Annotated in this window: 36 protein-coding genes and 1 pseudogene; 15 read left to right on the top strand and 22 right to left on the bottom strand. The window is 35.0% G+C overall.

The annotated features are described in order from the left end of the window. A pseudogene (locus tag T368_RS15895) lies at nt 1-301 on the top strand (hypothetical protein); the annotation flags it as partial. Nucleotides 302-1,009: 708 nt separating this feature from the next. After that, nucleotides 1,010-2,503 (top strand): hypothetical protein, encoded by a 1,494-nt coding sequence (locus T368_RS0105665; protein ID WP_004087943.1) that lies wholly within the window; start codon nt 1,010-1,012, stop codon nt 2,501-2,503. 372 nt (nt 2,504-2,875) lie between these two features. On the opposite strand, the gene rpoD is transcribed toward T368_RS0105665, so the two are convergent. The 4 genes from rpoD to T368_RS0105640 all read right to left on the bottom strand — a co-directional run bounded on the left by rpoD (nt 2,876) and on the right by T368_RS0105640 (nt 7,726). Further along, nucleotides 2,876-4,774, bottom strand: coding sequence for an RNA polymerase sigma factor RpoD (gene rpoD, locus T368_RS0105655; RefSeq protein ID WP_027338354.1), 1,899 nt, complete (start codon nt 4,772-4,774; stop codon nt 2,876-2,878). Nucleotides 4,775-4,885: 111 nt separating this feature from the next. Continuing rightward, nucleotides 4,886-6,319, bottom strand: coding sequence for a Do family serine endopeptidase (locus T368_RS0105650; RefSeq protein ID WP_194146746.1), 1,434 nt, complete (start codon nt 6,317-6,319; stop codon nt 4,886-4,888). 178 nt (nt 6,320-6,497) lie between these two features. Then, nucleotides 6,498-7,139, bottom strand: coding sequence for a LysE family translocator (locus tag T368_RS0105645; protein ID WP_004087950.1), 642 nt, complete (start codon nt 7,137-7,139; stop codon nt 6,498-6,500). Nucleotides 7,140-7,168: 29 nt separating this feature from the next. Next, nucleotides 7,169-7,726 carry a hypothetical protein gene (locus T368_RS0105640; RefSeq protein WP_004087952.1) on the bottom strand — a complete coding sequence of 186 codons (558 nt, stop codon included), beginning with the start codon at nt 7,724-7,726 and terminating at the stop codon, nt 7,169-7,171. Nucleotides 7,727-8,998: 1,272 nt separating this feature from the next. On the opposite strand from T368_RS0105640, the gene T368_RS14520 reads away from it, so the two are divergent. Both T368_RS14520 and T368_RS17120 read left to right on the top strand, forming a co-directional pair. Further along, a complete protein-coding gene (locus T368_RS14520; RefSeq protein ID WP_004087955.1) occupies nt 8,999-9,433 on the top strand; it encodes a hypothetical protein in 435 nt (144 codons plus the stop codon). Next, nucleotides 9,426-11,024, top strand: a complete 1,599-nt coding sequence (locus T368_RS17120; RefSeq protein ID WP_138160952.1) for a methyl-accepting chemotaxis protein — start codon at nt 9,426-9,428, stop codon at nt 11,022-11,024. The genes T368_RS14520 and T368_RS17120 overlap by 8 nt, the downstream gene beginning before the upstream one ends. Nucleotides 11,025-11,450: 426 nt before the next feature. On the opposite strand, the gene T368_RS14515 is transcribed toward T368_RS17120, so the two are convergent. Continuing rightward, nucleotides 11,451-12,134 (bottom strand): tetratricopeptide repeat protein, encoded by a 684-nt coding sequence (locus T368_RS14515; RefSeq protein WP_004087961.1) that lies wholly within the window; start codon nt 12,132-12,134, stop codon nt 11,451-11,453. 693 nt (nt 12,135-12,827) lie between these two features. On the opposite strand from T368_RS14515, the gene T368_RS15425 reads away from it, so the two are divergent. Next, nucleotides 12,828-13,001 carry a hypothetical protein gene (locus tag T368_RS15425; protein WP_004087962.1) on the top strand — a complete coding sequence of 58 codons (174 nt, stop codon included), beginning with the start codon at nt 12,828-12,830 and terminating at the stop codon, nt 12,999-13,001. 106 nt (nt 13,002-13,107) lie between these two features. Here T368_RS15425 and T368_RS0105615 read toward each other — a convergent pair whose 3' ends face one another. The 8 genes from T368_RS0105615 to T368_RS17115 all read right to left on the bottom strand — a co-directional run bounded on the left by T368_RS0105615 (nt 13,108) and on the right by T368_RS17115 (nt 19,435). After that, nucleotides 13,108-13,605: a DUF3972 domain-containing protein gene (locus tag T368_RS0105615; RefSeq protein WP_027338353.1), complete on the bottom strand. Its 498-nt coding sequence runs from the start codon at nt 13,603-13,605 to the stop codon at nt 13,108-13,110. 517 nt (nt 13,606-14,122) lie between these two features. Continuing rightward, nucleotides 14,123-14,623, bottom strand: a complete 501-nt coding sequence (gene purE / locus T368_RS0105610; RefSeq protein WP_004087966.1) for a 5-(carboxyamino)imidazole ribonucleotide mutase — start codon at nt 14,621-14,623, stop codon at nt 14,123-14,125. Nucleotides 14,624-14,845: 222 nt separating this feature from the next. Beyond that, nucleotides 14,846-16,120 carry a hypothetical protein gene (locus T368_RS0105605; RefSeq protein ID WP_004087968.1) on the bottom strand — a complete coding sequence of 425 codons (1,275 nt, stop codon included), beginning with the start codon at nt 16,118-16,120 and terminating at the stop codon, nt 14,846-14,848. Nucleotides 16,121-16,145: 25 nt separating this feature from the next. Then, nucleotides 16,146-16,292, bottom strand: coding sequence for a hypothetical protein (locus T368_RS15420; protein WP_155116656.1), 147 nt, complete (start codon nt 16,290-16,292; stop codon nt 16,146-16,148). A 16-nt stretch (nt 16,293-16,308) separates the two neighbouring features. Continuing rightward, nucleotides 16,309-17,922, bottom strand: a complete 1,614-nt coding sequence (locus T368_RS16325; protein ID WP_004087970.1) for an FAD-dependent oxidoreductase — start codon at nt 17,920-17,922, stop codon at nt 16,309-16,311. Then, a complete protein-coding gene (locus T368_RS0105590) occupies nt 17,919-18,380 on the bottom strand; it encodes a GtrA family protein (RefSeq protein ID WP_004087972.1) in 462 nt (153 codons plus the stop codon). The genes T368_RS16325 and T368_RS0105590 overlap by 4 nt, the downstream gene beginning before the upstream one ends. A gap of 13 nt (nt 18,381-18,393) precedes the next feature. Further along, nucleotides 18,394-19,317 carry a UDP-glucose 4-epimerase GalE gene (galE, locus tag T368_RS13370; protein WP_238701906.1) on the bottom strand — a complete coding sequence of 308 codons (924 nt, stop codon included), beginning with the start codon at nt 19,315-19,317 and terminating at the stop codon, nt 18,394-18,396. Further along, nucleotides 19,307-19,435 carry a hypothetical protein gene (locus tag T368_RS17115; RefSeq protein ID WP_275051007.1) on the bottom strand — a complete coding sequence of 43 codons (129 nt, stop codon included), beginning with the start codon at nt 19,433-19,435 and terminating at the stop codon, nt 19,307-19,309. The genes galE and T368_RS17115 overlap by 11 nt, the downstream gene beginning before the upstream one ends. A gap of 58 nt (nt 19,436-19,493) precedes the next feature. Between T368_RS17115 and T368_RS0105575 the strand changes: the two genes are divergently transcribed. Next, entirely contained in the window at nt 19,494-20,339 is an 846-nt protein-coding gene (locus T368_RS0105575; protein ID WP_004087976.1) for a viperin family antiviral radical SAM protein, read from the top strand. 597 nt (nt 20,340-20,936) lie between these two features. Here the strand turns inward: T368_RS0105575 and secA are convergent. Genes secA through T368_RS0105555 form a run of 3 tightly spaced genes read right to left on the bottom strand, consistent with a single transcriptional unit; the run spans nt 20,937 to nt 24,838 of the window. Further along, nucleotides 20,937-23,555, bottom strand: coding sequence for a preprotein translocase subunit SecA (gene secA / locus T368_RS0105565; RefSeq protein ID WP_004087980.1), 2,619 nt, complete (start codon nt 23,553-23,555; stop codon nt 20,937-20,939). 25 nt (nt 23,556-23,580) lie between these two features. Further along, a complete protein-coding gene (locus T368_RS0105560) occupies nt 23,581-23,955 on the bottom strand; it encodes a heat shock protein transcriptional repressor HspR (RefSeq protein WP_004087982.1) in 375 nt (124 codons plus the stop codon). 13 nt (nt 23,956-23,968) lie between these two features. Further along, nucleotides 23,969-24,838, bottom strand: a complete 870-nt coding sequence (locus T368_RS0105555) for a DnaJ C-terminal domain-containing protein (RefSeq protein ID WP_004087984.1) — start codon at nt 24,836-24,838, stop codon at nt 23,969-23,971. 271 nt (nt 24,839-25,109) lie between these two features. Between T368_RS0105555 and T368_RS0105550 the strand changes: the two genes are divergently transcribed. The 6 genes from T368_RS0105550 (at nt 25,110) to T368_RS0105525 (ending at nt 32,090) form a co-directional block, all read left to right on the top strand. Continuing rightward, nucleotides 25,110-26,411: a hypothetical protein gene (locus tag T368_RS0105550; RefSeq protein WP_004087986.1), complete on the top strand. Its 1,302-nt coding sequence runs from the start codon at nt 25,110-25,112 to the stop codon at nt 26,409-26,411. A 126-nt stretch (nt 26,412-26,537) separates the two neighbouring features. Continuing rightward, on the top strand, nt 26,538-27,563 hold the full coding sequence (locus T368_RS13365) for a type II asparaginase (protein WP_004087987.1): 1,026 nt from the start codon (nt 26,538-26,540) through the stop codon (nt 27,561-27,563). A gap of 469 nt (nt 27,564-28,032) precedes the next feature. Continuing rightward, entirely contained in the window at nt 28,033-29,946 is a 1,914-nt protein-coding gene (locus tag T368_RS0105540; protein ID WP_004087988.1) for a hypothetical protein, read from the top strand. A 211-nt stretch (nt 29,947-30,157) separates the two neighbouring features. Further along, on the top strand, nt 30,158-30,598 hold the full coding sequence (locus T368_RS0105535) for a globin domain-containing protein (RefSeq protein ID WP_004087990.1): 441 nt from the start codon (nt 30,158-30,160) through the stop codon (nt 30,596-30,598). Nucleotides 30,599-30,747: 149 nt separating this feature from the next. Then, a complete protein-coding gene (locus tag T368_RS0105530) occupies nt 30,748-31,392 on the top strand; it encodes a pimeloyl-ACP methyl esterase BioG family protein (RefSeq protein WP_004087992.1) in 645 nt (214 codons plus the stop codon). Next, a complete protein-coding gene (locus T368_RS0105525; RefSeq protein WP_004087994.1) occupies nt 31,377-32,090 on the top strand; it encodes a methyltransferase domain-containing protein in 714 nt (237 codons plus the stop codon). Before T368_RS0105530 ends, T368_RS0105525 begins: the two co-directional genes overlap by 16 nt. On the opposite strand, the gene T368_RS0105520 is transcribed toward T368_RS0105525, so the two are convergent. Continuing rightward, nucleotides 32,087-32,965 carry a DMT family transporter gene (locus T368_RS0105520; RefSeq protein WP_004087996.1) on the bottom strand — a complete coding sequence of 293 codons (879 nt, stop codon included), beginning with the start codon at nt 32,963-32,965 and terminating at the stop codon, nt 32,087-32,089. The genes T368_RS0105525 and T368_RS0105520 overlap by 4 nt on opposite strands. 366 nt (nt 32,966-33,331) lie before the next feature. Here T368_RS0105520 and T368_RS0105515 point away from each other — a divergent pair, with 366 nt between their 5' ends. Together T368_RS0105515 and T368_RS0105510 are read left to right on the top strand one after the other, a co-directional pair. Next, nucleotides 33,332-34,576, top strand: a complete 1,245-nt coding sequence (locus T368_RS0105515; protein WP_004087998.1) for an aromatic amino acid transport family protein — start codon at nt 33,332-33,334, stop codon at nt 34,574-34,576. A 22-nt stretch (nt 34,577-34,598) separates the two neighbouring features. After that, nucleotides 34,599-35,954: an L-serine ammonia-lyase gene (locus T368_RS0105510; RefSeq protein ID WP_004088000.1), complete on the top strand. Its 1,356-nt coding sequence runs from the start codon at nt 34,599-34,601 to the stop codon at nt 35,952-35,954. 254 nt (nt 35,955-36,208) lie between these two features. Here the strand turns inward: T368_RS0105510 and T368_RS0105505 are convergent, their stop codons facing one another. The 5 genes from T368_RS0105505 to T368_RS0105485 form a co-directional block, all read right to left on the bottom strand. After that, on the bottom strand, nt 36,209-36,994 hold the full coding sequence (locus T368_RS0105505) for a MetQ/NlpA family ABC transporter substrate-binding protein (protein WP_004088003.1): 786 nt from the start codon (nt 36,992-36,994) through the stop codon (nt 36,209-36,211). A gap of 225 nt (nt 36,995-37,219) precedes the next feature. Continuing rightward, nucleotides 37,220-37,540, bottom strand: a complete 321-nt coding sequence (cutA, locus tag T368_RS0105500; RefSeq protein WP_004088004.1) for a divalent-cation tolerance protein CutA — start codon at nt 37,538-37,540, stop codon at nt 37,220-37,222. A 35-nt stretch (nt 37,541-37,575) separates the two neighbouring features. Continuing rightward, nucleotides 37,576-38,736, bottom strand: a complete 1,161-nt coding sequence (locus tag T368_RS14895; RefSeq protein WP_004088005.1) for an SLAC1 family transporter — start codon at nt 38,734-38,736, stop codon at nt 37,576-37,578. A gap of 3 nt (nt 38,737-38,739) precedes the next feature. Next, complete coding sequence (locus T368_RS13360) at nt 38,740-39,501, bottom strand: cytochrome b/b6 domain-containing protein (protein ID WP_004088006.1); 762 nt, start codon at nt 39,499-39,501, stop codon at nt 38,740-38,742. A 3-nt stretch (nt 39,502-39,504) separates the two neighbouring features. Beyond that, entirely contained in the window at nt 39,505-40,542 is a 1,038-nt protein-coding gene (locus T368_RS0105485; RefSeq protein WP_004088007.1) for a 4Fe-4S dicluster domain-containing protein, read from the bottom strand. Nucleotides 40,543-40,627: 85 nt separating this feature from the next. Between T368_RS0105485 and T368_RS0105480 the strand changes: the two genes are divergently transcribed. Next, on the top strand, nt 40,628-41,257 hold a 630-nt coding region (locus T368_RS0105480), incomplete at its 3' end, for a Crp/Fnr family transcriptional regulator (protein WP_211248555.1).

Genomic DNA, 41,257 nt, shown 5'->3' with positions numbered 1-41,257 from the left:
AAACTTACTTAATACTAAAAGGCATGATAAATTAAGTAATAATATAGACAAGTTAGCAAAAAATGATGTGTTTAATGAAATTTCAAGCACTGATAATGATAACTTGGATAATGGCTTTTTTGCTAGTATTGCAGGGGATAAAGAATTAATACAAGTAAATAATGAGATTAAAGCATTAGAAACAGAATTAATACTTAATGATAGTAATGCAGGTAATGATTTATTGTTAAGTAGTGAAACATCACAAGACAAAGCTAACAATAAGGCATTAAATGCTAATGATGTAATAATAGACTTTTAAGGGTTTATTGTGTGCTAGTGTATGCTTAAATGTATTTATATGCTTTTATGTGCTTTTATGTGCTTATGTAATGTGTATGCTAGTATGCAATACTTAAAGATTAACACATGCAAAGGCTTACATATACTTTTATGCTCGGCTCTTAGTATGCAAACAAATCTAACTAAGCAAAACAAATAAAGCAATTAGTTACACATGCTAAGCAAAGCAATATAAAGCTATATATGCAAAGGCTTATAAAGTAATTGCAATGCAATACAAGGCATAAACATAACACACTTGCAAAACAATACAAAACTATAAATCTACACTATTTAACATAAAGCTACACACACAATAACACAAAGCAAAGCATTAAAGCAAGGTAATATAAAACAGTGTTAATATTTTGTGTATCAATTAAGCCTTTATTTTGTGTATTTTGCAACTGTTCGTTAATTTTTAAATCCCGTTCATTAATTATTTTTTCAAGTGTTGAAAATCCCTTATTTAAGGCATTTACCGCTTGTGTTGCTCGTTCATTAATTCTTACATTATTTTCTTTAATATACTTGCTTAATGTGCTTTTTGCAACTTTATATAGTCTTTAATATATAATGAAATAATGAAAAAAATCACAGACACTTTTAAAGCTTTTATTCTTTAAAAGCATTAGAATACGTAATAAGCTATAATAACACATAATATAAATCAAACAAAGGATTTAAAATGGCAAGTGTAGTATTTGAAAAACAATTAGCAAACATTAACAAAGGGTTACAAGCTTTACGCAGTATGAATAAAGAGTTAGGCAAGTTTGAAAAAGGCAGTAACTCTACTAAAATGCTAATAAAAGGTGTTATTAAAAGCCTTAAAGAAGCAGAATCTAGTGTTAAAAGTATGGCATTGGAAGCACACATGCTAAACTTTGATAAAGCACATAAAAGTCTTAATAAATTTAATATTAAGTTACAACACACTAAAAAACATTTAGATACGATATATAGTAAAATGAAAATGGTCTCATTTGTAAGTATGGCAGGAATTGGTAGCATTGCTGCAATGGGGGCTGGGATTGCTAATTTTGGTAAAAGTTATATAAATAATCAACACAAAGCAAAAGCAACTGGTATTAAAAACTTCGGAGGTAGAAGCTTACAAGCCGTGCAAAATATGAGTGAATCAATCACTGGAAATAAAGATGATTTATATAACATAATAGCACATATACAAGACAATAAAACAAGCATAAACACTAGCAAAGATTTAGCACAACTTGGAATAAATCAAAATGAATGGGTCAAAATGGATTGGCAGACACAATTACAAACATTACTAGATAAATCAAAAAATAGTATGTTTGATGATTTATATAATGATATATTCCATGAAGCTATACAGAATTTAAGCGGGGGATTAAATGTAAATCAATTAAGGGCTTTAAGTAGTGAATTACCTAATGTTAGTAAAGCTTTTAATGATGCTTTGCAAGATGTAGCAAGTAGCAAAAATATTAATGAGATTACGCAAATTGGTAAAGAGTTCCAAAAAGCACAACATCAAATGGAGGCCTTTTTTGTAGATTCTGTTAGTGGAGTCAATAAAGGCTTAACTAATGCAATTAAAGGCATTGGTGGCGGTTTCAATGATTTAAGGAATGATACTACATATCAAGGTATGTTAAAAGGGGCTGATTTATGGCTAGGTGCTAATATTGATCAAAATTCCATAAAAGAAACAATTAATAACATACCTGCTTTAATACAACAAGCAAGCGGTATATATAACACGATATCAAGTGGAATTAATAGCATAAGTGGTAGTTTAAAAGAAACTAAAAATAGTATAAATGATTTATTAGCAAAGGTTGGTATAACTGATCAAACAGATAATGCTACTAAACATAGTGAATTACAAGATAAATACAAAGCTATACAAGACAAGATAAACGCTAATGAGAGCTTTTTAAGTGAAAATCAAACAAGGCTTGGAAATGCTATTAAATATAATCCTAATAACAAAGAAGCAATAAATGAATATAACAATAATATTGACAAATACAAAAAAGAATTACAAGAAGCAGAACAAATGCGAATCGAATTTACCCATAAGCATGAATATGACGATAAAACGGGTTGGAGTGTAAAAGAAACTAAGGCTACAAGCAGTAATACTGGCTTATTGGATAATGCTTTAATGATTATGAACACAATAAGGCATTAAATGCTAATAATGCAATAATAGACTTTTAAGGGTTTATTGTGTGCTAGTGTATGCTTAAATGTATTTATATGCTTTTATGTTTGGCTCTTAGTATGCAAACAATGCTAACTAATCAAAGCAATAATATACTTGCAAAGGCTTATAAAGTAATTGCAATGCAATACAAAACATAAACATTAATACACTTACAAACAATCCAAAACTATAAATCTACACTTGCAAACAATGCTTAAGACTTGCAAAGGCTTTTAACAAACTGAGTATAATGTAATCAATATAAATAGATGCGGTTAGTTTCTTATGTTTTGCCAAAAGATTCTAAATTCTCACTCTAATGTTATTTTCTAGTCTTCAAATGTGATAAAACTTTCCTTATCCGCCAAGATATTGTCGTAATTGTCTGCCTATCCTTGGATGTTTAAGCTTTTTAATTGCACTTGATTCTATCTGTCTTACACGCTCTCGTGTAACATTTAGCGCTTTGCCGATTTCTTCTAGTGTCCTATCACTTTCATCTTCAAGTAAGCCAAAACGCATTTTAATCACCGCTTTTTCTCGCTCATTAAGCTGGTCTAATACATTATCAATTTGCTCTCTTAAATCTTCTTTTAGCATAATATCCATGGAACTCATCGTGCTTTTATCTTCTACAAAATCTCCAAATTTACCATCATCATCATTGCCTATCGGTGCTTCAAGGCTTATTGGCTCTTTTGTGATTTTGATTACATTTTTAACTTTATCTACACTTAAGCCAACTTGATTTGCAATAGATTCTACATCAAGTTCTTCGCCTTTTTCTTGTGCGTGTTTTCGCATAAGATTCTTAATCTTATTGATAGTATCAATCATGTGGATTGGAATCCTTATAGTGCGCACTTGATCGGCTATGGCACGACTAATTGCTTGTTTTATCCACCATGTCGCATAGGTTGAAAACTTGTATTGCTTACGATATTCAAACTTATCGACTGCCTTCATAAGCCCGATATTGCCCTCTTGTATCAAATCTAGGAATGGCAAACCCCGATTGGTATAACGCTTAGCGATACTTACAACAAGCCGCAGATTACTTCTACTCATCTTTGTCTTAGCGGTATCTGAAATCCTTTTGCCCCGCTTAATTTGCTCTAGAATCTCTTTTAGTTTTTCTGGCTCAAGATTAAATCCACTCTTACTTGCTTCCCTTGTGCGATAGAGTTTTTGTATCTCTACATAGGTTGCAACCATTGTATTTTCTGGGACTTGCGCTACAATCTCTTCCCTTGTCATATTAGCAATATTTTTTAAAAGCTCTTGATGATTTTGTCGCAATGTATCATTAAAAAGATTTAGTCTATACTCTAATCTTTTTAGCTCTCTATCAAATCCATCATCATTTTTCAAGCTATTTTCCATAGCTTTTGTAAGCTCATTAATAAGCTTACTTGTAGGTCCTAAGCTAAGCAACCTTTGCTTTAATATGTGTTTCTTATGGGCGAGTATAAGCGTATGTAGTAATTCATCATCACCTTTTCTTACAAGCCCTTTGCTTTCATACTCACTATCTTCTTGCAAAATCTTTAGCCAGTCGTTTTTTGCATCATTTAGGGCTTGAAAACTTTCAAGCACTTTTTCAATGCGTGCTTCATCAGCTTTCGTATTTTTTCTTGCTTTTGGTTTATTCTCTTCATCAAACTCTTCTTCAGAGCTATCAAACTCAATATCATCAGAATCATCATCGCTTTGTGGATCATCAAAGCTTTTGAAAAGCTCTTTTACTCGTCTTTCTCGATTAATCAAAGCATCTTTATAATCATAAATAAAATCGATTAAATAAGGCACAGAACATATCGCATCAATGATAATATCTTCACCTTTTTCCATGTCCTTGCTTAGATTTATCTCTTCTTCTTTGCTTAGTAATGGAATCTGCCCCATTTCTCGCAGATACATACGCACAGGACTATCGCTTCTACTCCATTCAAGCAGCTCTCTTTCTCGCTGAAAGTCAAACTCTTCACTTAAAGATTCTTCCATATTTTTTTGCTTTATAAGATCTGCTTGAATCTTATCCTGCTCGTTTAGGTTCTTTGCCATTTCAGATGAGCTAATAAGCTGCTTTTTATGGGTTTTACAAAGTGTTTTTATCTTTTGTAAGATTGCCATTGTGGGTTCTGTATCAATGGTTTGTGCGATCATCTCATAAGAAATACAATCTTCTTTTGTGCTTTTAAATAATTGCTCCAGATTCTCATTGAGTTTATTCTCATTTAATTTGCTCACTGCCATACTCACTCCTTACTAAGCGATTAGAATCAGTCATTATATCGACAGAACAAAAATAAAATATTAATAAAATGCACTTATTTTATGCCATATTGCAAAAAAAGATAGATTCTATTATTGCGCTACAATGGTTTTCACTTCATTATTCACGATATTATAGATTAAAATTCTCTTTGGTTTGCCATTATATGCCTGCAATGCGTTTTGAAAGTCTGCTACATTTTTGATAGGCATATTTTCTACTTGTGAGATAACATCACCCTTTTGGAATCCTAACTCTTGTGCCTTTGAGTTTTGCATTACATTACTCACAAGCGCTCCATTAATATCATTTGGCACACGATAGACTTGCCGCATTTGTCCTGTTAGATTATCAATGCTTAATCCATCAAAGGCACTGCCACCACTTGGTGCTACTTTACTTGGCTGATTTATCGTTGTGCTACTTTGAGGTTGCTCTGCAAGGACTAGCTTTATTTGCTTTGTTTCAAGGCTTGCTTTATCGCCCTTCATATTGTTTCTTAAAAGCGTGAGTGTAATGCTTTGATTTGGTGGTATAGACCCGATTAGATTCCGCAATTCAGCTGCACTTTTGATCGGTTTACCATTTACCGCAGTGATTAAATCCCATACAGCTAATCCCGCTTTTTGTGCGGGTGAATTTGCCTGCATGCCAACGACTAATGCCCCTTGTGCATCGCCATAAGTGCTTGCAATATCAGAATCTAAATCTTTAATGCTTACACCAAGAAAGCCACGCCTAACCTTACCGCTTTTAATGAGTTCGGTAGCTACACTTTTTACCATTTCAGAAGGGATAGCAAAGCCAATGCCATGATTCCCACCAGTGCGTGAGATAATGGCAGTATTCATACCGATAAATGCACCTCTACTATCAATCAAAGCTCCACCAGAATTTCCCGGATTAATACTCGCATCGGTTTGAATGAAGTTTTCATAATTACTAATCCCAAAGCCATTCTTATTTAACGCAGAAATGATACCTTGTGTTACACTCTCACCCACACCAAAGGGATTACCAATCGCAAATACCACATCGCCAACAGCATAGCGACTACTTTCAGCAAAAGGGAGTATCGGTAAATTATTTCTCTCGATTTTTATCACAGCTATATCACTTTGAGAATCTTCGCCAATAAGCTTTGCGGGGTATTTCTTTGTATCACCGGGTAGCGTTACATGAATCCTATCTGCACCTTTAATCACATGGCTATTTGTTACAATATAACCATTACTTGCAATGATAACACCAGAGCCAATACCGCCTTGAAGTCTATCTTGTGGCACCATATCGCCAAAAAACTGCTGAAAAAATGGATCATTAAAAGGGGAATTACCACCGCCAACCTTCCTTTCAGTCGTAATATTTACAACAGCCTTTGTAGCATTTTTAATCGCTTCGTGGTAAGAGAAGACAACATTTGCGTTGCTAGAAGGTGTAGATCGAGTGAAAGAGGGGGCAACCGCTACATCAAGCCCATGACTTAAACAAAGACTTAGTGGCATTATCGCAAGCATTTTTACCAATGTATAACGACTTGTTTTTTTCATATTTCTAAACTCCTTAAGATAATATCTTAAATAAACATGCAAAGATTCTAATATGTTTTCATAAAAATTTTTTAAACAACAAAATAAACGACATAAATATCGCATTTTCTTATACATTTTAAATGCCTTGCCAACTCTTAGAATCTTAAATACATCACGACATAAAAATATCATACGCATAATAAAGTAGTAAGATAGAAAAACAAGCAAAAAGGATAGAACAAATCTTATCGATAATATGAAAAACCCTATCGCAAATTAGATTCCTAAAAAAAGTGGCAAGTAAAATAACAGAAAAAAACGCACTACTTAAACCACAAAATAGCACAGATAGACTTATAAGCGGACTAGATTCTATAAATGGGGCAACAATGACGCTAAAAAATAAAATTGCCTTTGGATTTGATAGATTAATGATTAAGGCTTTAAGATAAGTGTCTGGTTTATCCTTTAAGGTATTAGAATTTTGGGAGACTTGCGAGTTATTATTTTGTAAATTAGAATCTGGAATATCAATATGTGTTGCACTCTTTTTAAAAAGCATAAAGGCGATATAGGCTAGATAAATTGCCCCAAGAGTGCTTAATGTAATCTGTGCTATTTTGCCATTAAAAAGATAGCCAAACCCAAAATACAACACAGCTAAATAGACAATCCACCCACTAGCAATACCGCTTAGAATCTTTACGCCTTGCATAAAGCCAAATAGCAGAGTATTACGCATGACAAGCAAGATATCTGGTCCGGGCGTAATCGCTCCAACAAACGCGAATAAAAAAAGTGTTAATAAGCTCATACATTATAACCTTAGAATCTTATGGATAACTAATATTCAGGTGGCTTTGGACACTCAAGCAAAATATCTGCTACACCTTGATTTGGGACATTATTTAAGTCAAGTAAAACTTGCGGACTTGAAGTCTTTTGTGCTTCAAAAGTGCGTGAAATGATGAGAGAACAAGCCGTTATTCTTGGTGGCATAGGCTCAACTTTATAAAAACTCCCCGCAAAATGCGTTACCTTATAAATGTTTGGTGCCATACGCGTATATTGCCTTGTCGTATTGCGTGTATGACGATAGAAAGTAATGTTGTTGTTATCGGAGCGAAAGATCGTGTAGTTGCCATGATTATACATGCCTTTTGCTACTATATTTGTGTTGTTTTGCGGATTTAATGCTTCTTGTGGAATAGCTATCATGCGTCCATAAGGCGTATTTTGCACAAACTCTGGAGTAATGGGTATAACATGAGAGGTTACAAAGACAAGCATACTAGGATCATCTTTACTCTTTTGAAACGACTGGCTATCTTCATCTAAAAAAGTATCTGCTAATACAAATGCAGACATCATCATACCAAATAATGCAATATATCGCAGCATAAAATAATATCCTTATTAAAAATCAATCATGCTTAAGCAATTAAGATTCCACAATGAACGATTGCAACATGGGTGTAGCTATGAGAATCTAATTTTGCGTAAATCTCATATAGACTTGTCCATCACAAAAATATTTAAATTTCTGCAATAATTAGAATCTCGCCACCAATATATCAGTCAAACTTAAGTGTGAAAATACGGAAAGTAAGACATAAGGCTATTTGTAATGTGTGAAGTCAAAGTTGTAATACATACTTGGTAAAAGTGAGAAATGGTAGTGCAATTATCGAATCCGTCACCATCTACAAAGCCCTACTTTAAGGAAATTTTAACAAGTTGCTTACTCTGTTATAATTCTTTTTATTATTATTCGTGCTTTATATCTAGTCTATATTATGAAAATTAGAAAGCTTGTTTTTGTATTTACAGAATACTTGTCTTGTAATACTATACTTTATATAGATATGACTTACACTATCAATATAAGCTACATACTCAATTAAAGCACTACTTAGATACAAAGGACATAACAACAAATAGTGGTGACATGTATATGTTGAATCTTGTTGATAATAATGATAGATTTATGTTACTATTGCTTATTGCTGACCTTGCCTTTTGTCTTATTTGTTTTATTTTTCGTGTTGTTATCTGTGTTTAACTCCATAATTAAAACCTTATTAATAAAATCAATCAAATAAACATTTGAAAACACTTAACCCTAGCTATAACACAAAATAACATTATACTATTATAGCCAATAGTCCTTACAACCTTGCTTAATTTGCATACTAAGAGCCTTTACATAACAACATTGTTTATGCGTGTTGTTACAAATATAAATAATGCTTATGCAAAACACAAAGCGTCTATGATATTTGGTATAAAATTATTTTTAAAGCACTAAACTTGTGAGTATTTTGATACAAATTAAAATTACATAAGCAAATAATGCCTTATACTTTGCATTCTTTACTTAATAATATTTAAAAAATTGATTATGTATTTTATGTGCCTGTTAGCACACATGACATACTTTAATAAACAAAAAAGTATAAAAATGTAACACTAAAAAATAACAATATATTCAAATATAAATTTTTTTAATGAGATAAACATAATTTTAATTATTTATGTGTAATAATTTCCGCGTATGTCAAATTTACTTTACATTAAATTAACATTCACTACACAAGGCAGTGTAGAATGTAGTGTGGAATTTTTCATTATCTTGTAGTATGTAGCATGAGATTCTTAAATAAGGGAGAACCTATGAGGCAGATGAGCATTAAGACAAAAGTTGCACTCATTGCAGTAGCGGTTATTATGTTTGGCATTATTACTTTAAGCATAATTACTATGGCTATGCAAAAAAGCAAATCTATGGAACACACAATATCATCACAAGCAAATGAATTGCGTATTGTAGATTTGATCTTGCAAGATTCTAATCAAAAGTATTCTACCGCTCTAGAGGGTCTGGCAAATTCTATTAAGTCTTTACCATCAAGCATGTTTGAAGATGAGGATGTTGCTATAAGGGCGATTGGTGCTTTCTTGCAAACACATAGACAATCAACTGGTGCACTAAATTCTTATGTAGGTTTTCCTAGTGGAGCTATTGTAGAATCTGAAGAGGGGACTGATAAGCAAGGTTTGCCATACGGAATGCGTGGGGGTAAATATACAAATAATTACAATGCCTAATTACAATGCCACGCAGCGTCCTTGGTATATCGGGGCAGTTGCGAAAAATGGTCTTTATCAAACTGAAGTATATGAAGATTCTGTAACTGGCAAACCAAATATGAGCTATGCCTATCCGGTTGTCAAAAATGGTAAGGTTGTAGCAGTCGTTGGTGTCGATATTTTATTATCTACTTTGCAGGATTACTTTACCTTTTTGCATGAGAAAAACGATAGCACCATCTTTGTGCTTGATGATAAAAATATCCCATATCTTGCGACTGATACAGAAATCATTATGAAGAAGAATGCGATATTTGATGAAGTAGCACAATGGTCTGCAAAGACAGGTGATTTTGAGGCATTTGAGATTAAAGATAAGGGCATTACAAGACTTGCACAATGTAAAACTTCGCATGATAAAACATCTTCACTATATACTTTGTGTAGTTTTGAAACACTTGATGATATAGAAGCACCTATCAAAAGGCAGGGATATGTGCAAGTGGGCATAGGGATACTTTTTGCATTACTTGCGAGTGCAGTCATTTTTGGACTTGTTAGCTTTTTCTTACGCCCTATCGATAAGATTCAAAAAGGGTTGATTAACTTTTTTGCATTTTTGAATCACGAGAGTAAAAATACACAAACCATTGATATTTCTTCCACTGATGAATTAGGTGTAATGGCCAAAGCGATCAATGAGAATATTGAGAAAACAAAGCTAGGACTAGACCAAGATTCCAAAGCCGTAGCCCAGTCAGTGGAAACAGCAAGGATTATAGAATCTGGTGATTTCACAGCGCGTATTACAGAAACACCGCATAATCCACAGCTTAATGAATTAAAAAATGTGTTAAACCACATGCTAGATGATTTAGAGAAAAAAATTGGTAGCGATGCAAATGAAATCACAAGAGTATTTGACAGCTTTACGCAGCTTGACTTTACAACAGAGGTGAAAAATGCAAGTGGTAGGGTAGAAGTCGTTACAAACACTTTGGGCGAAGAGATTCGAAAAATGTTGCATACAAGTCAAGGCTTTGCAAAAGAGTTAGAATCTAAATCAAAAGATTTAGAAGAATCGGTGCAAACACTCTCACAAAGCTCAAATCATCAAGCAAGCTCTTTACAACAAACCGCCGCCGCAGTAGAGCAAATCACTTCATCAATGCAGAATGTAAGTAGTAGAACAGGCGAAGTTATCACGCAAAGCGAAGATATTAAAAATGTAATAAGCATTATTAGAGATATAGCAGATCAGACTAATTTACTAGCACTTAACGCAGCAATAGAAGCAGCAAGAGCAGGAGAGCATGGTAGGGGCTTTGCAGTCGTTGCTGATGAAGTGAGAAAACTAGCAGAGAGAACGCAGAAATCTTTGGGCGAGATTGAAGCAAATACAAACATACTCGTTCAAAGCATAAATGACATGGCAGAATCTATCAAAGAACAAGCCCAAGGTATCAGCCAGATCAATGAAACCATAACGCAATTAGAAAGCATTACACAGCAAAATGTAAGCATTGCAAATCATTCACAAGAGATAAGCTTTGCAGTAGATTCTGTTGCTATGCAGATTCTAGAAGATGTGAATAAGAAGAAGTTTTAAGGGGTTGTAAATTTTATAGATGCAAGATTAAGCAGAAAGATAGAGGGAATAAATCTGTTGCAGAAACCTTACAAAAAAAGCTAAAGAACAAATATCCAACATTGCACCAAGAATTCCAAATATCAATCCCCCTTCCACAGATATACTTAACATAGTTGTCCGATATTACAAAGATGAAAAGATAGGTCAACTACTAAAGGATGGCTTACTTGATAATAAAATTTATGTGGCGACTTACCCCACTTCAAGCTAACAGATTCTTTAAAAAATATGGTGTACTTATACATCAGCCAAGTATGGAATTCATAATCTAGTAGTTATCATGTCTAGTGTAAGAACTTTGATAGGGATTTCATAAAAGACATCCCACCTTTTTCAGAGAATTACACAAACAAATCTTTTGATTTACCTGCGAATATGACAAAATTATGATTTAATACGCTTAGATTCGACACTCTCATCACTCTTGGTTTTATTACTACCTTCTTCTTCATTATATTCTTCCCGCATATCACCTTGATATTCATCAAGAAAATTGCAAGATTCATTATTACTCAAAGAACACCCTTTTTCAAAATACATTTTTGCCTTATCTTGATTTTGTATCACGCCTAAGCCCTCTTTATAGGCTATGCCAAGTTGCAGACAGCCAAGCCCCTCTCTGTTATCACAGATTTTTTCAAAAAGTGTATTTGCCATTTCATAACTATGTCTCACACCTAAACCATCATAATAGAGCATAGCAAGATTATAGCAGCCACTCATACTGCCCTTATTACAAGCGATTTTATAGTATTTTTTTGCTTTTCTATAATTATTTAGTCGCTGATAGCTAAAGCCTAGTTTATCGCAACCTTCTTTATGATTATTATCACATGCTTTTTTGAGATAGGGGAGTGATTGTGTGTATTCTTGCACTTGAATGTAGAGCCAACCGCTAAATTCACATTCCGTGCGGACATTGCAGGTGCGTATGTCTGGTAGATTATCATTTAAAAGCTTTTCACAAGATTCTAAATGCGAGTTCGCACAAGCTACAATGGCATTTTTTCTCTCACTCTCACTTAACTCATTTTTAGAATCTTTTGCATAGCATAGATAAAAAAGCATAAAAAATACAAATAATGCTTTTGCAAATTACAAAGTATATAAAACACTTGATACAAAATCATTTTTAAAGCGTTACAAATTAATTAATACTTTGATACAAATTAAAATTACATAAGCAAATAATGCTTTAATTTTTGCATTCTCTACTTAATGGATTTTATAAGCTTTTATTGTGTAGTTTTATATGCCTTTTAAGCACATAAAACATACTTTAATATGTAAAAAAAATTTGTATAACCTTTTGTATAACCTTTTTTAGCTTAAAACAAAAAGTTGAGACGGAATTATAAAAGAGTGAGTATTTTTTAAGTTTATTTTTTATTTGCAATATGAGAACATACACACATTAATAAAGTTTTAAAAACCCTTTATACAAGGCTTTTATGTGTTTGTGTGTTTATGTGTTTGTGTGTTTGTGTGTTTATGTGTTTATGTGTTTATGTGTTTATGTGTTTATGTGTTTATGTGTTTATGTGTTTGTGATTAAGTGTTTTTTGTGGATTGCTAGATAGATATAAAAATAGAATGTATAATCGCATAGTTTTCCTTTACCCTTACACATTTATCCTTGCGCTTGGAATTATAACACACTCTATAATTTCATAGGGTAGTTTCAATACACAAAGCATTAAAACTTCATAATCTTTTGCTATGCTACACTTTTTTAAGCGATATTTTTTAACAGGGATTTTTATGCTGACATTTTCAGAGATTCTATTAAAGCTACAAACATTTTGGGCGAATGCTACTTTTAGGGGTAATACTACACTTGTTTTTAGACCACAAGCTATAAATTTTATGTTTTTAAATTCATGGAATCTATGTAAAAAACTTCATAAACCATCAATTACCTTTAAGATTCTATAACTTAGCTTTTATATTTAAAATATGTTTTACCCTTTAACATAAATTAGAACGAATAATTTTTACTTTTTTAAGATTCCATAATTTTATAGGCATGAATATCAAATCATCATGTCGTGCTATTACTCACTTTACCCCACATGAGTTTGTATTTTCGTTTCACAAACTCCACTTCTTCTTGTGTCTTTTGTAGTTGCTGTCTTAGAATCTCTATGGTCTTTTTATCATCATCATAGATTTCTTGCATAGACACAAGCGCTTCTTTTAGAAAGCTATTTTCACTTTTAAAAGCTGCTATCGTCTCATCTTTGGAGCTTAATACCTTATCATGCAAGCCTAAAATAGTAGCAATCGTCTTCTCTACAAACACGGGGTCTAGTGCGTTGCCATTCATATCAAGTGAAACTAAGCGATTTTCCACCTTTTTTATAAGGGCTGATGTGCCTGTGCTTGCTTCGACATAGATTCTGCCATTTTCTTGCTTACTCTTAATTGTCTTATCTTTTATTAACTCTGCTACTTTCTCTTTCTCCAAACCCGATAGCCTTAAAAACTCATCTAAAAGTAGCCAAGTCTCTTGCTTTGTGTTTGCATTTGCTTTTACTATTTGCTGATATTTTTCTTGTTTAGATTCTATTTCTTCTTTAATTTCTGTTTTTACTTTAGTATCTAATTTTCCTTGAGATTCTACTTTTTCTGGCGTGTTAGAATCTAATGTTTTTGTTGCTTGCAGGGTGGCAGCTTGAGTTTGGCTATTTATGGTGGCTTTGTTATCTTTGAGTGTGCTTTGGGCTATTGTTTGTTTAGAATCTTGTATTGTTTTTTGCGGTTTTGTAGTATCACTTTCATCTAAATAGTCTTGCATACTCTCTTTAATGGTCTTTGCATGAGATAGATCTGGAGTGCTACTCTCAGTACCCATATCGCCATCAAGGATTTTTTGCGTTTCTTTCACATACGCACGAAGTGTGTCTTGCTCACTATCTTTTACGAGAGAATTGCTTGTTGTATTACCATTTTGCATACTCTCATTTTGAATGCTTTCTTGCATTTCTCGTATTGTCTTTAAGCCTTGTAATTGCAACTTCTCCTGTTCTGCCATAACTTTCCCTTTTTATAAGCTTTTAGATTTCACTTTGTATGCTTTGTGTATCTTTTTCTAGCTGACTTGCACGATCTTTTCTTTCTTTTACAAGAAGCTGTGCTAAATCTGGATATTGTGGCAGAAGAGATAGAATCTGTGCTGTAAAAAAAGCAGCATTAATCGCCCCAGCCTTGCCTACACTCATAGTAGCGACAGGGACTGCTTGTGGCATTTGCACACTTGATAAAAGCGCATCTAAACCATCAAGCACACCACCTGCAAGTGGCACTGCTATAACAGGCTTTAGCGTGTGTGCTGCAATAGCGCCTGCTAAGTGTGCTGCCATGCCCGCCGCCCCGATAAATACCGCCGCCCCGCGTTTTTCTGAAGTCAGCACAATCTCTCTTGTCCTCTCTGGTGTCCTATGAGCTGAAGATATATGCACTTCAAAAGGGATTTCAAACTTTTTTAAAATAGCAATGCACTCCTGCATAACCTTCCAATCACTTTTACTTCCCATAATAATCACAACAAATGGCATACAACACCTCACATAGAATATTCGCTTGTATTTTACTATAAAAAAGTGTGTATGTGTAATTTAATGTAAAATTTAGAATGCGTTATATAAACAAACACGCATTAAGAACTTGTTTTGTGATTTATTTTCAAAAGGTTTACTGAATGTTTAGCTACTTTTAATTAGTCTCTATGGGTTGGCAGCTACTACATGCAATATCAATATTCAACCAATAAGAAAAGATTATGCTATTTTCTTACGATAAAAGTAATGCATTGGGATATAGATAATACTCGCCCAAGAGCCCAAATACCATAACACAAAGCAAAAATGTCTGTGGATATAGCTATGCGATTTGCCAAGCACAAACCAGCTTATTGCAGGTAGGGCAAAGCATATAAGCAAGGCGATATAGAAGTTTCTGTAACTTTTATTAGATTCCACAAAACATACAAAAATACTTAAGCAAAGAAGAATAAGAAGCTTTGTGTTTGCTGTGAGATAAATTTTTATCACTTCTAATGCACTTGCATTAAACGAATCAGCATAGACAGGGTGAAAGTCCTTAGGATTACCACCTGTCATTCTGCGTAAAAAGTCATTGTGATAAATATCCATAAGTCCAGCCCATAAATCCCCACCACCGCGGATATAAGTATGGATTATAAAGGTAAGCAAAAACCCCACACAAGCAAGGATAAAAAGCCCTAAGCCATATTTGAAAGCTCTTTTTGCTGACATACTAAGAAAGGGGCTTTGAGAGCCTGTAAGCACCCCATAGATAAAGCTTACAATAAATGGACTAAGAGAAAACAGAATAATGCTTGTAAGAAACTCATAACTCATACTTGCACGCAGGGCTATGGCAAACATATAGGCTAGGCAAAATAGAGTGAGTGTGGTTTTAGAGAGTTTGTTTTGTGTTGCTACCATTCTATATAAGCTAAAAGCAATAATTGCAGGGAGAATCCAAAAAGTAAGACTAAAGTAAAGACTTCCGCCAAAGTTTGCCACCCAACCGCTTGTAAAAAGCGAGAGAAAAAAGATAATCCCAAACGCCCTGCCAAAAATTCTGCCTAGCAAAATTGAGCATACAAGTAACGCCATTGCACTCAAAAAGGCATTAAGCCAATAGAGAGCTTTAAAGCTTGTGAGATTAAGGGTTTGATATAGCCACGCATAGAAAAAGCCCTGCACGCCTATGGTTGATCTGTAATGACCAAAAGAATCTGGGACAATCCCCTCATTTAAGATTCTTAATGTCCCATTGCCATAAGTATCCTCTATGCCCTTAGCACCAACAAAGCTTAGCCCATATCCCTCCAAATCATAGCCATATTGCAGGGCTAAAATTGTCGCTGGGATATGGCTCTCCACATCGGCAAATCTATTTGCTTTTGTGTAGAAAATACTACTTGTAACAAGTAGGACAAAAACGCCCCCAAGTAGCATATATGCCCTATTTCGTGCGATAGAATCCACACTCTGCAGAAATCGTGTAAAAAGATTGTGTAACATTGTTTGCTCCTTTGTATTTTGCTTATTAGCTGATTTTCTCGTTATTTTCTTCTTCTAGGATTCTAGGAATTGCGGTGTTGCTAGTGGGGCTTTTAGCAAATTTTGGGGTGGAGCTAGACATAAGGTCTGCGGTTACCCCAAAATTTGCTAAATCGCCGCTATGATTACCCAAAGCCGAATCCTATGCCCTATGCTTTGCCTCCTTCTTGATAATCATAGTCCGTGTTAATATGCCACAAATCACACTCCCTGCCCAAAATCTTATCCGCACACATAAGCCCCATAAGAATGCTATGGTCTTGATTGTTATACTTAAAGCTGCCATTTCGCCCGATGAAATACAAGTCTTTAAAGCTATCTAGGGCTTTGTAGATTTTATGGAGATTGTCTTTGTAGCCCCGCTCATACACGGGGTAGCTTTTGTGGATTTTTAGCACGCTGGTGTTTTTGATAAGGCTAGAGTCTGCTACAAGCTTAGATTCTAGTAAATCCCTTTTTGCTATCTCACTTAGGGCATTATCATCTAGATTCCACAAGGCTTCATCATCATTTGCCCAATACTCAAGGCATAAAATCGCAGAATCTTTTCCGCATTGCAAATCCTTGGTCCAATTAGCAAAGTTGGTGATTCTGCCGGTGGAAGTGTCCTTGCTATGCACATAAATCCAATTATCTTTGAATAGCGTTGGCTTTTGCGCGCTTTTGGCGGATTCTGCGGCGGGGGCTTGCTCATTACCGCTTAGGTAAATCCCTTCGCCCCCGCCTTGAAAGCCACCAAAATCATCGCAAAATCCTTCCGCCTGCGACTTGTTTAAACTTTGAGCGTTTTGGGCACAAAAGCTAGAATCCAAATTTCTGTCATTGCGAGACACTGCGGAAGCAGTGGCGTGGCAATCCACACTAGAATCCCCTACTTCTACATAAACCAAAATCGTGTTTCTAAATTTCAACCCCCCTGCCATTTCTTTCACACTAGAATCTAGCTCTTCTAACGACAGCACCATATCCCTAAAAGGTGCGGTTGAAATCACAATATCCCCGCTAAACTCGCCCTTGTTTGTGTGAATACCCACCGCCTTTTTGCCCTGCGTTTTAATGCCTAGCACCTCCACACCACAATGCACCACGCCGCCGCGTTTGATAATCTCTTGCTTCATATTTTCATATACCACGCCACAGCCCTTTTTGGGGTAGCTAAACTCATCAACTAAAGTCTTATGCTTTTTGCCCCCACCGCCAAAGAATGCGGACTTTATCGCTTCATAGAGATTAAGCCCTTTAATGCGTTGTGCGGCGAAATCCGCATCTAGCTCACTGCATTTAATCCCCCAGAGCTTTTCTGTGTAGCTTTTAAAAAATATGCTATACAAGCGATAGCCAAAGGCATTTGCCACCCACGATTCAAAGCTATCCCCTTTAAAAGGGCTGATTTTTGCTTTAATATAACTAAAAACACAAAGGGCAGATTCTAAAAATCCTAGTTTAAAAAGTGCGTCAAAGCCACGCAAAGGATAGTAAAAAAACTTGCGGTTATAAAAGATTCTAGTAAGTCGTGAGACTTTCTCATACTCGCCATTTGTGTGGATATGCCAAAAGTCATTTAAGCGTTTATCCTTGCTAAAAAATCTATGCGGTCCAATATCTACAATCTGTGAAAATAGCTCTATGCTTTTACTCATTCCACCAACTTGTGAATCTAACTCAAAAATCTCTACGCTATATCCATTTTCACTTAGCACTCTAGCCGCGCTAAGCCCAGCCGGTCCTGCACCGATGATTAAGACTTTTTTATTTTGTCTCACTTATTATCCTTTCTTGTAAATTTAATAAAACTAAAATATTTATGCCCCAAATAGTTGCAGATAAAGCCCACACCCACACCGCTAATGTGGGCTACAAACTCTAAATGCTTTTGATGAAGTAGGAAGCTTTTGTGTGGGGCTAAAAAGGGGCTAGATTGTATAAAATCCTGCAAAGTTGTATAAAAACTCTGTAAAAGCCAAAGTGTCCCAACACTCACAAATAAGGCAATAAGTAGCCCAAAAAGAGCCACAATACTAAAGCGGATAAAGGCTAGTCTTAAGCTTATATTGCGAGAAAAGATATACCTTGCGGACAAGGCGAAATTCACAAAATGCCCTAAGATATAGGCGATAATCACGCTGCTCGAAAAGCTTATATAAAAGCTTAGAAAATGCCTTGAGATGAGATTGACAAATAGGGCTAGAAAAGCAACACAAACATACTTTATTAACTGCATTAACTTCCCTTATTTAATAGCGTGGGTTGCTATGCCAGTTGAGTGCTGAAGATAGGATTGTCTCAATATCTGCAAAATGTGCCTTCCAGCCTAGAATCTGCTTTGCCTTAGTGCTATCGCCAATAAGCGCAGCAGGGTCGCCCTCTCGTCTAGATTCTATGGTGTAGGGGATTTGTTTGCCACAAAGCCTAGAAGCACACTCTAGCAGCTCAAAGATAGAAAATCCCAAGCCATTGCCAAGATTAAAGGCTTCGCTTTTTCCACCATTTAAGAGATACTTTAGGGCTAAAATATGTGCGTTTGCTAAGTCATCTATATGGATATAATCCCTTATACAAGAGCCATCTTTTGTAGGATAGTCATCGCCATAAATGCTAAGAACTTCTCTCTGCCCCAAAGCAGTCTGTAAAAGAAGTGGGATTAAATGCGTCTCTGGGCTATGAGATTCACCAATATCAAAAAGCATACTCGCCCCAGCGGCGTTAAAATAACGCAAGATGACATACTCTAGCCCATAAGCGTGGCTAAAGTCTTTTAGCATATTTTCTACCACAAGCTTTGAGTAGCCATAGGGATTTATGGGATTTTGCGGATGGGATTCTGTGATGGGTAGGTGCAGGGGATTACCATAAGTGGCACAAGTGGAGCTAAAGATAATGTTTTTGACATTTGCCTTACGCATAGATTCTAGGAGGTTTAGCGAGTTGGCGACATTGTTGTAATAATACTTGCTAGGGTCTTTGACACTCTCACCCACATAGGCAAAGGCAGCAAAGTGCATAACTGCTTGTATTTGATATGTGCTAAAGATAGAATCTAGAGTGGCTTTATCGCTTAAATCGGCGTGGATAAAAGTGGTATTTTTGTGGGCGGTGTGAAGTTGGCGGGATAAATCATTATTTGAGTTTAAGTTAGATTTAAGATTGTTATAGAGAATAGAATCCTGTGTATTTACCCCCCCCCCCCCCGTTAAAATTTTGCTCTAATTGTGTAAGAAAATTGAGCGTAGAATCTTGTATCTTAGAATTTATAGAATCTAGAATCCATATATTCAATATTATATGTTGATTGTAACCCTAGATTCTATAAATCATTAAAAACAAAGGAGATAACATGGATACAATCACACTAAATTGGCATATTACAGAGCAGTGCAACTATAAATGTCATTATTGCTTTGCAAAATATACAAAATGCAACATGCAGGAAATACATAGGAATAAAGAAAACATAACAACGCTGCTTACAAAGCTCTACAACTCGATAGGCGCGATATACGATACAGATTTCTTGCGGCTAAATATTGCTGGTGGCGAACCGCTATTATCAAAAAATCTAGGCTTTATCGTAGAATCAGCATATAAACTAGGCTTTAAAATATCAATTATCACAAATGCTTCACTGCTTACAAAAGAGTTTATAGAAAGTTATATAGCACTTTTTACAATGTTTGGCATAAGCGTTGATTCTATAAATACAGAAACAAATAAACACATAGGACGATGCAGTAAAACACACAACAATAATACCGCTTATCTTAAAGATACAATAAATTTTTTAAAGGCAAAAAACAAAGATATGCAAATAAAGATTAATACAGTAGTCAATCGCTACAACTATAAAGAAAATATGAGTGAATTTATAGAATCTATAAAGCCAGATAAATGGAAAATTTTTCAAGCATTAAGCATTAATGCAGATAAAAACTATTGCAATAAAACACAATATAAGTATTTTTTAAGAACGCATAAACATTTAAAGAGCTGTATAACAGATGAAGATAAAGATCTAATGACAAATTCATATATTATGATAGACCCTTATGGGAGATTCTATCAAAACACAAAGGGTAATAATAGGGGCTATACATATAGCCCTATTTTACTAGACTTAGCTGATAAGGATATAGCAAATTACCTAAAAGTTGATATGATAAAATATAAAAAAGATGTAATCTAGTGTAATATGTAAGAAAATTATTAGAATCTAGCACAATAAGATCTATTTAGATTCTAATGGTTGGTTTTATTAAAATGGAGTTTTATTAAACCTATTACTCACTTATTTTATTTGCATTATCAAATGAGATTCTAAATTTCTAATCTCAGCATATTTAAAAACACAGAGAATCTAAAAGAAAAACTCTCACAAGAAAGTAAGAATAATTTTGATAGATTATTTAAAGAACTTATTGATTTTAAAAAGGAGATAGATGAGTAATAATGGGTTAGGATATATACCAAGCACAATGGCATTGCAAAGGATAAGTAAAAAAGACTCGATTTTTAACCTTAATGAGCGGATGTAAGTGAATAAAATCCACCATCTTTTGCATCCTGTGAGACTACGCCCATCTAAATAAGATAAATTCTATAATCTTGTCATATTGAGAGTGTAAATAAGAAACATCTTTTTTAAATTCTATGTTAAATATTCTGCTACGCTCAATATGACAATTTGTTGTAGATTAGAAAAATAAGATTCTAATTATTAACTTATAAGCTAAAAGCAAATAGCCTACATATAGAATCTTAGTGCTTTTGTTAATAGCTTTAATTAAGCATTGATGTCTTCTCTTTGCTTTGCAAGGGCGCCCCTTTTTGGTCCGCTTTTGCCATGGCAGTGTTTATATTTTTTACCACTACCACAAGGGCATATTTCATTTCTTGCTGGTTTTTTATCTCTTATCTCTTCTTCTAATCCGCTATGATTTAGCACAAGATTCTCATTTTCATGCTCTAGGTTTGATAGAATCTTTTCTTCTTCTTGCTGCACATCTTGCGTGTTAAATTGAATGATTTGCAATGTGCGATAAGCTTCAATTTTGATATTTTCCACAAGCTCTAAAAAGAGATTATAACTCTCTTTTTTATACTCTACAAGCGGGTCTTTTTGATTATATCCACGAAGGCTAATGCCTGTTTTTAAATGATCTATTGAGTATAAATGCTCTCTCCAAGCATTATCTACCACTTGTAAATAAATGATTCTTTCAAGCTCATTACGCATTTCTGGTGTTGTATTTGCAAACTTTTTGTCATATTCATTTTGCAAGGCGGATATAAGAATCTCTTGTATTTCATGATAGCTTTTTGCTTCTAAAGATTCACTCAATTCAAGCAAATATTCCTCTTTCAATACGGCTAAAAGTCCCGCAATATCATAGTTTTCTGGCACATCATGCGCTAATATTTGACTTCGCTCTAAAAGATTATGTACGCTTGTTTCGCGGTTTTCTTTTATTCGTTCTGCCATATTAAAATCTTTTTGTAATAGCTCATTTCTGAATCTATATATGACTTTTCGCTGTTCATTACTCACATCATCATATTCAAGTAGGTGTTTTCTTGATTCAAAATGAAGAGATTCTACCTTTTTTTGTGCTTTTTCAATAGATTTTGTAATCATGCTAGATTCTATACTCTCACCATCTTTCATACCAAGCTTACCCATAACGCCTTTCAACTTATCGCTTCCAAAGATTCTAAGCAGGGAATCTTCAAGGCTTAGATAAAATTGACTAACGCCCGGATCGCCCTGTCTGCCTGCACGACCCCTTAGCTGATTATCAATTCTTCTGCTTTCATGTCGCTCTGTGCCGATGATATAAAGTCCGCCTAGCTCTCGTATCTCATCATCGATTTTAATATCCACGCCTCTACCTGCCATGTTTGTAGCAATGGTTACTGCACCTTTTAGCCCTGCATTTTTAATGATTTCTGCTTCTTTTTCGTGTTGTTTTGCGTTTAATACATTATGCGGGATTCTAGCTTTTTTTAGCCATTCATGCAAAACTTCGCTTTTTTCAATACTCGCTGTGCCAACAAGCACTGGCTGCCCTTTTTTATATAGCTCTGTGATTTTATCTAGCACGGCTTGGAATTTTTCCTGCTCACTTTTATAGATTAAATCATTTAAATCTTTTCGCTGTATCGGTAAGTTAGTCGGTATTGATACAACTTCAAGTTTATATATCTCTAAAAATTCTGTGGCTTCAGTCTGGGCTGTCCCTGTCATGCCGCCTAATTTATCATAGAGTCTAAAGTAGTTTTGGAATGTAATATCTGCTAGTGTTTGACTCTCTTCCTTAATAGCTACGCCCTCTTTTGCTTCTAGGGCTTGATGCAGTCCTTCGCTAAATCTTCTGCCTTCACTTAGTCTGCCTGTAAATTCATCTACAATCACAACTTCGCCATTTTGGACTACATAATCTTTATCTTTTACAAATAAATAGTTTGCTTTTAGGGCTTGGTCTAGGTGGTGTGATAAAGAGGCATTTTCAACAGCATAGAGATTTTCTACATTAAAAAGAGATTCTGCTTTTTTGATTCCATCTTCTGTGGTTAGAATCACGCGATTTTTTTCATCAACGCTAAAGTCAGTAACTTTCTGCATTTTCTTTGCAACAGAATCTGCTAATTGATAATTCTCCATTTTACGATTAATAGGACCAGAGATTATAAGTGGCGTTCTAGCTTCATCAATAAGGATAGAATCTACTTCATCAACGATAGCAAAAAAGTGGCGTTTTTGCACTTTTTGGTCTAAATTATACTTCATATTATCCCGCAAATAATCAAATCCATATTCATTATTTGTGCCATAGACTATATCGCTTGAATAGATTTTTAAACGCTCTTCATCACTTTGTATCGCATTTGTAATAACGCCCACACTAAAGCCAAAAAAGTTATAAAGTGGCTGCATAGTCGCTGCATCTCTATTTGCTAGATAGTCATTCACGGTTACAACATGCACGCTTTTACCAGACAAGGCATTTAAGATAACAGGAAGAGTTGCTACAAGTGTTTTCCCTTCCCCTGTTTTCATCTCTGCAATCTTTCCTTCATGCAAAGCCATACCGCCGATAAGCTGCACATCAAAATGCCGCATATTAAGGATTCTCTTACTTGCTTCCCTTGTGAGAGAAAAGACTTCTTCAAGTTTAGAATCTAAAAGCGAATTTACTACTTGAATAGAAAAATCACTATTATCTAAGCTACCAAGCTTATGTGTAACCTCATCTTTTATCGCTTGAAATCTCTGCTGCAAAGCTTCATCGCTTAAAGATTCCAACTCTGCTTCTAATGCGTTTATCTTACGCACACGATTTTTGTAGCCTTTTAGAATCTTATCATTACGAGTGCCAAAAATTTTCCCAAATAAAGTTTTCATATATGTCCTTTTTATTAGAAATTCATTACTTTTTTGAATGCAAAACAAGCTCATAAGAGCTTTTTATAATCGTTAAATCGCCTGATACACTCTTTGTGCTTTGCTGTTTATGCAAATTATTCCGCAAATCATCATTTAAGCTATCAAGCTCGTCCATTCTCTCTTTTAATCGCAGGATAATATCCACACCAGCAAGATTCACACCTAAATCTCTAGTAAGCTTTAAAATCGTCTTAATCTTATCCATATCTCGCTGTGAATAAAGTCGCATTTTCCCATCAGTGCGTGAAGGCTCAATAAGCCCCTCTTTCTCATACTGCCGCAAAGTCTGCGGGTGAATATCAAGTATCTTTGCTACTACGCTAATCAAAAAAACCGGTTCATCATAACTTGCATCCATGCTATTCCTTTCCTTATAGTTCTTTTTGTAACAACTCTTTTAACTCATCGCTTAGCGTATTAGAATCTGGTAATTTCGCATACACTTGCAAGATTAAATCCCCATATTGCCCCGTCTTTCTATCTTTAAAGCCTTTGTTTTTAATCCGCATTTTCTTACCATTTTGCGTATTTGCTGGAATCTTAATAATCATTTCTTCCCTTGCTGTTTTAATGCTTGCCTTATCTCCAAAAAGCATTGCTTTGAGTGGCACTTCTACAACTTGAGTGAGATTATAACCATCAATGCTATACCCTTCTTCTGGTGCTATCTCAATGGTGATTATCGCATCGCCCACCATATTGCCAAGCTTTTTACCTTTACCTTTTGCACGAAGTTTTGAACCGCTTGTAATGCCCTCTGGTATCTTTAACTCAAAGTTGGACCCATTTAAGTGCAAACGCAAAGTATCGCCTAACAACGCACTTTTAAGCGATATACTCGCCCTTGCTTCAATATCTAGGTCAATGCCATCACCCATACCATTATCAAAACCAAAGTTAAATGAGCTAAACCCCGCATTACTGCCATTAAAGCCCCTGCCACGCGCACCAAAAATATTCTTTAAAATATCATTTAAATCAGCACTTTGATAAGAGCGGCTAAAATCACTGAAATTTTGCCCATTAAACATGCTATCGCCATATTGATCGTATTCAGCCTTTTTTTGCGGATCGCTTAGAATCTCATACGCACCATTTATCTCTTTAAACTTTTCTTCAGCTTCTGCGGATTTATTCACATCGGGGTGATACTGCCTTGCAAGCTTTCTGTATGCTTTTTTAATCTCATCAGCACTTGCATTTTCACTAATATTTAATGTTTGATATAAACTTTTTGCCATATATACCTCGTAAAACTTTTAGTGTTATTATAGCATACAATATGAGTTTATGTATATAAACTTTATTTAGTTTGTATGAAAATGTGTGAGTGTTGTTAGTGGTGTATTATAAAACTTTTATTGAGATTTTTAGATATTTTTCTCCACAAAGACTAAATTTAGATTCTAATCTAATAGCAATAAAGCATAAAAAGTAGGGTATAATCTCAAGCTTTTAGTATCTTTGAAGCTTAGAGATAAAAAGATTTTAATATTTAAATGGGATAACATAATGTATAAATTATTATTTATATTTTCATGTGTATTGACTACGATCAACTTAGTGTCTGCAAAACAGATAAAAGAGTATGTTTTTATAGAATCTAGCGATATAGATTCCAATGGCATAACTCTAAACAATACAAAAATTGCAAATAATGCAGAATCTTTAACCCCCCCCTCCCCAACATTCCTAAAAGATTCTATAAATCAACAATTAGAATCTAAAGCATCTAATACCACACATACACAAAGCATAACACAACAAAAAGATTCTAATAATATCCCTAATGATTTACATTTCATATATGGTTTTGACTTTACATTCTTTGCGGATAATTTAGAGGATTCCTTTCCATATTGGGATACACGCACACTGCTTCAAGCAAGTATATTTCCTGAAATAGGACTGCATTTTTATGGGCAGAATCTTCGTGTCGGCGGATACTACATTATGAATATGGGCGAGAAAATCCCGCAATTTCCACAAAATGTAGGTTTGAGTTTATATTATGATACGCATTATAAAAATTTTAGTGGCTATTTTGGAATCTTTCCCAAAAAACATTGGATTGGCATGTATCCTAATCTCTACTATCGTAAGGACTTTTTACTGCAAAATCCTATGACAAATGGCTTTGGTCTGCAATATCAAAATAAGGGCTTAAAAGCGGAATTTATATTTGACTGGTATGGTGGGAATCTGCAAAAACGAATTGATGAGTTTTTAGCTCAAGGCTTCTTACAGCAGAATTTGTGGCATGATAATATCTTTCTTGGGGCTTCATTCCTGCTTTATCATACAAAAAATGATGAATTACTCAATCCTTTAAATACGATAAAAGATGTATGGCTGCTTGATAGATTGTATTATAACGCTTTTGTTGGCTTTGACTTGCAAAAGAGATTTATGCCCTATATGGATTCTATAAATCTTAGTTTAGGTGTGCTTGGGTCTGTGGAGCGTAAAAGGCGGCATTCTAGTGGGCTTGATCCTTTTTCTAACTCTCTTGGATTAGACTTTACACTCAAGGCACAATACAAGGGCTTTGGTGTGGAAAATAGCCTGTATTATGGGCAGGGGCAAATGAAGTATTTTAGCGAATATGGAGAAACTTTATATTGGGGATTGCCCTTTTATCAAGCAAGATTCTATGATAGAATGGAGATGTATTGGGAGTATAAAAATGCGTATAGTGCGACTCGTTTTAGTTTTATATTCCACTTTACAGATACAAAGATCGCAAATACACAAATGCTAACAATAGTCCTTGATACGCATGAGTTATTTAAGAAACTTGCAAAAAGGCAATAGATTTTATCGTGCTAAAAGTTATAAATTTTGATATAATTCCGCATGGATTTACTCCAAATTTACTTTAAAAGGTGTTGTATGAAGAAGTTTTTCTATGCTTTTTTGCTGATGATAGGAAGTGCAGTGATGTTACAAGCATTATCGATTGAAAGAATGCAAAGACCAAAGCCAAATGTAGTTATCCTAGCGACTGGTGGGACTATTGCGGGATCGATTGATTCTAATATCAAAACGACTGGTTATACTGCGGGTGTTGTAGGTGTTGATGTATTGATTAATGCTGTGCCAGAGATTAAGAATCTTGCGAATATTAAGGGAGAGCAAATCGCAAATATCGATAGTGCGGATATGACTGATGAGATATGGCTAACTCTTGGAAAACGCGTAAAGAGCCTTTTAGCAAGTCCTGATGTAGATGGTATCGTTATCACACATGGCACAGATACGATGGAAGAGACTGCGTTTTTCTTGCATTTAACAATTCAGAGTGATAAGCCTGTCGTGCTAGTAGGTGCTATGCGACCAAGCACAGCTATGAGTGCTGATGGTCCTAAGAATCTCTATAATGCAGTAGCCCTTGCTGCAAGTCCAAAGGCACGAAATAAAGGCGTTATGATCGCTATGAATGATAGGATTCAGAGTGCAAGAGGTGCTACAAAAACACATGCCCTAAATGTTGAGACTTTTAAATCCCCAAATAGTGGCGATATGGGCTATATCCTTGATGGAAATGTGTTTTTTAACTACGCTCCATTGCAACCACACACAAGAAAAAGTATCTTTAATATAGATAGAATAGAATCTTTGCCAAAAGTTGATATATTGTATTCTTATGCAAATGATGGCTCTGGTGTTGCTGCTAAGGCTTTGTTTAAGGCTGGGACAAAAGGCATTGTTGTAGCGGGAAGTGGTGCTGGTAGTATCCATAAATATCAAAAAGAAGTGCTAAAAAGTCTTATGCAGCAAGGCTTAGTAGTCGTGCAAAGCTCAAGAGTTGGCTCTGGCATTGTGCTTGCAAATAGTGATGATTCTAAACTTGGATTTATCGGTGCACATGATCTAAATCCACAAAAAGCACGAATTTTACTCATGCTTGCTTTGACAAAAACAAACAAAACAGATGCTATTGCAAAGATTTTTGAAACTTATTAAACATGCTTTAGTCTATTAGGCTTGAATTAATTGAAGTCTTTTGAGACTTTTAAGCTATTGTGATAGCTTTATGGGAATCTTTAAGCTTTGCTTGATTCTCATAAATTCATTCTTATGTGTATTTTGCTTTTACTTAATCTTGTCGTGCGATTCTAGATAATTTCTTACTTTATGTATTTTGTAGTATAGTTTTGGTGTTGTTGTGTCTTTTTTTGATTATATCCTTGCTTAGTTTTCTTTTAAGTTTTAAAGTGATATGAAATCTTTAAGGTAATAGTAGAATCTAAAACGATATAGAATCTTGTAGTTTTTTATTGGATATTTAGATATTGACTTTATTGTAGATTCTGTGTTGTGTTTTATAAAATATTATAATCTTTACAAAGATTAATCGATTAATCTCACAATATTTTATGGTAAATAACTAAATAAAAATGATTGGATATAATTGCATGAAAAAGGAAAAAGAATGCAGCATACAAATCTAAATGAAGTGAGTATAACTATAGAATCCGCATTAGAATCATGGGATTTTGATAAGGTATATAGCTTATATAAAGAAAATATAACACAAGATTCCAATGATTTAAAAATGGATTTTTGTGTATTTCTACATGATATTGGGAAACTCGATGAACTATTGCAATTTATAAAAGCGGATTCTAAAAATAATAGCGACACATTGCAATGTCCACAATTTTGGGATAACGCTAAATTAAATTGGGGTGGGGTGGGGGGTATTGCCCTAACACAAACACATATAGAAGCAGACACAGCAACACTATATGAAGACTTTAGACTTAAACAAAAATTAAGTCCTAATTTTTTACTCAATAGATTTATTGCAGATGACGCTTTAACTGCTAATATCGCATTTTGCATTATGCAAAATTATATGAAGGATACAGACAATAAGATAATTCGAAACTATTTTCTTAAAAATACATTGCATTATTTCTATAAAGCAGATACAGCAAAACAACAAGAATTTTTTACTCCAAAAAACCCACCATCTTTTATAATATTTTTAAAACTAATTAATGACGAAAATGGTCTTGGTGCAGCACAATGTTATAAGGAATGTATAGGGCATTACAGAAATATATTACTTCAGCAATGTAAAGACTTATCCCATCTTATTCCACAAATAACTGCTAAACCACACACGGAATATAAAAAGTTTGCAATTTGTTTATATGGAATCTTGCGTGGCGATTATATAGCCACACTTGAAGATATTATTACAAACCTTGCTATACCCTTAAATGCTGATGTGTTTTTATTTACTTGGGATACATATCAAGTTTGGCCGGGGTTGTGCGGATGGGGAAATTGGGTATTGCGTATGCTAGAGCCAACATTTTATGAAGCTGTGCCATTTGAAATTTCATATCGTTCGCATTTTCCCAAGCTTTTCCCAAATGTATTTCAAAAGATTAATTCTGAATATAATGTAGCACTGGATATAAATGATATAAAAGATTTGCAAAGCAAATATCCTTGCCTCAAAACTTATGAAATTATCAATCAAGAACAAACGCAATATGAAGGTAAAGAATTAGGCGGTGGTTATCATCTTTACTATGGCATACATAGAGCAATCGAACTTATGAGGCAACATGAAATATCGCATAATATTACCTATGACTTCATTTTTACACTACGAAGTGATGGTGACATACAATATAAAGAAGGCAATCGAGAACAAATTTTACAAGATCTTCAAACGTGCAAATCTGATGAAATATTTGATACTTTAACTGATGATGGTAATAATAATATTACGATATATGGACCAAGAGATGTAATGCTTGCTCTTGGATCTTTGTATAATTTTATCAAAGCATTGCAAGTTGAGACTTATAAGGATATACGATACAATAATCACAATATGTCTTTTTTATATCTCACTATGTGTGGTGTGGTTAAAAACAAAACTGCATTAATCGACCAGCAGTATGGGCTAGGCAATAAGAGTCAAAAAGGAATGTTGTTCCCAGATATACAGCAAGAACTATTGCTAGATATAGAGACTTTGCGGCAAACATATGCCGTCAATTCGATTAAATTACAATCTTTTATAGAAGCATTTGAGATTCTAAAAAAGGTATATCCAAATACTCATTTAAACAAAGATGTAATTACTCAAAAAATAAATCATATGGATCCTATTCGAGAGGTAGGGGCACAAAAGGCAGGGTATAGTTGGTATGTGGCTGAAGAAGAAAACCGCTACATTCCCCCACAGGATTTAAAGCCTCTATTTAAGGTTATAAAATTCATGGGCAAATATTTTCCAAATGCAAAAGTGAGACGACAGGCTAGGCATTTCACTGATTTTTTCAACTTTTTATACAAAAAAGTTTATGGAAAACATTTGTAATTGTGTAGTTTTGACATTATCCTGCCCCCCCCTTTTTTTCAAATAATATAGAATCTTGTGGCTTTTGCTCCAGATTAGCTTTATATAGATTCTATATTGTGCTTATTTTTATTGCTTCTAAAAGATAATTTTATGATTATTAACATATATCAATTTTTATTTTAAAACTATTGTTTATTATTGCATTGCATTTTATTATAAAGGATTTTTGATGTTAGATAAACAAACAATAGAGATTGTAAAAAGCACAATACCGGTTTTAAAAACACATGGTGAAACAATCACAAAGGAATTTTATAGAATCTTATTTGATGAGTATCCACAAGTTAGAACTATGTTTGATATGACAAAGCAACAAAATGGTAAGCAGCCAAAGGCACTCGCCATGGCAATACTACATGCTGCAATGAATATTGAGAATCTAGATACAATTCATTCGCAAATAGAATCCATTGGCAAAACACATGTTAGATTAAATGTAAAGAAGGAGCATTACCCAATCGTTGGAGCATGTTTGATAAAAGCGATTGAAAATGTGTTGCAAGAAAATGCAACTAAAGAGATATTGCAGGCATGGGAGAAGGCATATCAAGAAATTGCAAATTATTATATACAAGTAGAAGAGAAAATGTATACCTTAAAAACAGAGTAGCCATACTATGCAGGTCATTATTGATAAAAATATGTTGCTACGCAATATATTTATTGTGGAATAGAGTAATCATTTTTATCCAATAATCCAGTATAATACCCATTTGCATTGCGATAAAACTACAAAAGCAAAAGCATAAAGGCTATATCATGCAAACATACTGGCTACATAAAAATACAGATAGCAAGATTCTTATACTCTTTTTTGCAGGTTTTGCAAGTCATTGCACGCATTACACGCATTTAGATTCTAAAGCCAATGTGCTTTTATTGCATGATTATACTGACTTTACATTTGATATAAATTTAGAGTTAGAGAAATATGATTCAATCTATCTTGTAGTCTATTCTATGGGGGTTAGCATAGCTGCTAGACTGCCTTTATCTCACATACCTTTATCTCGCAAAATTGCCCTTAGTGGCACAGAATCTGGCATAGATAAATTAAAAGGCATTAATCCTGCTATATTTCGCCATACGATAAAAAACCTTAATATAGATGACTTTAAAAGGGCTATTTTTGGGGAGAATCTAGACAGGACCAAAGATTTTCACTTCGCTTCTATCTCGCATTTAAAGGCTGAATTGCAATGTATTTATGATTTTTGCATGACTACACCACACACACCACTCACATGGGATAGAATCTATATTGCAAAAAATGACACGCTTTTTTTACCACAAACCTGCCACAAAGCCTTTGAAAATAGCAAAAGTGCAATATGCGAGTTGGCTTCATGGCATTATCCATTTTTTGCCTTTGATACATGGGAGGGGCTATGTGCTATCAATTAGAGCGTTTCTTAAAAGCCCAGCAAAGTTATAAAGACAACACGCCCATTCAAGCCTATATGCGAGATTGCTTACTCAATATGCTTTTAGACACAAAAAGAAAAGATTTTTCATATATATTTGAGTTTGGTTGTGGGCAGTGTGAGCTTACCTATATGCTGACTGAAAGGCTAGATTATAAGCAATATATTTGCAATGATATAAACGAGTATAAGGACATAAAGTTGCCGCAAAATACACAGAATCTTTGCTTTGATATGCGTAATATTACACGCACAGAGATTTACTCAAAAAAGTTTAATCTCATCGCTTCAAACGCATGTTTGCAATGGTTGCCTTTTGTTGAAACCTTGCAGAATCTAAAACATATTTTGCTTTCACAAGGCTTTCTACTTATTGGCACATTTGGTATTGATAACTTTAGAGAGATAAAAGAGATTACAGGCATAGGACTGCCTTATATAGAATCTTGCATTATAAAAAAGCATTTACAGAGTGATTTTGAGCTATTAGCATGGCATGAAGAGCGTATTTCTCTGTCGTTTGAAAGCCCACTTGAAGTCTTTCGCCATATCAAAAAAGGCGGGGTAAATGCCCTGCAAACACGCTTTATCAAAAAATCATGGCTGACACAATATACAGATTTTTATAACAACACACTCACTTATCATATCATCTGCTTCCTTGCTAAAAAACGCTAACTTTTAAAGATTCTAAAATGCTTTGGATTGTAATAATTCATAAGATAGATAGTAAAAATAGATATGATTCCCCCGATAATTGTGTGTGTTTGTGGCATCTCATCTAAAATCAGCCATGCAAATAAAAGTGTTGAAGGCGGCGTAAGCAGGGCATAAATCCCACCTTGTGTTACACCCAGCACATATAAGCCACGATAATAAATCGTTGTGGAAAAAGTCGTGCAAAAAAGTGCAGTAATAAGGGCTAGAATCCAAAAATTCATACCCAATTCCCCCAAAGGTGCAAGACCATAGTATAAAAAACTAGGCAGCAAAAAAAGTGCTGTGCAAAGACTAGAATAAAAGCTTAGCGATATAGCAGATACATATTCTGTTGCATAACGAGAGCTAATAATTAGCATAGCCCATGCTAATGCCGCAAGTAGAAAAATGACATTAAAAGGCATAAATATTGCACGCCAGTTTTCAAATAAATTAATGAGAAAAACACCTGCTAAGATTCCAAAAAATAACGCCCATTTTTCCCTTTTAAGCAATGTCGTTTGCTTCATAAAGCTATACAAAAACGCCGCAATAATGATTGGCAAAACCTCCGCGATAACCCCAGCACTCCCCGCATCACCATACAATAGCCCCATATACATAAGATAGCTATAAGCAGTGTTAAATATACCTGTAAGTAGCACAGGTATAAGAGCTATTTTTGGAATCTTAAAGGGGATTTTATAGATATACATAATCGGTAAAAAGCTAAGGCTTACGATGATAAATCGGATACATGAAGCTTGCTCGGGATTTAGCGTCTCACTCATAATCTTTGATAGGGGCCACACAAGTCCCCAACCCATCATAGCAAGTATCATAAGAATTTTCATAGAGATAACTCCAAAGCGTGATAGAAAGAGAATTTAGATTCTAAAATCGCAGTAAATAGTAATGCAGAAAAACTTAAATCACGCTTAAGAATCTAAGTTTTTAAATCGCATTTTTCTACATTGAAATAAACTTCTGCAAAGTAGCTAGAGTGTGTTATGTTTTATTAAATTTTTATGTCTTATTTGCAATGTTATGTATAAGAATATTTTAGCACTCATTAACTTGAAATCTAAGCTGCATTTAAATAAGCTAGGTTTGGATTGCCACAATATGCAATAAAAACGAAATTTTGTCATATTAAACGGATAAAATCGAATAAAACGCATTATAATACTTTCTACATTTATCTTAAGGGAGAAGTGGATATGAAAGGTTTTACCAAAGAAGATATGATTTGGGTGCTTAGTCTTTTTGGCACGGCGATTGGGGCTGGCGTTTTGCTATTGCCTATTAATGCTGGTTTGGGTGGGCTGATACCGCTTTTTGTGATTTTAATACTTGCTTATCCTATGACTTATTTAGCTCACAGAGGGCTTTGTCGCTTTGTGCTTGGTAGCGATAAACCTAGTGATGATATCACTTTTGTTGCTGAAACTTACTTTGGCAGGGGCGGTGGCTTTTTGGTTACACTTTTGTATTTTTGTGCGATTTTACCTATTTTGCTTGTATATAGCGCAAACCTTACAACGACACTAGAGCAGTTTTTTGTCAATCAACTGCATTTAGACGCGCCAAATAGGCTTATAAGCTCATTTATAATTGTTGCATTACTTGTGCTTGTGTCTATCTCTGGCTCTAATATCGTTACAAAAGCGATGAGTATGCTTGTATTTCCTTTTGTATTAATCCTTATTGCGATTTCACTTTTTCTTATACCGCATTGGAATGGGGCTTTGTTTGCACATCTTAGCCTAGATTCTGTTGTCGCTGATATGAAGGGTTCAAACTTTTGGCTTACACTTTGGCTTGTGTTTCCTATCTTAGTTTTTAGCTTTAATCACTCGCCAATTATTTCTTCACTTGCATGTCATTGTAAGGAAAAATACCCTGATTGTGCAGAGAAGAAGTCTTCACAAATTATTTCTTATGCGGTTATTATGATGGTTGTGGTGGTTATGTTTTTTGTATTTTCATGTGCGTTATGCCTTAGTCCGCAAGACTTTGCAAACGCTAAGGCAGAAAATGTAAATATTCTTACTTATATCGCAAATAAATATCCAGAAGCTACATTTCTAGCGTATGTATCGCCTATTGTTGCTTTGATCGCTATGAGTAAAAGCTTTTTGGGGCATTATTTAGGCTCACAAGAGGGCTTAAATGGTGTGCTTTATAAGGCATCAAATGGAAAAATTACTGGCAAACTTGCAAACACACTTACCGGTATATTTACCTTTCTTATCGCATGGTATGTGGCATATAAAAATCCTAGTGTCATTGGCATTATAGAATCTATTGGCGGTCCTGTGCTTGCTATCTTGCTATTTATCATGCCTGTATATTGCATTTATAAATTTGATGTGTTAAAGAGGTTTAGAAATCCAATTTGTGATGGATTTATCGTAGTTATGGGGCTTATAGCAATTTCAGCGGCAATTCATGGATTGCTATAATATCAATAGATAAGGGGCGTGCATGAGTAATTTAAATATTTTTAAAATCGGTGTAGGACCATCATCATCACATACTTTAGGACCATTAATAGCAGGGAATCTTTTTTGTAAAAAGCTAGATTCTGTGTTGCAAGATGTAGAACGAGTCGAAGTAAGCCTTTATGGCTCTTTATCACTTACAGGCAGGGGACACTTAACGGATAGGGCAGTGATTTGGGGATTAAGCAATGTGGAGGCAAGATCGTTAAAAGCAAACTTGCAAGCAGAGATAAATGAGAAAGCACTCAATCAAAATAAACTCAATCTTTGTGGTAAAAAAGAGATTGCATTCTCTTATGATAGAGATATTATCTTTTCTAATGACTTTTTAGAGTTACATGAAAATGGCATGTGTATAAAAGCCTTTGATTCTAGTAATAAAGAGATTGCAAATCAAGTGTATTATTCTGTTGGTGGTGGTTTTGTAAAGACTGAAGAGGAATTAAAAGAAGGCGATATGGAATCAGATTCTAATAATATAGATATGAGTATTGAAAATGCTACAAAAGCCTTGTATCTGTGCGATGAAAAGCAGGTTAATCTCGCACAACTCTCACTGATGTATGAATTGCAATTTAACACAGAAGAATACATAAAGGCATATTGCCTTGAGATTTGGCAGGTTATGCAGGAAGTGTATGAAAATGGCACAAATCCTACGCAAGAGTATCTACCCGGAAAGCTTCATTTACGCAGACGCGCAAAAGGGTTGCATGAAAGAGTGAAAGCTACAACAGATCCTATGGGTATAATTGATTTTATCTCGTTGTATGCAATAGCCATTGCTGAAGAAAACGGCAGCGGTGCAAAAGTCGTTACCGCCCCAACAAATGGTGCATGTGCGGTTATACCTGCTGTTATGTTGTATCTTAAGAATCATACAATAGGATTTGGTGATAAAGAGGCGATCGACTTTTTACTCACTGCCATGCTTATTGGCTCATTTTACAAGAAAAATGCAAGTATAAGCGGTGCAGAAGCAGGCTGTCAAGCAGAGATAGGCTCGGCAAGCTCTATGGCAGCAGCAGCAATGGCAAGTGTGCTTGGCGCAGAAGCAAGAGTCGCATGTAATGCCGCAGAAATGGCAATGGAGCATCATTTAGGGCTTACTTGTGATCCTGTTGGTGGGCTAGTGCAGATTCCTTGTATTGAGAGAAACGCATTTGGTGCGATTAAGGCGATTTCAGCGGCTCGCATGGCAATGACAAGAAAAAGCATACCGATTGTAAGCCTTGATGAAGTGATTAAAACCATGTATCAAACAGGCAAAGATATGAATGCAAAATATAGAGAAACTTCACTTGGCGGTTTAGCAAAAACACTCTCAAGCGTGTGTTAATATTTGATTCAAGATTCTGTCTATGAAGCTTTTCGTGTTTTTTAGTTTATAGAATCTAATGTTTTAGAGAATGCGTAAATAGTTATATCGTGCTTTTTGAATGTTTTGCTGTAAGGAATCTAGACTTAGAATCTTATTTACAACTCTAAGTCTCTATGTATAAATGTAGCAAGACTTCTTTTTAAGGCTATTTAAGGGTGTAAACTTATAGCCCCTATGTTGCTAGTTAGGTTTTGAATAAAAACCCATATAGATTAAAACGCAGGGACAACTTCACCTTTATAAGTATCTTCTATAAATTTCTTTACCTCTGGGCTTTGTAGCGCTTTTTTCAACTCTAAAATATCTGGTTTATTCTCATCGCCAGCACGCACTACAAGGATATTAGCATAAGGTGAGCGAGAATCTTCAACAGCGATTGTATCCTTGCTTGATAAGCCATTTTGCATAGCAAAGTTACCATTAATCACAGCAAATGCTACATCATCAAGCATTTTAGGTAAAAGAGCTGCTTCTGCAGTTATTATCTTTAGCTTCTTTGGATTCTTCTTAATATCACGCAGTGTTGCGGTTAGATTCTTAGGGTCTTTTAGCACAATCACGCCATTATTATGTAAAAGTATCAAAGCCCTTGCTGCATTTGTAGGGTCAGAAGGGATAGCAATCTTTGCACCACTTTGCAATTCATCAAGCTTTTTTAGCTTCTTTGAATACACACCAAGCGGCTCTACATGCACTTGTCCAACACTTACTAGATTGAGATTTTTATCCTTATTAATCTTTTCAAGGTAGGGCAAATGCTGCATAAAGTTTGCGTCTAAAGATTTGTCTGCAAGGGCTAGATTTGGCGTTACATAATCTGTAAATTCCACGATTTTTAGCTGGACTCCCTTTTTATCTAACATAGGGATAACCGACTTTAAAATCGCAGCATGTGGCACGGGTGTAGCACCCACTTTCACCTCTCCTGCAAACATTGTTTGTAACGAACCTAAAGCTAAACCTGCAACTAATATGCTTGTGCTTACAAATTTTCTCATAACTGCTCCTTAATAATAAAATAAGCGTATATTCTAGCACAAAAACCAAGATTTATTTCATGCAAATTTTACAAACGCTACATTACTTTAAGATACATATATGAAAAATAAGGTTATAGAATCTTATTTTGTTACAATTTTAGATTCTGTTGTTGTTTTTTTGCCATATTTTACCCCTTGTTTGATGTAGAGATTATGCAAAGACTTGTGATATTTAACACTTGCTTATAAGCTAAGATTCTCAACAAGCCACGCATTATACGCATTTTCAGCCTTTGCTTCAAAAGATAGTATCTCTGGGACTTCATAGCTATGATGAGAGCAGATTAAAGATTGTATTTTTTCATAGCATTCTGGCAAGGTTTTTAAAATCAGCAAATATTCCTTGTCTTTGCATAGATTTCTTTTACCTTTTGAATCTTTCCAAACATAATGACTTTTTATCTTAAAATACTGCCCACAGGCAATAAGGCGAGATTCTAAAAGAATCTTAATAAGATTTTTTGCTTCCTTTTTTGTGGGCGTTGTGGTGTGGATAATTAGCATAAACTTCCTTTATAAAAATATTAAAGTATTATAACCTACTCTTTAAAAATTGCTCCACTTGCAACAGCCCTTAAAGTCTTGTATGAGATAAGCACCACCGCAAAAAATGCCATCACAAGCCCCAAAATCCCCAAAAGTCCATAAAAGCACTTAAAATCAATCATATATAAATCAAAACTCGCTATCCCAAAGGCACACAGCGGAAAGGTAAAAGCCCACCACGATGGTGTAAAGCTAAGCTTAGTAAAGATATTACCCAGACTTAAAAGCAATAGCACGAAAAACAACGCTACATTAAAACCCACAAAACTCAACGCATTATGGAATCCAAAAAGACTATGAAAATCCACCACAAAAATGCTAGGTGGTGCGATAAAAATAAAAAGTGTGGGGATAAATTTAGATTCCAAACTCTGCTCAAAGATTAACCGCTGCATTATCATCGCACTGAGTAGAATCCAAAAAAAGCAACCGATAGAAAAGAAAAAGAGTAATAATTCCTTTGGTGCGTTGATTAAACCACCACTCAAAGGCACGATTAGATTCCCTACAATTGGTATAAACCACGCAGGGGATAGCAAAGCACTCTTCATACTCTCTTTAAACCAAAAAGACATTACATATAAACTAAGCAGGAGTTGCAAAGCACTTGCCACATAAAAAAGCCCCAAAATCCCTTGCCATAGCAAATCTACTCCACTACTTAAATCACTCCAAAATGCCACGATGATAAGCATACTGATAGGAATGCTTGATAGGAAGTTAATCTTTACTTGATGCTTTAAATCCGCTTTAAACGCATTGAAATGATAAAGCATTTTTGCACCATAGCACACAAGCAAAAGGGCGAAAATAGCCACTGCCAACACCGCAAAGCCATACGCCCCCCACCATAGAAATGGTGCGACTGCCCCTTGCCAGCTAGAATCTAGGCTAGATTCTAGTGCGTTTGCTCCGCTATGAAGTGTTGTGCTATTAAAGGACGCATTTGCAAGTGCCACGCTACCAAAAACCACACTTGCTTTCTTTAGCACAAGGCTAAGTCCGCCTATCCCCATAACTGAAGCAAATAAGGCAATAGGTAAATTAGCGAGTTTAGATTCTGCCGATATAGCATTGTGTGGCTCTTTCATATTAGATTCTACTTTGATTTGGCTTGTAGAATCTGGGCTAGATTCTGTATTTACATTTTGCATAGCTTAGTCCTTATTTTGTGTGGATTCTGTGTTAGATACTTCGCCTAAAGGCTCAGTATGACAAGCGGTTGTTTTAGAATTTATATTGTTTTCTGCTACTTTATCCCTAGCCATTTTCACCCCCTCTTGCCACAAGCTATGTCGCTCCACAATGTAAGCTGAATCTACCCTGCCACTAAACATTGCCCTTAAAAGTGGGCGATTTGCCTTGAAAATGAATGCTGCTAAATGCCCGATGATTCCAAGTATGATGAGAAATATTCCAAGATTATGCAGTTGCGCACTCCATAGATACAAACTATCGCTTATATTCCACCCAGCAAGGTTTTTAAGCGTTTTAATTAAGCCGGTAATGATTAAAAGCAGCAGCACAAGCCCGATGAAAAAATATGCTAGTCTTTGCTCAGGTAGATATTTTTCACTCTTTGGTTCTTGCCCACCAAAAAGCATAGCCTTAATAATCTTTAGGCTTTTTACTCCATCGCCTTTTTTTGGAAAAATATCAAACTCTGCCCTTGCAATATGAAAATACAGATGGAATGCCACAAAAAATATGAGTCCAAAAGCTCCTACATAATGCAGCATAAGACTTATATGATAATCTCCACTCCACGCCATTAAAGGCAGCTCATTTATCATATACCGCTTTGACACAGGCATTTGGAAAATCCCACTTGCAATCAAAATAAATGTGCTAAATGCCACGCCCCAATGCACGATACGATTTTGCAGACTTTGACGCAATATCATAGATTCTGTTTTCATAATTTATCCTTTCTTTATATTCTTTTTAGATTTTGCCACAGCGATTGCCCCAGCGACTACACCAATAAGTGGTGCGGCTAACACACCTTTAATAAGGGCAGAATCTTCACTCACAAAGTTTTTTACCACCACATTCATATGCGGTCGCCCCATCTTTTGACTTTTAGAATCTAGCACACCATCTTCCTTGCCATACTTTCTAGCAATCGCTTCATCAATCTTTGTAAAATCAATTGAAGAGATATAAAAGGTGCTTGTGCCACCATTTTGTGTGTCTCCATAAATGAATTTACCTTCATTTTTCGCTTCTTCTACAAGGGCTAGAATCTTAGCCTTATCATCAAAAATGATCGCTTCTTTAGGGCATTGTGTCTCACACGCAGGTTTTTTACCCTGTGCGAGTAAATCCGCACACATATCGCATTTAAACATCGCTCCACCACCAGCAAGTTTTGGGGCGATTTTAAGATAGATTCCAACTCCAGCTTGTCTTTGCGGTATCCCCCACGGGCAGACATCACGGCATTTTGCCCCGCCAAAGCAGTAATGCTCATCAATATTTACAGCATTATTATCATCTTTACCGATAATCCCAAAAGGGCAGATTTTTTGACAAGTCGGGTCATCGCAATGCATACAGCGGCGTGGGACAAACACCTTTTTAGAATCTATCTCTAGCTCTTCTACAAAAGTCCAGTTATATGGACTTAGGCGTGATATATCATCTCTATTTTTAGAATAATCTTCATAGATTTTACGCGGGAAATATTGCGGAATGTCTTTTATCGGCTCGGGGAATCTAGCGGCATTTTTCTCTTTACACGCATTCACGCATTGTGGCATTTCATAGCCTTTGCAACCATCGCATTTATCAAGGTTTATAATACTTGCCTTGCCTTTAGTCTTGCTAAACTCACTTGAATCTATAAGCGATCTTGTTTCTTCTTTGCCCTCTTTTGTAGAATCGCTAGGTTCAGCATTTGCTCCAGCGACTAGCACAGGGGTGAGTGCTAGGGATTTTAAAAAGTTGCGTCTTTGCATTGAACTAACCTTTTTGAGATATAATTTTCTAGCATTGTATGCAAGTTTGAACGCTTTGTGTGTAACTTTATCACAAAAGGAAAATATGCAACCACTCACTAAAGACACCTTGATACAAATCAATACCACAATATGTGGCGATGAGAGAAGCCTTGAAGTATTGCATAATAAGGGCATTGTAAAAACATACACAAAGGGATATAGAATCTACCCTGATAGCGATGAATTGCTAGGCTTTTTGTATGTTTTAAGTGGGAAAGTTCGCTTTTTTAGCGTATCAAGTAATGCTAAGGAAATCACCATTTTTACCATAAGCGATAAGGAAAGCTGTATCATCTCTACAAGCTGTATTTTATCAAACATTAAGGCTGATGTGGTGCTTGAGTTTATGGAAGATTCTAGCGTGTTTATTCTGCCAAATAAGATTTTTGAGACACTCACACAGAGTAATGAATCTATTATGCGTTTTAATCTATCTTTAGTCTCTAAACGCCTAAAACAAGCCTTTGATACCATTAATGATGTAACCTTTAAAAGTCTCAAAAATCGCGTAGTAAAGTTTCTACTAAGTAACGCTAAAAATAACCGCGTAGAAGCAAGTCAAGAGAGCATAGCAAACAATATCGGCAGTGCCAGAGAGGCAGTTACAAGAGTGATAAAAGAGCTAAAAACACAAGGGCTAATTGAGACAAATCGCAATGAGATTGTGCTTAAA

It is taken from the genome of Helicobacter bilis ATCC 51630 (genome assembly GCF_000686565.1).
In the GTDB taxonomy this organism is placed as follows: domain Bacteria; phylum Campylobacterota; class Campylobacteria; order Campylobacterales; family Helicobacteraceae; genus Helicobacter_A; species Helicobacter_A bilis.
Note: the sequence above shows the minus strand (reverse complement) of the source record. Positions and strands in the feature narration are given on the sequence as shown.

What these genes read in the sequence shown, in the direction of transcription:
- rpoD (WP_027338354.1), bottom strand. Translation starts at nt 4,774, where the DNA reads ATGGCAGTGAGCAAATTAAATGAGAATAAACTCAATGAGAATCTGGAG.
- T368_RS0105590 (WP_004087972.1), bottom strand. Translation starts at nt 18,380, where the DNA reads ATGCAGTTAATAAAGTATGTTTGTGTTGCTTTTCTAGCCCTATTTGTC.
- cutA (WP_004088004.1), bottom strand. Translation starts at nt 37,540, where the DNA reads ATGCTAATTATCCACACCACAACGCCCACAAAAAAGGAAGCAAAAAAT.
- T368_RS0105505 (WP_004088003.1), bottom strand. Translation starts at nt 36,994, where the DNA reads ATGAGAAAATTTGTAAGCACAAGCATATTAGTTGCAGGTTTAGCTTTA.
- purE (WP_004087966.1), bottom strand. Translation starts at nt 14,623, where the DNA reads ATGCCATTTGTTGTGATTATTATGGGAAGTAAAAGTGATTGGAAGGTT.
- T368_RS0105540 (WP_004087988.1), top strand. Translation starts at nt 28,033, where the DNA reads ATGCAGCATACAAATCTAAATGAAGTGAGTATAACTATAGAATCCGCA.
- T368_RS0105640 (WP_004087952.1), bottom strand. Translation starts at nt 7,726, where the DNA reads ATGCTGCGATATATTGCATTATTTGGTATGATGATGTCTGCATTTGTA.
- T368_RS0105515 (WP_004087998.1), top strand. Translation starts at nt 33,332, where the DNA reads ATGAAAGGTTTTACCAAAGAAGATATGATTTGGGTGCTTAGTCTTTTT.
- T368_RS14895 (WP_004088005.1), bottom strand. Translation starts at nt 38,736, where the DNA reads ATGCAAAATGTAAATACAGAATCTAGCCCAGATTCTACAAGCCAAATC.
- T368_RS0105665 (WP_004087943.1), top strand. Translation starts at nt 1,010, where the DNA reads ATGGCAAGTGTAGTATTTGAAAAACAATTAGCAAACATTAACAAAGGG.
- T368_RS0105555 (WP_004087984.1), bottom strand. Translation starts at nt 24,838, where the DNA reads ATGGCAAAAAGTTTATATCAAACATTAAATATTAGTGAAAATGCAAGT.
- T368_RS14515 (WP_004087961.1), bottom strand. Translation starts at nt 12,134, where the DNA reads ATGCTTTTTTATCTATGCTATGCAAAAGATTCTAAAAATGAGTTAAGT.
- T368_RS14520 (WP_004087955.1), top strand. Translation starts at nt 8,999, where the DNA reads ATGAGGCAGATGAGCATTAAGACAAAAGTTGCACTCATTGCAGTAGCG.
- T368_RS17120 (WP_138160952.1), top strand. Translation starts at nt 9,426, where the DNA reads ATGCCTAATTACAATGCCACGCAGCGTCCTTGGTATATCGGGGCAGTT.
- T368_RS13365 (WP_004087987.1), top strand. Translation starts at nt 26,538, where the DNA reads ATGTTACAAGCATTATCGATTGAAAGAATGCAAAGACCAAAGCCAAAT.
- T368_RS0105485 (WP_004088007.1), bottom strand. Translation starts at nt 40,542, where the DNA reads ATGCAAAGACGCAACTTTTTAAAATCCCTAGCACTCACCCCTGTGCTA.
- secA (WP_004087980.1), bottom strand. Translation starts at nt 23,555, where the DNA reads ATGAAAACTTTATTTGGGAAAATTTTTGGCACTCGTAATGATAAGATT.
- T368_RS0105575 (WP_004087976.1), top strand. Translation starts at nt 19,494, where the DNA reads ATGGATACAATCACACTAAATTGGCATATTACAGAGCAGTGCAACTAT.
- T368_RS13360 (WP_004088006.1), bottom strand. Translation starts at nt 39,501, where the DNA reads ATGAAAACAGAATCTATGATATTGCGTCAAAGTCTGCAAAATCGTATC.
- T368_RS0105525 (WP_004087994.1), top strand. Translation starts at nt 31,377, where the DNA reads ATGTGCTATCAATTAGAGCGTTTCTTAAAAGCCCAGCAAAGTTATAAA.
- T368_RS15425 (WP_004087962.1), top strand. Translation starts at nt 12,828, where the DNA reads ATGCTGACATTTTCAGAGATTCTATTAAAGCTACAAACATTTTGGGCG.
- T368_RS0105535 (WP_004087990.1), top strand. Translation starts at nt 30,158, where the DNA reads ATGTTAGATAAACAAACAATAGAGATTGTAAAAAGCACAATACCGGTT.
- T368_RS0105520 (WP_004087996.1), bottom strand. Translation starts at nt 32,965, where the DNA reads ATGAAAATTCTTATGATACTTGCTATGATGGGTTGGGGACTTGTGTGG.
- T368_RS0105560 (WP_004087982.1), bottom strand. Translation starts at nt 23,955, where the DNA reads ATGGATGCAAGTTATGATGAACCGGTTTTTTTGATTAGCGTAGTAGCA.
- T368_RS0105510 (WP_004088000.1), top strand. Translation starts at nt 34,599, where the DNA reads ATGAGTAATTTAAATATTTTTAAAATCGGTGTAGGACCATCATCATCA.
- T368_RS0105605 (WP_004087968.1), bottom strand. Translation starts at nt 16,120, where the DNA reads ATGTTACACAATCTTTTTACACGATTTCTGCAGAGTGTGGATTCTATC.
- T368_RS0105530 (WP_004087992.1), top strand. Translation starts at nt 30,748, where the DNA reads ATGCAAACATACTGGCTACATAAAAATACAGATAGCAAGATTCTTATA.
- T368_RS0105645 (WP_004087950.1), bottom strand. Translation starts at nt 7,139, where the DNA reads ATGAGCTTATTAACACTTTTTTTATTCGCGTTTGTTGGAGCGATTACG.
- T368_RS0105550 (WP_004087986.1), top strand. Translation starts at nt 25,110, where the DNA reads ATGTATAAATTATTATTTATATTTTCATGTGTATTGACTACGATCAAC.